The following is a 55,644-nucleotide window of genomic DNA, read 5'->3' on the forward strand; positions in this document are numbered from 1 at the left end:
TGCCGACGATGACGCGTGTCTTTTCGGGTTCGTAGAGTGCTGGACTGGTCATAGGTACCGGCTGTGTATCTGGAAAAAGACGTCGATTCTATCAGGCTGCGCCGCGCAAGGCGAAAGCCGCGGCTTCAATTGCGGATCAGGCTCAGGCTGTGCAGCGGGCCGGCCAGGTAGTCGTCGATGCATTGCGGCACCAGCTCGCTGCGCCAGCGCTCGGGGTCGGCCAGCAGTTCGTCGCGGGTGAGCCAGGTGGCGCGCACGATGTCGGTGTCCAGGGCGCGTTCGGGGTGGTGGCGAAGCGGGCGGGCAGCGAAGCAGATGCGCTGGTAGGTCACGCCGTTGCTGGGGGCGGTATAGAGGTAGATGCCGACGATGCCGGTAAGCTCGACGTCCCAGGCGGTTTCTTCGAGGGTCTCGCGCAGGGCGGCTTCGAGCAGGGTTTCGTTGGCTTCGAGGTGGCCGGCGGGCTGGTTGAAGACGTGCCGGCCGGCCTTGAATTCCTCGACCAGCAGGAAGCGGCCGTTGTCTTCGACGATGGTGGCGACGGTGATGTGGGGTTGCCAGGTCATGCGGGTGCCTTCGTAGTGGGGTGGCGTGCCTCTTCGCCGGCAAGGCCGGCTCCTACAAAGGGCTGTAGGAGCCGGCCTTGCCGGCGAAGAGGGCGCCGCCGATGTCCAGAAAGCACAAACCCCGGTGCGTGGCCGGGGTCTGTGTGTCAGCTCAAGCCAACCTTACAGCGCGGCAACCGCGTTGTTGAAGGTCTGGCTCGGGCGCATTGCCTTGGCGGTCAGCTCGGCATCGGGGTAGTAGTAACCACCGATTTCAACCGGCTTGCCCTGGACTGCGTTGAGCTCGGCGACGATGGTCGCTTCGTTCTCGGTCAGTGCCTTGGCCAGCGGTGCGAAGCGTGCTTGCAGCGCCGCGTCATCGGTCTGTGCAGCCAGTGCCTGGGCCCAGTACAGGGTCAGGTAGAAGTGGCTGCCACGGTTGTCGATGCTGCCAACCTTGCGCGCAGGGGACTTGTTGTTGTCCAGGAACTGGCCGGTGGCCTGGTCCAGGGTCGCAGCCAGTACCTTGGCCTTGGGGTTGGCGTAGGCGGTGCTCAGGTGCTCGAGCGAAGCTGCCAGGGCCAGGAACTCGCCCAGCGAATCCCAGCGCAGGAAGTTTTCTTCCACCAGCTGTTGCACGTGCTTGGGTGCCGAACCGCCGGCGCCGGTTTCGAACAGGCCGCCGTTGTTCATCAGCGGCACGATCGACAGCATCTTGGCGCTGGTGCCCAGTTCCATGATCGGGAACAGGTCGGTCAGGTAGTCACGCAGCACGTTGCCGGTGACCGAGATGGTGTCTTCGCCGGCACGGATGCGCTGCAGCGAAACCTTCATGGCCTCGACAGGCGACAGGACACGGATGTCCAGGCCGGTGGTGTCGTGGTCTTTCAGGTACTTCTGGACCTTCTCGATCAGCACGCCGTCGTGGGCGCGTTGCGGGTCGAGCCAGAAGATCGCCGGGGTGGCGCTGGCGCGGGCACGGTTGACGGCCAGCTTGACCCAGTCCTGGATCGGCGCGTCCTTGGTCTGGCACATGCGGAAGATGTCGCCGGCCTCGACGTCCTGGGACAGCAGCAGGTTGCCTTTGCCGTCGACGACGCGGATCACGCCATCAGCCTTGGCCTGGAAGGTCTTGTCGTGGGAGCCGTACTCTTCGGCCTTCTGTGCCATCAGGCCGACGTTCGGCACGCTGCCCATGGTGGTAGGGTCGAAGGCGCCGTGTTGCTTGCAGTCTTCGATCACCGCCTGGTAGATGGTGGCGTAGCAGCGATCCGGGATCACTGCCTTGGTGTCCTGCAGCTGGCCTTCGGTGTTCCACATCTTGCCCGAGTCGCGGATCATCGCCGGCATCGAGGCGTCGACGATGACGTCGCTCGGCACGTGCAGGTTGGTGATGCCCTTGTCGGAGTTGACCATGGCCAGCGCCGGGCGCACGGCATACACGGCCTGCACGTCGGCTTCGATCTGGGCCTGCTGCTCGGCTGGCAGGTCCTTGATGCGGGCGTACAGGTCGCCGATGCCGTTGTTCAGGTTGAAGCCGACCTGCTCCAGTACGGCGGCGTGCTTGGTCAGCGCGTCCTTGTAGTACTCGGCGACGATCTGGCCGAACATGATCGGGTCGGAGACCTTCATCATGGTGGCTTTCAGGTGAACCGACAGCAGTACGCCCTGGGCCTTGGCTTCTTCGATCTGGGCAGCGATGAAGCTGCGCAGGGCCTTGGTGCTGAGCACGGCGCAGTCGACGATTTCGCCGGCCTTGACCGCGGTTTTCTCTTTCAGGACGGTGGTCGAACCGTCCTTGGCCAGCAGTTCGATGCGCAGGCTGTCATCGGCTTCGATCAGCGCGGCTTTTTCGCTGCCGTAGAAGTCGCCGTTGTCCATGTGCGCGACGTGCGACTTGGAGTCGGCTGCCCAGGCGCCCATCTTGTGCGGGTGCTTGCGGGCGTAGTTCTTGACCGACAGCGGTGCGCGGCGGTCGGAGTTACCTTCGCGCAGTACCGGGTTCACGGCGCTGCCCTTGATGCGGTCGTAGCGGGCGCGGGCTTCTTTTTCCGCGTCGGTGCTGACGGTGTCCGGGTAGTCCGGGATGTTGAAGCCCTTGGCTTGCAGTTCCTTGATCGCGGCCTTCAGCTGCGGTACCGAGGCGCTGATGTTCGGCAGCTTGATGATGTTGGCTTCAGGCGTGGTTGCCAGTTGGCCCAGTTCTGCCAGGTGGTCGGCCACTTGCTTGTCGGCGCCGAGCTGTTCAGGGAAGGCAGAGAGGATACGGCCAGCGAGCGAGATGTCACGGGTTTCGACGGCGATGTCGGCAGTGGCGGTGAACGCTTCGACGATGGGCAGCAGTGAGTAGGTGGCGAGGGCGGGGGCTTCGTCGGTGAAGGTGTAGATGATCTTGGATCGGGTGGGCATATTCGGGTTAACTCTCTGTTTTGCTGAGCGTGCGCGGAATCTCGAGGGGTGCGCAGGATAGGCGCTTCGCTCAAGCGGATCCATGAGCAGAAAGTCGAGGATTCCGGGCTGTGATGGTGGGTTGCATCAGTCGAGTGTCAAACGGCTGAACTGCGGTAACAGCCCAGTCTTGTCGGGGCCGGACGTCTCTATTCGGACCGGTCGCCCCCAGTGACCCTTTGGTCACCGGCGGAGTATATCAAACCCTTGGTCGTAATCATCAAGGTCAACATGTCGGATGGCCACTTTTAGACCAAAGACGTAGAGCGTTTTACGCTGGTATGACGGTTTTTTCGGCGAGGTTTGCGTCTGCGTTCAACTGGGTTAGGCTCTGGGGATTGCATGAAGTCCTATCAACCAGAAAAAAGCGGAGTGCAGCATGGGATACCAGAAAATCAAGGTTCCGGCAGTCGGTGACAAAATCACCGTCAACGCAGACCATTCTCTCAATGTTCCCGACAATCCGATCATCCCCTTCATTGAAGGTGACGGTATTGGCGTCGATGTCAGCCCGGTGATGATCAAGGTGGTCGATGCTGCAGTCGAAAAGGCTTATGGCGGCAAGCGCAAGATCTCCTGGATGGAGGTGTACGCCGGCGAGAAGGCCACCCAGGTCTACGACCAGGACACCTGGCTGCCCCAGGAAACCCTGGATGCGGTGAAAGACTACGTGGTATCGATCAAGGGCCCGCTGACCACCCCGGTCGGCGGTGGCATCCGTTCGCTGAACGTCGCCCTGCGCCAGCAACTGGACCTGTACGTGTGCCTGCGTCCGGTGGTGTGGTTCGAGGGTGTGCCCAGCCCGGTGAAAAAACCTGGCGACGTCGACATGGTGATCTTTCGCGAGAACTCCGAGGACATCTATGCCGGCATCGAGTGGAAGGCCGGCTCGCCCGAGGCGAACAAGGTCATCAAGTTCCTCAAGGAGGAAATGGGTGTCACCAAGATCCGCTTCGACCAGGATTGCGGCATCGGCATCAAGCCGGTTTCCAAGGAAGGCACCCAGCGCCTGGTGCGCAAGGCCCTGCAGTATGTGGTGGATAACGACCGCGAGTCGCTGACCATCGTGCACAAGGGCAACATCATGAAGTTCACCGAGGGGGCCTTCAAGGACTGGGGCTACGAGGTGGCCAAGAACGAATTCGGCGCCGAGCTGCTCGATGGCGGCCCGTGGATGAAATTCAAGAACCCCAAGACCGGGCGTGAAGTGATCGTCAAGGACGCCATTGCCGACGCCATGCTCCAGCAGATCCTGCTGCGTCCGGCCGAGTACGACGTGATCGCCACCCTCAACCTGAACGGTGACTACCTGTCCGACGCCCTGGCGGCGGAGGTGGGCGGTATCGGTATCGCGCCGGGTGCCAACCTGTCGGACACCGTGGCCATGTTCGAGGCCACCCACGGCACGGCGCCCAAGTACGCCGGCAAGGATCAGGTCAACCCTGGTTCGGTGATCCTGTCGGCCGAGATGATGCTGCGTCACCTGGGCTGGACAGAGGCGGCGGACCTGATCATCAAGGGCACCAACGGGGCTATCAAGGCCAAGACCGTGACCTACGACTTCGAACGCCTGATGGAAGGCGCGACGCTGGTGTCGAGCTCGGGCTTCGGTGAGGCGCTGATCAAGCACATGTAAGCGGGCAGCAAAAGGCCGGCCTGTCCGAGAGGGCAGGCCGGCCCTGGTGTTCCTGGGGTGTTCAGGCGTCGATCGTGGTCGCGCTGCCGGCGGGCTCGCTCTGGGCGCTGGTGACGACGGGTCTTATGTTCTGCGCATGAAACCCCTTGGGTGCCTGAATGATATCGAATGTGACGACTTGTCCGGCCTTCAGGGTCTTGTAACCTTCCATGTTAATGGCAGAGAAGTGGGCAAACAGGTCCTCATCCTTGCCATCCTCGTTGATGAATCCGAATCCCTTGGCATTGTTGAACCACTTGACTTTGCCGGTTGCCATCCTCATATCCCTCTGCAAAGGACTCCATCACTGGAGTATCATCCACTCCATCCGCCTATGAACCTGCGAAAATTCTGGTTGACTGCGCGGATCTTTATCGACCACGGTGGGCTCTTATTGGTTGTAACACCGATTTGCCGATAGTCAAGGTCAGGCGACGGCCGTTCCGGCGTGTGGCCAGGCGGTCCACATTCAACCTTAACCTGTCGAAATGATGAATTTCTTTCCATGCATGCACATAGCCAGATTCGACTAACATTCAATCAGGATCGCCCGCAGCAGGATGAGGACGATGGCTCTGGTCTGGCGGTACAGGAAGCCAAGCCCGCGCTGCAGGCACCACCGATGTACAAGGTGGTTTTGTTCAACGATGACTACACACCGATGGATTTCGTCGTCGAAGTGCTCGAGGTGTTTTTTAACCTGAATCGCGAGCTGGCGACCAAGGTCATGCTGGCCGTCCATACAGAAGGGCGGGCAGTGTGCGGATTGTTTACCCGCGACATCGCCGAGACCAAGGCCATGCAGGTCAACCAATACGCCCGGGAAAGCCAGCATCCGCTACTCTGTGAAATCGAGAAGGACGGTTAATCGCCGACCACTTGGGTATGAGGTGAAGCTATGTTAAACCGCGAGCTCGAAGTCACCCTCAATCTGGCCTTCAAGGAGGCCCGTTCGAAGCGTCATGAGTTCATGACCGTCGAACACCTTCTGCTGGCGCTTTTGGATAATGAGGCCGCCGCAACCGTTTTGCGTGCCTGTGGAGCCAACCTCGACAAGCTCAAGCACGACCTGCAGGAGTTCATCGACTCCACCACGCCACTGATCCCCGTGCATGATGAAGACCGCGAGACCCAGCCAACCCTGGGCTTCCAGCGGGTGCTTCAGCGTGCCGTGTTCCATGTACAGAGCTCGGGTAAACGTGAAGTCACCGGCGCCAATGTGCTGGTGGCGATCTTCAGCGAGCAGGAAAGCCAGGCGGTGTTCCTGCTCAAACAGCAAAGTGTCGCGCGAATCGACGTGGTCAACTACATCGCCCACGGTATCTCCAAGGTGCCGGGCCATGGCGAACACCAGGACGGCGAGCAGGACATGCAGGACGAAGACGGCGGCGAAGCCTCGTCCTCGAGCAATCCGCTGGATGCCTATGCCAGCAACCTCAACGAACTGGCACGCCAGGGGCGTATCGACCCGCTGGTGGGGCGCGAGACCGAGGTCGAGCGCGTGGCGCAGATCCTTGCGCGTCGGCGCAAGAACAACCCGCTGCTGGTGGGCGAGGCCGGGGTGGGCAAGACCGCCATCGCCGAAGGCCTGGCCAAGCGTATCGTCGACGGTCAGGTGCCTGACCTGCTGGCCCAGAGCGTGGTCTATTCGCTGGACCTGGGCGCCTTGCTGGCCGGTACCAAGTACCGTGGCGACTTCGAGAAGCGCTTCAAGGCGCTGCTCGGCGAACTGCGCAAGCGTCCGCAGGCGATCCTGTTCATCGACGAAATCCACACCATCATCGGCGCCGGTGCGGCATCGGGCGGGGTGATGGATGCGTCCAACCTGCTCAAGCCGCTGCTGTCTTCGGGTGATATCCGTTGCATCGGCTCGACTACGTTCCAGGAGTTCCGCGGCATCTTCGAGAAGGACCGGGCCCTGGCGCGGCGCTTCCAGAAGGTGGATGTCAGCGAGCCGTCGGTGGAAGACACCATCGGCATCCTGCGCGGCCTCAAGGGGCGTTTCGAGTCCCATCACAGCATCGAGTACAGCGATGAGTCGCTGCGTGCCGCAGCGGAGCTTGCAGCGCGCTACATCAATGACCGGCATATGCCGGACAAGGCCATCGACGTGATCGACGAGGCGGGGGCGTACCAGCGCCTGCAGCCGGTCGAGAAGCGCGTCAAGCGCATCGATGTGCAGCAGGTGGAAGACATCGTCGCCAAGATTGCGCGCATTCCGCCAAAGCACGTCACCAGTTCCGACAAGGAGCTGCTGCGCAACCTGGAGCGCGACCTGAAGCTGACCGTGTTTGGCCAGGATGCCGCGATCGATTCGCTGGCCACCGCCATCAAGCTGTCGCGTGCCGGCCTGAAGGCGCCGGACAAGCCGGTGGGCTCGTTCCTGTTTGCAGGCCCTACCGGGGTGGGCAAGACTGAGGCGGCGCGTCAGCTGGCCAAGGCGCTGGGGGTCGAGCTGGTGCGTTTCGACATGTCCGAGTACATGGAGCGTCACACCGTGTCGCGCCTGATCGGTGCGCCTCCGGGCTATGTCGGTTTCGACCAGGGCGGCCTGTTGACCGAAGCCATCACCAAGCAGCCACATTGCGTGCTGCTGCTCGATGAAATCGAGAAGGCTCACCCGGAAGTCTTCAACCTGCTGCTGCAGGTGATGGACCACGGTACCCTGACCGACAACAACGGGCGCAAGGCGGACTTTCGCAACGTCATCGTGATCATGACCACCAACGCCGGCGCCGAGACTGCGGCACGGGCCTCGATCGGGTTTACCCATCAGGACCACTCGTCCGACGCGATGGAAGTGATCAAGAAGAGCTTCACGCCGGAGTTCCGCAACCGCCTGGACACCATCATCCAGTTTGGTCGCCTGAGCCACGAAGTGATCAAGAGCGTGGTCGACAAGTTCCTCACCGAACTGCAGGCCCAGCTGGAAGACAAGCGCGTACTGCTGGAGGTGTCGGATGCTGCTCGCAGCTACCTGGCAGCCGGTGGCTACGATGCGCAGATGGGTGCGCGGCCCATGGCGCGGCTTATCCAGGACAAGATCAAGCGGCCGCTGGCCGAAGAGATCCTGTTTGGCGAGCTGGCCGAGCATGGCGGCGTGGTGCACATCGACCTGCGCGATGGCGAGCTGGTGTTCGACTTCGAGACCACGGCCGAGATGGCCTGATCGCGTTCGCCGGCACGGCCGGCTCCTGCGGGGTGATGCAGCCCTGGTAGGGGTCGGCCTTGCCGGCGAGGCTTTTCAGGCAGGCACGCAAAAACGCCCGGCACTGGCCGGGCGTTCTTGTGTGTAGCGTTTAGCGGGCGCGGTAGGTGATGCGCCCTTTGCTCAGGTCATAAGGCGTCAGTTCGACGCGGACCTTGTCGCCGGTGAGAATACGGATGTAGTTCTTGCGCATCTTGCCGGAGATATGCGCGGTAACGACGTGCCCATTTTCCAACTCCACGCGGAACATGGTGTTGGGCAGGGTGTCGACGACAGTGCCTTCCATTTCGAAGCTGTCTTCTTTCGACATGCAGTAAAGCCCTCGGTGTCCAGTTGCCGGCCCGGTGCAACTGCGCCAGGCTAAAAAGTGGCGTGCATTGTGCCCGAAAAATGGGGTTCAAGCCAAGGGTTTCAGTTAAGCGTGACCCATCGTTGATTGATCAGCAGCTCGATGGGGCGGTACTGGGTCTTGTAATTCATCTTTTTGCAGTTCTTGATCCAGTACCCGAGATAGACCGCTTCAAGCCCCAGGCGCAGGGTTTCGCTGATCTGCCAGAGGATCGCGAAACGTCCCAGGCTGCGCCGTTCTTCCTGGGGTTCGTAGAAGGTGTACACCGCCGATACGCCGTTGGGCAGCAGGTCGGTGACCGCCACCGCCAGCAGCTTGCCGTCCAGGCGAAACTCGTAGAAGCGTGAAAACGGCAGGTCGCGGACCAGGAAGGTGGAGAACTGGTCGCGGCTGGGCGGGTACATGTCGCCGTCGGCATGGCGCTGCTCGATGTAGCGGCGGTACAGCTCGAAGTATTCTTCGTTGAACCGAGGGCGTGCGGGGGTCACCACCAGGTCGGCGTTGCGCTTGATGATGCGCTTCTGCTGGCGATTGGGCGTAAAGCGAGCCGCCGGAATGCGCGCAGGTACGCACGCGTTGCAGTTCTGGCAATGCGGGCGGTACAGGTGGTCGCCGCTGCGACGAAAGCCCATTTCCGACAGGTCTGCGTAGACGTTGGCGTCCATTGGCTGGCTCGGGTCGAGAAACAGCGTGGTGGCTTGCTCGTCTGGCAGGTAGCTGCAGGCATGGGGTTGAGTGGCATAAAACTTCAACCGCGCCAGCTCTGTCATGATCAACCCCTCGGGAGGTGCGTTTGGATTAAGTGTAAGCCAGCTGTGAAAACTCGCCTAGCAAACGCCAGGACGTCAGGCCCAGCTGACGTTGGCCGGCTGGTCGAGGTAGTTGCGCAGGTACTCGGCAAAGGCGCTGCGGGCGATGGCGCGGGCGCCGAGGCTGTGCAGGTGGTTGGTGGGCATCTGGCAGTCGATGAGCACGAAGCCGGCCGCCTTGAGGTGTTCGACCAGGTGCACGAAGCCCACCTTGGAGGCGTTGTCGGCGCGGCTGAACATCGATTCGCCAAAGAACAGGCGGCCCATGGCCAGGCCGTAGAGCCCGCCCACCAGCTCGCCGTTTTCGCGCACTTCCACCGAGTGGGCGAAGCCCTGCTGGTGCAGCGTGAGGTAGGCAGCCTGCATGGGGTCGGTGATCCAGGTGCCGTCGGCATAGTCGCGAGGCGCCGCACAGGCACTGATCACGCTGGCAAAGTCCTGGTCGAAGCTGACCTGATAGCGGCCCTGGCGAATGACCTTGCGCAGCGAGCGCGACACGTGCAGCTCGTCCGGGAACAATACGGTGCGCGGGTCGGGCGACCACCACAGGATCGGCTGGCCGTCCTGGTACCAGGGGAAGCAGCCATGGCGATAGGCCTGCACCAGGCGCTCGGCACTCAGGTCGCCGCCGGCGGCGAGCAGGCCGTTGGGTTCGTGCAGGGCCTTTTCCAGGGGCGGGAAGTCCAGGTTGTTGCGGCTCAGCCAGGTCAGCATGGAGGTGGGTCGCCGTGCGGTGGAGGAGGGGAGGGGAAGGATCGCCGCAAAAGGCTTCGTCGGCAAGGCCGGCGCCTGCCGTTGCGCCGCCGGCGTTGGCGGGCGGCGCAACTTAACCTGCACTATGCTGTCCCAACTACGCAAAAACCCCGCATAAGCCTTTGTCACAAAAGAGAATGCGTGCTCAAATTGCCGTATAGGAAATTGGCCCCCGTTTACGCCTCGTTCCGGCGTGCCGTCATGGCGGCAGGCGGGCAGTAATGTTAAAAGTAGTGGTTTGTTGACCCGGTCGCCCGGTCGACCCCTGTTGGACGCGCATTGAGCGCAGGAATAGACGCGTTTTGAAGAAATCCACCGCAACACCCAACCCCGAGCCGATCTGGCGCCAGCAGCTGCACTACCGGCTCAAGGAAGGTGCGCTGATCGCCATGGGCGCGCTGTGCCTGTACCTGTGGATGGCCCTGCTCACCTACGACCAGGCCGACCCGGGCTTCAGCCATACCAGCAATGTCGAGCAGGTGCAGAACGCCGCCGGTCGCGCCGGGGCGTTCTTTGCCGACGTGTTGTTCATGGTGCTGGGCTATTTCGCCTATATCTTCCCGTTGCTGCTGGCGATCAAGACCTGGCAGATCTTCCGCGAACGTCATCAGCCCTGGCAGTGGAGCGGCTGGCTGTTCTCCTGGCGTTTGATCGGCCTGGTGTTCCTGGTGCTGTCGGGCGCCGCGCTGGCGCATATCCATTTCCATTCGGCCCCGAGCCTGCCGGCCTCGGCGGGCGGCGCGCTGGGCGAAAGCCTGGGTGACCTGGCCAAGAATGCGCTGAACGTGCAGGGCAGCACCCTGATGTTCATCGCGCTGTTCCTGTTCGGCCTGACCGTGTTCACCGACCTGTCGTGGTTCAAGGTGATGGACATCACCGGCAAGATCACCCTCGACCTGTTCGAACTGTTCCAGGGTGCTGCCAACCGCTGGTGGGCCGGGCGCAACGAGCGCAAGCGCCTGGTTGCCCAACTGCGTGAAGTCGACGAGCAGGTGCACGACGTGGTGGCGCCTGTGGTGCCCGACCGCCGCGAGCAGCTCAAGGCCAAGGAACGCATCATCGAGCGCGATACCGCGCTGAGCAAGCATGTGGCCGAACGCGAGCAGCATGTGCCACCGGTGATCATGCCGGCGCCGGCCAAGGCGCCAGAGCCGAGCAAGCGCGTGCAGAAGGAAAAGCAGGCACCGTTGTTCGTGGACAGCGCCATCGAAGGCACGCTGCCGCCGATTTCGATTCTCGACCCGGCCGAGAAGAAGAAGGTCAACTATTCGCCAGAGTCCTTGGCGGGCGTGGGCCATCTGCTGGAAATCAAGCTCAAGGAGTTCGGGGTTGAAGTGTCGGTGGACTCGATCCACCCCGGCCCGGTGATCACCCGCTACGAAATCCAGCCGGCCGCCGGGGTCAAGGTCAGCCGCATCGCCAACCTGGCCAAGGACCTGGCGCGCTCGCTGGCGGTAACCAGCGTGCGCGTGGTCGAAGTGATCCCGGGCAAGACCACGGTGGGTATCGAGATCCCCAACGAAGACCGCCAGATCGTGCGCTTCTCCGAGGTGCTGTCGTCGCCGCAGTATGACGAGGCCAAGTCGCCTGTGACCATGGCCCTGGGGCACGATATCGGCGGCAAGCCGGTGATCACCGACCTGGCCAAGATGCCGCACCTGCTGGTGGCCGGTACCACAGGTTCCGGTAAATCGGTGGGCGTGAACGCGATGATCCTGTCGATCCTGTTCAAGTCCGGCCCCGAAGACGCCAAATTGATCATGATCGACCCGAAGATGCTCGAGCTGTCGATCTACGAAGGCATCCCGCACCTGCTGTGCCCGGTGGTCACCGACATGAAGGACGCCGCCAATGCCCTGCGCTGGAGCGTGGCCGAGATGGAGCGCCGCTACAAGCTGATGGCGGCCATGGGCGTGCGCAACCTGGCCGGCTTCAACCGCAAGATCAAGGACGCCGAAGAAGCGGGCGAGCCGATCTACGACCCGATGTTCAAGCGCGAAAGCATGGATGACGTGCCGCCGCTGCTCAAGACCCTGCCGACCATCGTGGTGGTGGTGGACGAATTCGCCGACATGATGATGATCGTCGGCAAGAAGGTCGAAGAACTGATCGCCCGTATCGCGCAGAAGGCGCGGGCTGCCGGTATCCACCTGATCCTGGCCACCCAGCGTCCGTCGGTGGACGTGATCACCGGCCTGATCAAGGCCAACATCCCGACCCGCATGGCGTTCCAGGTATCGAGCAAGATCGACTCGCGCACCATCATCGACCAGGGCGGCGCCGAACAACTGCTGGGCCATGGTGACATGCTGTACATGCCGCCGGGCACCAGCCTGCCGATTCGCGTGCACGGCGCCTTCGTGTCCGACGAAGAGGTTCACCGCGTGGTCGAGGCCTGGAAGCTGCGCGGCGCCCCGGACTACAACGACGACATCCTCAGCGGTGTCGAAGAGGCCGGCAGCGGCTTCGATGGGGGCGGTGGTGGTGGCGGTGACGATGACGCCGAAACCGACGCGCTGTACGACGAGGCCGTGCAGTTCGTGCTCGAAAGCCGTCGTGCCTCCATTTCCGCGGTACAGCGCAAGCTCAAGATTGGCTACAACCGCGCCGCCCGCATGATCGAGGCGATGGAAATGGCCGGTGTGGTCACTGCCATGAACACCAACGGTTCGCGTGAAGTGATTGCGCCCGGACCGATGCGCGACTGATGATTCCTTATCTGCCGGCGGCCATTGACGGCCGCCGGCCCACCCCTACTGCAACGAGGATTTCCATGCGCCTGATTCGCATGCTGTTGGTTTCCGCCATGGCCCTGTCCAGCGCTTCGGTTTTCGCCGCAGAGGCGGACGTCAAAAGCCTGACCCAATTGCTGGAGACGTCCAAGACCATTTCTGCCGGTTTCTCGCAACTGACCCTCGATGGCAGCGGCACCCAGTTGCAGGAAACCACCGGTCAGATGGCGGTACAGCGCCCTGGCCTGTTCTACTGGCACACCGATGCGCCTGCCGAGCAGGTGGTGGTGTCGGACGGCAAGAAGGTGACCCTGTGGGACCCGGACCTGGAGCAGGCGACCATCAAGAAGCTCGACGAGCGTCTGACCGAAACGCCGGCCTTGCTGTTGTCGGGTGATATCTCGAAAATCAGCCAGAGCTTCGATATCACCTCCAAGCAACAGGGTGACGTGATCGATTTCACGCTCAAGCCCAAAACCAAGGACACCCTGTTCGACTCGCTGCGCCTGTCGTTCCGCAAGGGGCTGGTGAACGATATGCAACTGATCGACAGCGTCGGCCAGCGCACCAATATCCTGTTCAGCGGGGTCAAGGCCAATGAGCCGATCCCGGCGAGCAAATTCAAGTTCGTCGTGCCTGAAGGCGCCGACGTGATTCAAGAGTAAAGAGGTCAAGCCCGCGTCCATGGACCTGTTTCGAAGTGACCCTGTTGCCCAGCCCTTGGCCGCGCGCCTGCGCCCGGCCAACCTGGACGAATACGTCGGCCAGCAGCACCTGCTGGCGCGCGGCAAGCCGCTGCGCGAGGCACTGGAGCAGGGCGCGCTGCACTCGATGATCTTCTGGGGCCCGCCCGGGGTGGGCAAGACCACCCTGGCGCGTTTGCTGGCACAGTTCTGCGAGGCGCACTTCGAGACTGTTTCAGCCGTACTGGCCGGGGTCAAGGAGATCCGCCAGGCGGTGGAGATCGCCAAGCAGCAGGCCGCCCAGTACGGGCGGCGCACCATCCTGTTCGTCGACGAAGTGCACCGCTTCAACAAGTCGCAGCAGGACGCCTTTCTGCCGTATGTGGAAGACGGCACGCTGATCTTCATCGGCGCCACCACCGAAAACCCCTCGTTCGAACTCAACAACGCCCTGCTGTCGCGGGCGCGTGTGTATGTGCTCAAGAGCCTGGACGAAGCCGCGTTGCACCGCCTGGTGGAGCGCGCACTGACCGAGGAGCGCGGCCTGGGCAAGCGCAACCTGAGCCTGGGCGACGAAGCCTTCAAGATGCTGCTGGCTGCCGCCGATGGCGATGGCCGGCGCCTGCTCAACCTGCTGGAGAATGCCTCGGACCTGGCCGAAGACGGCAGCGAGATCGGGGTGGAGCTGCTGCAAAGCCTGCTCGGTGATACCCGTCGACGTTTCGACAAGGGCGGCGAGGCCTTCTACGACCAGATTTCCGCATTGCACAAATCGGTGCGCGGCTCCAACCCCGATGGGGCGCTGTACTGGTTCGCACGCATGCTCGATGGCGGCTGCGACCCGTTGTACCTGGCGCGGCGCGTGGTGCGCATGGCCAGCGAAGACATCGGCAACGCCGACCCGCGTGCGCTGAGCCTGTGTCTGGCCGCGTGGGACGTGCAGGAGCGCCTGGGCAGCCCCGAGGGCGAGCTGGCCGTGGCCCAGGCCATTACGTACCTGGCCTGTGCGCCCAAGAGCAACGCGGTGTACATGGGCTTCAAGACCGCCCTGCGCGAAGCCGCCGAGCATGGTTCGCTGGAAGTGCCACTGCACCTGCGCAACGCACCCACCAAGCTGATGAAGCAGCTGGGCTACGGCGACGAGTACCGTTATGCCCACGACGAGCCCGATGCCTATGCGGCGGGCGAAGACTACTTTCCCGATGACCTCGCGCCGCGCCAGTACTACCAGCCGGTGCCTCGCGGCCTGGAACTGAAGATCGGCGAGAAGCTGCGCCACCTGGCCGAACTCGATCGCCTGAGCCCGCGCCAGCGGAGGAAGCCATGATTGCCCTGGTGGCCGCAGTCAGCGCCGGGGGCATTGCCGGCACGCTGCTGCGCTTTGCCGCGGGAAATTGGGTCAATGCCCACTGGCCACGCCACTTCTATCTCGGTACGCTGGCGGTCAACCTGATTGGCTGCCTGCTGATCGGCTTGCTCTACGGGCTGTTTCTGCATCGCCCGCTGGTGCCGGTCGAGCTGCGCGCAGGCCTGATCGTCGGCTTCCTTGGCGGCCTGACGACCTTTTCATCCTTTTCCATGGACACCGTACGCCTGCTCGAAAGCGGGCAAGCGCCCCTGGCGTTCGGCTATGCCAGCCTCAGTGTAGTGGGTGGCCTGCTCGCCACCTGGGCCGGTTTGTCCTTGACCAAATTCTGAACCAGCGAGAAAACGATATGCTCGATTCCCAACTGTTACGCGGCCAACTTCAGGAAGTGGCGGATCGCCTGGCTTCCCGTGGCTTCAGCCTGGATGTCGCGCGCATCGAAGCACTTGAAGAGCGCCGCAAGTCTGTGCAGACCCGCACCGAACAGCTGCAGGCCGAGCGTAACGCCCGTTCCAAATCCATCGGCCAGGCCAAGGCCAAGGGTGAGGACATTGCCCCGCTGATGGCCGACGTCGAGCGCATGGCCAACGAACTGGCTGCCGGCAAGGTGGAGCTGGAAGGTATCCGCGAAGAGCTGGACGCTATCCTGCTGACCATCCCCAACCTGCCGGACGCCAGCGTACCGGTGGGCGCCGATGAAGACGACAACGTCGAAGTGCGCCGCTGGGGCACCCCGCGCAGCTTCGATTTTGCGATCCAGGACCACGTCGCCCTGGGCGAGCGCAACGGCTACCTCGACTTCGAGACCGCAGCCAAGCTGTCGGGCGCGCGGTTTGCCCTGCTGCGCGGCCCGATCGCCCGTCTGCACCGTGCCCTGGCGCAGTTCATGATCAACCTGCACACCGCCGAGCATGGCTACGAGGAAGCCTACACCCCGTACCTGGTACAGGCCCCGGCGCTGCAAGGTACCGGCCAGCTGCCCAAGTTCGAGGAAGACCTGTTCAAGATCAGCCGCGAAGGCGAGGCTGACTTCTACCTGATCCCGACGGCCGAAGTGTCGCTGACCAACATCGTGGCCGGCGAAATCGTCGATGCCAAGCAACTGCCGATCAAGTTCGTCGCCCATACCCCGTGCTTTCGTAGCGAAGCCGGTGCGTCGGGTCGCGATACCCGCGGCATGATCCGCCAGCACCAGTTCGACAAGGTCGAGATGGTCCAGGTGGTCGAGCCGGGCAAGTCGATGGAAGCCCTCGAAGGCCTGACTGCCAACGCCGAGCGCGTGCTGCAACTGCTGGAGCTGCCTTACCGCGTACTGTCGCTGTGCACCGGCGACATGGGCTTCAGTGCCGTGAAGACCTACGACCTGGAAGTGTGGGTGCCGAGCCAGGACAAGTACCGCGAAATTTCCTCGTGCTCCAACTGCGGCGACTTCCAGGCGCGCCGCATGCAGGCCCGCTGGCGCAACCCGGAAACCGGCAAGCCGGAGCTGGTGCACACCCTCAACGGCTCGGGCCTGGCTGTAGGCCGTACCCTGGTGGCAGTGCTGGAGAACTACCAGCAGGCTGATGGCAGCATCCGTGTACCGGAAGTGCTCAAGCCTTACATGGGTGGCCTGGAGATCATCGGTTAAATGGAGTTCCTGCCGCTGTTCCACAACCTGCGGGGCAGCCAGGTGCTGGTCGTGGGTGGAGGCGAGATTGCCCTGCGCAAGTCTCGCCTGCTGGCCGATGCAGGTGCCGTGCTGCGGGTGGTTGCCCCTGAAATCGAGGGGCAACTGGCCGAACTGGCACGCTCCAGTGGCGGCCAGACCCTGGCCCGCGGCTATCACGAAAGCGACCTCGACGGTTGCCAGCTGATCATCGCCGCCACCGACGACCAGGCGCTCAACGCCCAGGTATCGGCCGATGCGCGCCAGCGCTGTGTGCCAGTCAACGTGGTGGATGCGCCAGCCTTGTGCACGGTGATCTTCCCGGCGATCGTCGACCGTTCGCCACTGGTGGTAGCGGTGTCCAGCGGCGGCGATGCGCCGGTGCTGGCACGCCTGATCCGCGCCAAGCTGGAAACCTGGATTCCTGCCGCCTATGGCGAACTGGCCGGCCTGGCCGCGCGCTTTCGCCATCGGGTCAAGGAGCTGTACCCCGACGTGAACCAGCGTCGTGGGTTCTGGGAAGACGTGTTCCAGGGCCCGATTGCCGAGCGCCAGCTGGCCGGGCAGGGCGCCGAAGCCGAACGCCTGCTGCAGGCCAAGGTGGACGGCGCGCTGCCGCAGACCTCGGGCGAGGTGTACCTGGTGGGGGCGGGGCCGGGTGATCCGGACTTGCTGACCTTCCGTGCGCTGCGCCTGATGCAGCAGGCCGATGTGGTGCTGTACGACCGCCTGGTGGCGCCCGCCATCATCGAGTTGTGCCGGCGCGACGCCGAGCGCATCTACGTGGGCAAGCGCCGTGCCGATCACAGTGTGCCGCAGGACCAGATCAACCAGCTGCTGGTGACCCTGGCCAAGCAAGGCAAGCGCGTGCTGCGCCTCAAGGGCGGCGATCCGTTCATCTTCGGCCGGGGTGGCGAGGAGATCGAAGAGCTGGCCGAGCATGGCATACCCTTCCAGGTGGTGCCGGGCATCACTGCGGCCAGCGGCTGCTCGGCGTATGCCGGCATCCCGCTGACCCATCGCGATTATGCCCAGTCGGTGCGCTTCGTGACCGGCCACCTCAAGGACGGTACCAGCAACCTGCCGTGGAATGACCTGGTGGCGCCTGCGCAGACCCTGGTGTTCTACATGGGGCTGGTGGGCTTGCCGACCATCTGTGCCGAGCTGATTCGTCACGGTCGTGCGGCTAGTACGCCGGCGGCGCTGGTGCAGCAGGGCACTACCACCAACCAGCGGGTGTTTACCGGCACCCTGGCCGACCTGCCGCAACTGGTGGCGGAGCATGAAGTGCATGCGCCGACGCTGGTGATCGTGGGCGAGGTGGTGCAGCTTCGCGAGAAGCTGGCGTGGTTCGAAGGGGCTCAGTAACAACAGCTTCGCCAGCAAGGCTGGCTCCTGCAGGTACACGCGACCCACTGCAGGGGCCAGCCTTGCTGGCGAAGGGCCCCTTCAACCCCTGATCAAAAACTGGTCTTGTCCCAAATCCCCCGGCCCACCAGCCGCTCCCGATCATGTCGCGCCGCAAAGTCCTGCAATGGCCCCTTGGGCACGATCCCGTTCGGGTTGATGGTTTTGTGGCTCATGTAATAGTGATGCTGGATATGCTCCATGTTCACCGTCTCGGCCACCCCCGGCCACTGGTACAGCTCCCTCAGCCAGTTCGACAGGTTCGGATAATCGGCGATGCGCCGCAGGTTGCACTTGAAGTGCCCGTGATACACCGCGTCGAACCGAACCAGCGTGGTGAACAGCCGCCAGTCAGCTTCGGTCAGGTATTCGCCTGTCAGGTAGCGCTGGTCGTTCAGTAGCTTTTCCAGTGCATCCAGCTCGGCAAACAGCTCGTCGAACGCCTGCTCGTAGGCTTTTTGCGTAGTCGCAAAGCCTGCGCGGTACACGCCGTTGTTCACGGCAGGGTAGATCCGCTCGTTCAGTGCATCGATGCTCGCGCGCAGCGGCTCGGGGTAAAGGTCAAGGCGATTGCTGGTCAGCCCGTCGAAGGCGGTGTTGAAGATACGGATGATCTCGGCCGACTCGTTGTTGACGATGCGTTGTTCCTGCTTGTCCCACAGCACCGGCACCGTGACCCGGCCGGTGTAATGCGGGTCGTCGCGGGTGTAGCGCTGATGCAGGAATTCAAGCTGATCGAGCTTGTCGCCCGTCGAACCCAGGGCTGTGTCGAAGGTCCAGCCGTTCTCGCCCATCAGCCAGCTGACCACCGACACGTCGATCAGCTTGTCCAGGCCCTTGAGCGTGCGAAAGATCAGCGTGCGGTGCGCCCAGGGGCAGGCCAGCGACACATACAGGTGATAGCGCCCGGCGTCGGCTGCGGGCAGCTGATTGCGCCGCTGCGCGTTCTCGCGCTGGAAGGTGCCGTCTTTGCTGCCTTCATACCACTGGTCATGCCAGCGGCCATCGATCAACAGGCCCATGGTGGTCTCCTTGGCGATTCGTTCAACTTGGAGACCAGTGTACGGGTTCAAGTTCGAACCAATGGCGCAAAGCATCGGCCTGTTTGATCGAAAACCCCGATCAGTCGCCTAGCTCAGGCGTTGATCCCACCAGTGCTGCGCCTGCGTGAAGGCGTCCTCTCGGGTTTGCCCCAAGCCGCGTAGCGCCAGCGCCATGCTCGATACAAGAGCCAGTTCACCGTAGCTGTTGCGGGCCTCGCCGCGCCATACTGCCAGCAGGTGCTGCAGGTCGAGGCTGGCCGGCTTCACATGGCGCTGGGCCGACAGCTGCGGCCATTCTTCATCCCAGTCTTGGCCATGGGCAGTGCCGTACAGGTGGCTGGTGGCATCCGGATTGATCTCGATCTCACCGCCGTCACCCTTGACCACAATCGCCGTATCGCCCAGCAGCCGACTGGCTTCGCGGTGTACGGCCTGGTAGCCGGGGTGGAAGATGCTCTGCAGGCCGCACCGCGCCCGCAGCGGGTTGAGCACCCGTGCCAGGGAGTGAATGGGCGAGCGCAGCCCCAGGGTGTTGCGCAGGTCGATCATGTGCTGCAGGCGCGGCGCCCAGTCCTGCAGGGGGATGAACGCGATGCAGTGCTCGTCCAGGGCACTGGCGACGCTGGCCCAGTCGCGGCACAGCGGGATCTGCACCTGTTCCAGCACCTGTTCGGTATACAGGCGCCCGGCGGTGTGAGCGCCGCCGCCGTGCAGCAGGATGCGCACGCCGTTTTTCGCAAGGCACTTGGCCGCCAGCAGAAACCACGGCAGGTGGCGCTTCTTGCCCGCATAGCTCGGCCAGTCCAGGTCGACCGCGATGGGCGGTGCCTGTACACGCTGGCGCACGGCTTCGGTGAAGCCGGCCAGCTCCTCGGGGCTCTCCTCCTTGTGACGCAGCAGCATCAGGAAGGCGCCCAGCTGCGTCTGCTCGACCTTGCCGTCCAGCAGCATGCCCATGGCCTCGCGGGCTTCTTCCCGGGTCAGGCCGCGGGCGCCGCGTTTGCCTTTGCCCAAAATGCGCACGAACTGGGCGAAGGGGTGTTCGGCGGGCGTTTCGAGGGTGAGCGGGGTAGGGGCAGTCATATGCAGTTGGTCGGCTTTGGCAGGCCCGCGAGCTTCGCGGCAAGTTTGGCGGGGGTGCCGTTGAACAGGCGGTTCAGGTGCAGGCTGTTGCCTTTGTCCGGGCCCAGCTTCAAGGCGGTGTACTTGATCAGCGGGCGCGTGGCCGGCGACAGCTCGAACTCCTGGTAGAACTGGCGCAGCAGCTCCAGTACCTCCCAGTGTTCGGGAGTCAGTTCCAGGCCTTCGCGCTCGGCCAGGGCTTGTGCCACGGGCTTTGACCAGTCCTTCAGGTCGACCAGGAAGCCGTCCTTGTCCAGGGCAATGTCGCGGTTGTCGAGGCTCAGGGTGCTCATAGCCAGCTGTTGACCTTGTCGTGGTCCAGCGACAGCTGCACGAACGCCGGGTAGTCGATGGCCCGGGCCGCGTCGCTGGAGATGCCGCGGGCTTGCAGGTCTTCTTCCAGCGCAAACAGCCTTGCGCCCAGGTTGGCTTGTTGCAGCGCCTTCAGCGGCTCGCTGCCGGGCTGCAGCGCGTACACCGCGTCGCCGCACAACAGCAGGCCGTCGTTGCTGCCCAGCAGACGCAGGCAGCTGCTCAGGCGGTTATCGCCGAACGGCGAGTGGGAAATGACGTGCAGGGTGCTCATCAGAGGGTTACCACCTGGTCAAAACGGTCGATCAGGGCTGCCAGTGCAGCGTCGTCGAGTACCTCGACGTCCAGTGTCAGGTGTTCAGCGTCCAGGCCGCGCTCGAGCAGGCTGCGGGCGTCGGCGAACAGGGCCTCCACGCCGAACATCGGCAGCGCCTGGAGGTTGGCCGCCAGGTTCTTCTGTTGCAGCTGTGCCGGTTGCTGCGCAGGTGCCAGCTGAAACACGCCATCATCCAGAAACAGCATGCCCAGCGGCAAGTCGAAGGCGCCGCCGGCCAGGGCGATATCCAGTGCCTCGCGGGCCGACGGGCCGGCCCAGGGGGCCTGGCGGCTGATGATCAGCAATGACTTGGCCATTCAATCGCCTCCAAAGCAGACCAGGCGGTCGGCGGTTTGTGCAGCTTCGTGCAACTGACCCAGGCCCGACAGCTCCCACGGCGCGGGTAGGTTCACCGCGGGGCGTTGATAACGCTGGGCTTCTTCGGCGTTCAACACGCCACGGCGCAGGGCGGCGGCAATGCACACCACTGCATCGAGCTGGTGCTCGGTGACGAAGGCACGCCATTGTGCCGGCACGTCCAGCTCATCCTGCGGCGCGACCACGTTGGCCGAGGCGCTGTGCACGCCATCCTGATAGAAAAACAGCCGCACGATCTCGTGCCTGCTGGCCAGGGCAGCCTGGGCGAACAGCAGTGCACGGCGCGAGGAGGGCGCATGGCCGGGGGAAAATACCGCGAGGGCGAACTTCATGGCAGGCTCTGTCAGCAAAACTGCGCCCATGATAAAGCAAAAAGCCCGCGCCTTGTGGGCGCGGGCCTGTTTGGGGCAGCTTGGCAAGCGGCCTCAGTTCTGAGCTTTGGACTCGGGCAGGAACCAGTTCAGCACCAGCGCACAGATGCCGCCGGTTGCCACGCCAGACTCCAGCACATTGCGCAGTGCCGATGGCATGTGCGCCAGGAATTCCGGCACCTGCGCCACGCCCAGGCCCAGCGCCAGGGACACCGCGATGATCAGCAGGGCGCGACGGTCCAGGCTGATGCTGGCCAGAATATTGATACCCGAGGCCGCTACGGCACCGAACATCACCATCGCAGCGCCACCCAGCACCGGCTCCGGCACCGCCTGAATCACCCCGGCCACGCTTGGGAACAGCCCCAGAATCACCAGCATTGCGGCAATCCAGATACCGATATGGCGGCTGGCGATACCGGTCAGCTGGATCACGCCGTTGTTCTGCGCGAACACCGAGCTGGGGAAGGTGTTGAACACACCGGCCAGCAGCGAGTTGGCGCCGTTGACCAGCACGCCGCCCTTGATGCGTTGCATCCACAGCGGGCCTTCGACCGGCTGGCGCGACACCTTGCTGGTGGCGGTAACGTCGCCGATGGCTTCCAGCGAAGTCACCAGGTAGATCACCAGCATCGGAATGAACAGCGCCCAGGAGAAACTCAGGCCGAAGTGCAATGGCACCGGCACCTGGAACACGGCGGCTTCGTGCATGCCGGTGAAGTCCAGGCGGCCCAGGTAGCCGGCCAGTGCGTAGCCGACGGCCAGCGCGATCACGATCGCGCAACTGCGCATCCACACCACCGGGATGCGGTTGAGTACCACGATGATGGCCAGCACCACGCCGGACAGCAGCAGGTTTTCGCCGTTGGCGAAGGTGCCGTTGGCCATGGCGCCGAAGCCGCCGCCCATGCTGATCAGGCCCACCTTGATCAGCGTGAGGCCGATCATCAGCACTACTATGCCGGTGACCAGGGGGGTGATCAGGCGTTTCACGAACGGCAGAATGCGCGAAATGCCCATCTCAACGAACGAGCCGGCAATCACCACACCAAAGATCGCCGCCATTACGCCTTCTACGGGCGTACCTTGCTTGACCATCAGCGCGCCGCCGGCGATCAGCGGGCCAACGAAGTTGAAGCTGGTGCCTTGCACGATCAACAGCCCGGCGCCGAAGGGCCCGAAGCGTCGGCATTGCACGAAGGTGGCGATCCCGGAGATCACCAGCGACATCGACACGATCAGGTTGGTATCGCGGGCCGATACGCCGAGTGCCTGGCAGATCAGCAGGCCGGGGGTAACGATAGGCACGATGATCGCCAGCAGGTGCTGCAGGGCAGCGAGCAGGGCGATCAGCGGCCGGGGCCGGTCTTCCAGGCCTAGAACCAGTTCATTGGCCTGTTCGGGCGCTTGTTCGAGTGAGCTCATGGGTGTTGCTGCCCCGGGCAGAAAAAAGGAGCGCATTCTACGGCGCGCGCGGGGATTGGGGTAGCCCAGTTTGCCAGCATTATCTGGCGCTACAGCCCGCGGGGCGTAGGGGTCGGCCTTGCCAGCGAACGAGCGCGAAGCCAGCGCCCCTCAAACGCCACCCACAAAAAAGCCCGCCGAAGCGGGCTTTTTCAACACTCAACCAACCAAGCTCGGATCAGTCGTCCCGACCCATCAGCCCGAACAGTTGCAGCAGACTGACGAACAGGTTGTAGATCGATACATACAGGCTGATGGTCGCCATGATGTAGTTACGCTCACCACCGTGGATGATCGCGCTGGTCTGGAACAGGATGCACACCGACGAGAACAGCACGAAACCTGCGCTGATCGCCAGTTGCAGGCCGCTGATCTGGAAGAAGAAGCTTGCCAGCACAGCGCCCAGCAGCACGAAGAAGCCTGCGGTGATGAAGCCGCCCAGGAAGCTCATGTCCTTGCGGGTGATCAGCACGTAGGCCGACAGACCACCGAACACCAGTGCGGTCATGGCGAATGCCGAGCTGACCACTTCAGCGCCGCCGGCCATGCCCAGGTAGCGGTTGAGGATAGGGCCGAGCAGGAAGCCCATGAAACCGGTCAGCGCGAAGGTGGACACCAGGCCCCATACCGAGTCACGCAGCTTGTTGGTGAGGAAGAACAGGCCGTAGAAGCCGATCAGCACCACAAAAATGTTCGGGTAGCCGACGCGCATCTGTTGGGCCACATAGGCCATGACACCACTGAAAGCGAGGGTGATGGCCAGCAGGCCATAGGTGTTGCGCAGGACGCGGCTGACCTCTTGCTGTTCGACCTGCAGGCCGTGGTTGACGGCGTAATCCTGTTCGCGCATGGCGACACTCCTGTGGGTTTGAAACGTTCAGATGCAAAGATCATAACAGAGGCGCGCAGACCAGCCACCTAGAGAGTTTGACAGCTTGTTTCATTTCGGTATTATGGCGCCCGCAATACGAGGAAGCGTGGCCGAGTGGTTTAAGGCAACGGTCTTGAAAACCGTCGATGGGCAACTATCCTAGAGTTCTTATCTAAGGCCCCTTCTAGTTGCATCTTATAGCGCTGTTGTCCAGTCGCGCTACGAACATCCCGGGAAATTGGCAGAGTGGTTGAATGCACCGGTCTTGAAAACCGGCGAACGTGAGAGCGTTCCCAGGGTTCGAATCCCTGGTTTCCCGCCAAACATCAATGAATTAAGGGCCTAGAGCAATCTAGGCCCTTTTTTTTCGTCTCGATTTTCTTAACCCCAACCTCACCAGGCCCACAAGAAAACTAAAATGTGCAACGTTTTGGTTGCGTGTTGTTGCGTCTTGTTGCAGTATCGCCACCCGTTGCAACTGGTAGTTGCACCTTAGGGGTTTGCCCATTCCAGCAAACCTACATCCGAGACGGGGGCTTAATGGCTGCAGTGGTAGATGTGTCGGTCAGCATCATGGAAACGTTTCGCGCCGGAAGGCCAACGTACCGCATGCTTTCTGCTGACGTGGTGACCAGCGAGTTCTTTGACACCTGGATCTTCGAGCTCTCGAAGCGTCAGGCCTGGAACACAGTGAAAGCCTATGGCCCAGCAGTGCTGCTGTTCATCCAATACATCCAGGTGGTTGCCGATCTGAATGGGGGCCTCACGCCTTTGCTTCTGACTGAAGCGATCGAGGGGTACGAGAATTTCCTGGCTTATGGCTCGGGCAGCAGTGTCGAGCTGAGCCGATCCGTCGCGAGGATTTTGGGTGACCGGAAAATGGGGGGTAGCTCGATCCGGAAGCACCTTACTGCCGTCAATAACTTCATCGATGCGAGTGAGACTTTCAGAAAGGCAATCCTTCAGCTCCAGGAGACCGGCTACGTAGGCAAAGATCTCGTTTCAGCGCTGCCGGCAATCACCTCTCAGTACGTAGCTGCACCTACGAAGATCAGCATTGCAATTGGCAACAGTAGCTGGTTGGCAGGATGCATAGCGGGTGGGGCAAAACGGATACGACAGGTGGGGCTGGTCGCCACCTCCAAGCCGTCAACCATGGCACATACTGATAGCTATGGTGGCGATGAAAAAGTCTTTCCGATTGACCTGTGTGTGAAGCTTATCGAGAGCGCGACGTGCCTCAGGGACAAGACGCTATGGTCACTGCTAGCGGCCTGCGGTTGCCGTATCTCAGAAGCGCTGACGATGTTTACGTCTGATGTATGTATCTATCCTGGGAAGCCATTTGACAACTACGTTCAGATCATCGATCCGAACACTCGAATCAAAGAGCTGTCCCGCTTCATGACAGATGTGGCTATCAGCAAGCTGAGCCACAAAGGGCGTTTGCACCCCGAAACCTTCTTGATAGAGCCGTTCGCTTCTCATTTTTGGGTGAATCTGGATCTTTACATCGCCGAGCAGCGTGCTCTGGAAATGAAGCGCCACAGGCCTGTGTCGCATCATTTTCTGTTTAGGAACCTCATCAACGGAGAGGGCATGCCATCCTCCTATCAAGCCGTATGGGAGCGCTTCAACGCAGCCGCTAAAGCGTTGACGGGCGAGAGCTATGGGTTTCATGCTCTTCGCCATATGTATGCGTACTACTTGCACAATCACTGCCCAAATCCTTTCAAACCTGGTGCCTTTGGCTTCGAGCTTGGCGTTGTCCAGAAATTACTTGGGCACTCCTCCGCTACTGCAGTCCAGCGATATGCGCGCAAAGATAGCCACATGCTTCGAGCGTCCATGGCTGCGATGAACCTTATGAGAATGCGAGATGGTACCTTCAATGTAGCTAAGGTACAGATTGAGCATTTGAGGCAGCAAATTGCTCATCTTGAAAAATTTGTAACCAGCGAAGCCTGATCTACCTTTTGGTGCTATTTGGCCCCTGTAAATAACGTCTAGTCAAAAAACGCGCGGAGTATCCGGGCGCACTTAATTAGAAAGTGCGTCCTGTGGGCTTCTCTTGTCCAAAATTCGCTATTTCGTTCTGCTTAAAGAGTAAAGATGGTATGAAGATTTTATACAAAAACTCCATGATGTGGTTGATTCCTGGTTCGGAGATCGCCTCTGCGATTCAAGGCGCTTGCAAAGAGGTCAGAGCTTTCTATCAGGAGCACTCTTCAGGGGTAACTCCCGATGCAACTTATCAGGTTGATAGTTATTTTCAGGGGGCGATGATTAACTTCTCGTTGTGGGAGAAAAGTCATTATCGTGCGCTGGTGAATTGCTGCACTGATGATCCTGATGCGAAATTCGCGGATGTTCATCCCCAGCTGACTTCGTGCACTCCACGGCAAGAACAGGCCCTCGCAAATTTCTTCAAGCTAGTCTTTATTCTCATGTGGTCGAGGAGGCAGGTCATCCTGCCTCTTTCGATGAGGGCCGTAAGCCATCTGGATAGCGTCCTTGAAAAAGTGATCGCATTGGGTGGAGCGCCTGCGCTCCAACAGATACGAAAGAATATGAATCATGACAAGTTATACGCCAGCAAGCACGATCGTCATTTTGACAAGAGCGCTTATACACGTTGGACTAAGCTGTTGCTAAGTGGTCAGGTTTACTGTTCGGATGATTTGACTCGGGAGTACTGTGTTGCGGTTTATAAAGATAGTATTGGGCGAAAAAAGTCTCTTGGACAATACCGTGTGTTGCAGTTCCTGTATTTTTTGGCCGGGGATAACGTTGCAGCTCGGGGAATGGTAGAAGAGGTAGTCGCGGAAGTCAGGAGGGAAATCGACGACATCAATAGAATTGCTCGGGAAAATAGAAAGAAACCTGCAAAAAAGACGGCTGCAGACATCGCGTTTGACGAGGGCGTCGAGTATGGGAATGGCGTTAAGCCCGTAGATCTTGATGCTCTTTTCACTCGTTGCGTCAAGTCGTACATGCTTAAACCTGTATTTGATATGCAAGAGGGTGGTGCGAAGTTTTATGCTAGGTTGCCTGAGAAGGTCAGGGTCTTCTGTGCTGGAGTGGATGCCACCTTCCGATCATTTGTAAAATCGAAGCGGTTGCAAAGCGAAAAAACTCAGATTTTTCTGCTGAATTTGCAGTTGGCATACTTGTCGACTTATCTGCCTAATTTCTTCCTGGCTCGCGATGGAGATCTGCGAGATTACCCGGCTACTTTCAATGATTACGATTGCGTGTTGTATTTTACTCGTGAGGCTAACTTTGTAGATGGGGTTCTTGTGTATGAGAAAGAACCTCCCATGACATTTCTGAAATTTCTTGAGTGCTACGCTAGGTTTAACGATTGGGGGAATGAGTCGTGGTATTCGCGCGTCCTTTGTGCAGACGAGTTTTGTGATTGGGTGCAAGAGCACCGGTTCACCATCCCAAATGCTGATCGTTTTACGAACAATTTTTCGTCAGCCTGCTATCCACCGGTGAGGCGGCGGAGCGGTACAGTCAAACGGCCAATTCCCCGAGCGTACTTTGGTGCCTTTGTGAGTATGCTTTATTCCATGGAATACTTGGTTATGCATCTGAATATGATGGCTGACGGTCAAATGCCAGGGGTCATTCAGGGGGCGCTGTATCAACCTAGTCTAGCCGAACTGCAAGAATCTTCTGAATGGGAGTCGATGTGGGGTAGGGGGGAGGCTCGGGTCACGGTTATTGATCAGAGCAAATTGAACTATTGTCCTATTTTCTACTGCGATGGAAAAATCCATAAGTTTGAATTTCTTCCCCGTTTCTATCGTACGATCGATTATGAGATTGGGGGCGAAGTTGTGCCGAGGATCGTGCCTAATCACGTTCGCCTGACGCAGCTTATGTGTGAGACTGGCCTTCGTCAGAAGCATCTCATCTGGCTTGATAAAGATCGATACGATTGCATGCTGGATCGCAGTAGTGGTAGCCAGCTGTCGCCGCTGTTTGTTAGTAGTGATAAGTCGCATGGCGAATGGACTGCGATTGTTGCTCGTCCGGTGATGGCCATCCTTGATAGGCAAAGGAAATGGTACGGACAGTGCAGTGCGCAAAACTACAGCGAGCCTTTATGGTACGGAAATAAGGAGAGCTCTAAATTTGGCAAATTCAAGCCATTGTTCAGAATGCCACTGGAAGGGCAAAATAGTTGGGCGAGCTATAGATATTATCCTGTGATGCTGTCGATTTTGCAGTGCTTTATCCATAATCAACTCAAAGATCTGAAAGTCCCTGACCTGGTCTTCGTAAGAAGGAGAAATGGTGGGGCTGAGATCCCTATTGTTTACACCGACGAGTTCTTTGCGGGGATCACTGTTGATTCTATGGTCAGTGATTATACGCCTCACGGGCTGCGCGCTGGCTTCGTCTCGGAAGCAGTCAGGTTCCTCCCTGCATGGGTTGTCGGTCAATATATGACAGGTCAGTCCGAGCCGCATGTGTGGTATTACTCTGTATTTGAAGAGGATGACCTTCCGAATCATCAGAAACTACTAGCGAATTATTTGCTGAAAAACACAGAGAAACTCAACGATGCAGAGGCTCCGGAGCTGGCTGCTGCGGTCATCAAGCTCAATGCACGATTAGCTGCTGACATCAAAACTGATCCCGCTCAAGCTATTAAAACGCATGGGCTGATCAGCTTGATTGGAGTGAAGGAAGATCAAAGCGGAATTGAGATTCTAAGGGCTCGTAAGGATACGGTATTTGCCTACAACCCAACTCACATCTGTCCATTCAACAATCGGTGCCCCAAAGAGATTTTGGAGCTGCTGGGGGCTGGCAGGCCCTGTGATATGTGTCATTACGCCATTCGCGGAGTTTGTCACCTACCGGCAATCAGTGCCGAAAAGGACAAATGCAAAGAGTTAATGGCAGAGGTGCTCCGCAAGCTGAAACATTATCGGAGTCTCAAACGCACCGCAGCTGATCGGCAGGTGATCGAGACGCTGAGTGAGGATCACGATAGGTATGCTCGTGAAGCCTTTGCGTACGAGGCTGTCGAGCAGCAGCTGTACCAAATGGCACTCAATGGGCAGGCGAATAAGCTGTTCGTTCCCAGGAAGGATGATCTGTTGACCCACTTCAAGCGGGTGGAGCTCACCGGGGGGGAGCATTTGGTCAAACGGCTCATCGACGTCCAGAATTTTCCGGACGCATCTAGCGCCGATCTGGATACTAAATTCGCCTATCTTCGAGCAATGTTGCTAATGAAGCAGGGGGATCTAGATAGCGTCCTCAATATCAGCGAGCATCCACCAGGCGTGGCGTTAGCTTCGCAAATTGGCAGTATGGTAAATTCACAGGCACTAGACGTTATGGACGTCTTCAAGATCAGTCAGGCGGCAGCCAAACCGCCAGTGCCCGTGAAACCCGATTTGCTAATAACCAATAGGATCGGGCACAGCCAAGTGGAGAAACACGATGCTGAACCCGAAAAAGGACACGTTCGATGAGTATAGGGAAAATCATAGACAACAGCGTATAGAGTTTATTAGAAAGGCACTGATTGTTCTTTCTAATGCTAAGTATAATAATGTTACCAGGTTAGCCAAGGATGTGGCTAAGCTGGTAACGGAGTTTGAGTTAAAAGCGTTCTTCGCTCAGACGGGTTCAGAGCGTGAGGAGCTTTGTAAGCCTGTGAGCCACGTTACGCTGCTCAGGAATACAAGTTACCGTAAGCTACTTGAAGACTTCCTGGGGGCGGAGGCTTCCGTGGAGGCAGTTTCAGGTAGTGTCATAACCGATATAGAAGCTTTGAGGATACGCAATGCGAGCCTTGAGTCGCAGAATTTATTGCTTAAAGAAAAGATTAGAAGCATTGATTTAGTGGCTTTGCCAACGCAGGGAAAGATAGATCAAGCTGTGGTGGATGAGTCTGAGACTTTAAGGCATGCGTTGGTTACATTCTTAAAGATGATTGATGGCATGGTAGAGCAAGCGGCAGATATATATAAAACAGTTCTAGAAGGGGAGGAGTCCGAAAACTTCCCAGAGCCAGGATTTTATGGGCCTTGGGCTAAAATATCGACATTGGATGAGCTTAGAGAGCTAGATAGAATTAGGAAGCGATTGAGTTAAAGAGCATCCAAATTTTTCCCTTTTTTGATTTTGTTCGGAATTTTCCGGGTTTTAGTGTGTCCGCAATAAATCAATGGAGTCAAAGTCAGTTTCCGTTGCTTTATATTTTGTGCTATTAGATATCAAGTGGTTTTCAGAAGATTTAGATGGCGTGGGTGACGGGGCTGCGTAGGTGGAGTGTTTGACTTAATAACATCGCTCCGCTGGATGGTCGCCTTGCCGGTGGTTCTACTGAGTTACATAGTCATTCATAAATAGCGCATTGTTAGAGCGAATTAGGCGTTCGAGGTTAGTCCTTGGTTAAAGCATGATCACTTCACTCACTATCTAATTCTTCATGCTATCCGTCGATTTTCCCAAGCCTTGGCTCGCTTGCTAGATGTCATTGGTGTCAATGATATTTATTAATAATTTCTCTAACTAATTTCTGTTGAGATGCAACATTCTCTAATAGCTCACTCGTTCATCCATTCCGGATCATGTGAATTAGCAGAGTTTCGTCCATTGAGAAACCCAACGCAGAAACTTGTAGCGTTTTGGTACAAATGTACTCTTTATGGAGGAGCCAGGCGGTTGTGAGGATTTCTGGCAGCAAAAGCTGATCGGCTTGGCGACTGTGGGATGGCCTTACGCTGCTTAAGTTGGCTAATGCACCCACAGCGCTGTTGTACTGGCTGCTGGCCATTCTTTCCGGATATGCTCCGGCCACAGCATTACATCCTAGCCCTCCGCGAAAGTGGCCATCGGCCCTGCAGGCTGCAATTGATGCTTAATTGTCGCCTGGGCGCATGCCGAGGCGGGTGGTTCCTCTTCCTGCTCAGGAGGGGGGCAGATTCCATGGAGATGGCATGAGCTTTTTTTCGGACGAAGAGATTGATTCACTCAAGATCACACGGATGATCTTGCATGTCGTGGGTACCAAGGACTTCGCGGCCATGCCAGAGCGGGCTCTGGAGGAGGAAGCGTTCTTCATCGGCAAGATCGTGGACATGGCCACCGCGCCGGTCTTCATGTTCAAAGCGGTATCGGTGACCCGTAACGAGGTCGAGGCGATCGCAAGTGCGGACACGTCCTTCGTGGCCGGCGCTCAGGCCCTAGCCGCCAGTTTCAACCGTGCGCACGTGGGCGGCAGTGCTGATGGCGTTCTGTTGATGTTCGAGCTGTCTGTCGCAGACCCGGATGTGAAGATCTACAGCCTGATCAAGTACGACTACAAGCTTGCGTTGGAGCAGAATGACGGTGCTCCAGGAAAGAAGCTGCGGCGTATCGTGAATGCTTTGGTAGACGAGAAGAAGGCCATTCAGAAAACGGCACTGATTCGGGTGATCAGCGGGGTTGCCGACCAGAACATTTCGGCTACCGATCGCACCAAGCAAGGGGTGGATCTTGCCGACTACTTCGCCGATTTCTTGGCTGTGAGTAGAGCAGTCTCGGACACTGAGCTGAGCGAGATAACCCGCAAAGTCCTAAAGGCTGCGCTGCAGACCTGCATTGAGCACCTGCCCGGTCAGGATATAGCCAAGGCGCTGCAGCGGGCCCAAGCCAACCTGGGCACTCGTCGACGCATTGATGAAGAGGCGATCGTTGAGGCAGTGATGATGGCAGCGGGACATCCTGAGGATGAGAAAATAGCCAACCGCCTGGAGCGTGAGACTCGGAGTCGTGTCAGGAAGAGCAAGCTGCACGAGCTGAGCTTCAAGCCCGATCGCCGGATCCTCCGTCAGCCCTACATGCGCAAGATCGTCACGGCTGAGGGCGTCACCATTCTCTTCCCCGATCGGAAGGAAAACCCCAACGTCCAGGTGATACAGCTCGACGGAGATAAGAAACAAATCATCGTCGATACAGATCGAGTCAAGGAGGACAGCGTTGTCACACCAAAGCCTGGCCAGCCTGCTTAACGAGCTATCGCGCAAGCGTCAGGCGCTAATCACAGAGGGCAACCTTACCCTCATCGTTTCCGACCTATCAGCGGAAACTGCTCGGTCGATCAAGAAAGCCGCTGTCGCTGCTGCCTGGTCATTCACGATCTACGACTGCGCGAGCAGCGAAACTGACGTCGATGACGAGGATGAAGATTTCGGGCCGTTCCGCGTTGAGCTGGAGAAGCCACTTCCGGAAGATCATGTCCAGGAACAGGCCCTCTATGTGGCGACGGAAGTAGGCTTCAAGGCGTTCCTGGTCAATGGACACGCTGCTGCACGTTGGCACCTGCTTGGCCTCACTCAGCCTTTCAATACCAGAGCGAGGGCATATTGTGGTTGGGGTGAAGGGGGCGACTACACCGAATCACAGGCGACCAAGTCACCTCGACTCCTGGTGAAAGAATCAGCGACCCTCCGCAAAGTACCGGAGGATGTGCGCCATTGGTTGCTCGCAGAAGGACACCATCTCGATGAGGCTGATCCTTTACACATGCTCTGGGCAGCGCAGGCGTTCGGTGCCCTCAGCTGTTGCTTTGCGAATGAAATCGACACCAGTGGTAGCAAGCTCACCTTCAAAGGGCCGCCCAAGCTCAACCTGACAATCCCAGCGGCGGTCGAGGGGACTCCATCCATCTCGCTTAAAGACTTCGAGGTTGTCCAGGAAGCAGCGGCATGGGTGTTCGATAACGCGCGGGAAGCAGAGGTGAAGCACATCCTGTTGTCCGCCGAAATCGCGCGCTCCGGTCGGGCGGACGGGGAGGTACAGGAGTACTTCAGGGAGAACCTGGCCGCTGCCTTGGATTGCGCGAGAATCGCTTATCAGATGGCGGTCTCGGAAATCACCAAAGACACACTGAAATCCCTTACAGATCTTCGTAAGGCCGTGACGGAGGAAACGTCGAAGGCCACAGACGCGACTCGCCAATCAATTGCCGCGATCTCCACGGCGCTGACTGTTGCCCTGGGCTTGATTGCCGCGAGGCTCACGTTGCAGATCAACCCGTACCTGATCTCGATCGTAATGGCGGTCGCATTTGGCTACACGGTACTGAACGTGATGTCGGGCCGAAAGTTCATCAGCATCCAGCGAAAGCTGCGTAAGGACTGGCAGCCAAAGCTGTATCGCTTTCTGTCTGAAGCTGAATTCAAGAAAATGGTTGGGGAGCCCATTGAGCAAGCTGAGGGGCTCTTCTACAGGGTCAGTTGCCGAGGTACTGCGATGCTTGGGCTCGCGGCGCTGGGTATTTCTATTTACGCCTTTACCTATAGCGCCCCTGCACCCTCAGCGGCTACGCTCGCCGTTCCATCGCCTCAAGCTCCAGCAACCCCGCATCCGTCTGTCGACGACCCAGCTACGACTCGGCCTGAGATAAAGCCACAACCGAACCCGGAGCAGAAAGAACACGTCCCGTCGAAACCGTTGGAAAAGAGGGAGACCCCCGCAAGGTTTGATCAGGGGATTTTCGCTGCGCGGTCGATTATGCAGAGCTCAGAGAGGGTTACGTGAAAGCCGAACAGTTCTGGGCAGCCGACCGGGCACAAAAACGAAAAAAGCCCCGCTAGGAGCTATCTCAATACGTCACAAACATCCTGTTTGTAGCGCAACTCTACCCAGGCACATTGCAAAGCTGTGTTGCTCGCTAGTTGAAGAGGGAACCGTGGGTTGACGAGCTAGCTGTATGTGCATACAGTGTTAGTGTCAACCACTTTTTCAGTAAGCTCTTCATGGAATGTTCTCCACCCTGCTAGTGGAAAGCGCAGCATTTGCTTGGAAACTTTCCCGAACAAAGCAAATCAGGGCAAGAGTGCAATCAAAACTCTGAAGGCCTCACCAAAACCAGCGACCCCTCATCCTGCTCATACACCTCAGGTATGGCTTCTTCGCCTGGAAACTCCATCGCGACCAAGGCTTTGGCTTGGTGAAAGGCTCTCTGGACGGAATGGCCGAAACCGATCGCTGAGTAGAACTGTGCGGCAAAGAATCGAGCGGGGAGATCTCCCACGTCGCGGTTCATGCCAATCGCTGCCGGTATGTGGCGTATGCATGCTTCGGCCTGGTTGAACGAGTGGCACGTATTGAAGAAGACCAGCTTCAGGTTTTCAGAGCCAATAGCCATAGCGCTTACGATGCCTTCCAAAGGAACATGTTTCGGGTTTCCCTGATCGTCCTGAAGCACCAGCGTGTCGGCACTCGTGCCATGACCACTGAAGTGGACGATGGTTGGCTTGAGCTCGTTCATTGCCTGGAAAACGTCCATGGGCCGCACTGCCCATCGGGTGTGGAACTCAAGCACATCCCTGTGCTCGGATGCCCTGATCTTCTCGCCAATCAAACGAGCTTCCTCATCCAGCAGAAGCCTGTTGCTCTTATCGCTACCGGGGTCTGCGGCAAAGAACACGACCGTGATTTTCTCGGGCAAGGCCTTCAGCTTTTCGATCTCCTTGGCGGTTTGATCGTGGAGTTCTTCATGGCGGGATAGCCCGTCATTGATCTGCCGCATGCGTTGCTCATGTGCTGCGTCAGAGCGTCGCTGTTCACGCTTGAGCACCTCGGTAAGCCGCTGCTCGCTCTGGGTGAGCCGTTTCTGGGCTTCGAAGATTTTTTTCTCCAGTTGGCTGACTTCCGATAGCGCTTTGGTCTGTTCGCTGTCGTAGCGCATTGCATCACGCAGCTTCGATTTCATCGTTGAGACCGATGAGGTTTTGGCCGCAGCTGCGCTGGCGTCGGCGCTTTTCTTGCCCGCGTTTGCTGCTGCCTTGACCTTCTTTACTTTTTCGCCTTGAAGTCTGGCGATGGTGCGCTGATGCTGCGCTATCTGGGTGCGATAGAGGCTGGTACTCATCGGTCAGATCCCTTCTGTTGGCCTTTGGTGCCCGCTGGGGCATTAAAACGCTATCATAGCGGCCTCCCATACGTGCAGATGTCACAGCCTAATGTCACATCCAGTACGCAAGCATGCCAGCAACTTCTGGATGGTCTAATGGACGAAACCATTTCCTACCTGAAAGACAGGTTCAAGGATGAGCAGGAACGCTTCAATCACGTAGAGAACAAGAGCGCTCGTTTTTTCACTGCGGTCTCGATTCTCATCGCAGGCCTCAGCGCAATAGCAGGCCTAAAGAACGGAGTCATCTTTCAGCTCGGGTCTCCCCTGGCCATACTGATTTTCATTGCTTTCGCCGTGGCAGCGTTCGCAATCGCCTGTGCATGGGGGCACGCGCTGAGCGCACTGCGAATCAAGGACTATCCAAACCTGCCGTCCTCCCGACCGACTGGCGAGTACCTGATTGCCGTAGATGAAGAGGCGCAGAAGAAGCACATCTACAACTGCTACATCGATACCTTGGAGTCGCTGAAGGTCACGGTAGCTGAGAAGACCAAACCACTCGATCTGGCATACCAGGAAATCATAATCGGAGCAGGGGCTCTTGCGGCACTTGCTGTTCTAGTCACCTTAAGGGAGCTAATTGCGTGACCGACAACCAGAAACCAAGCAATAACGAACAAACGCGCGTTCCGCCACCTCCGCCCACCACTGAGTATCAACGACGCTCGGAGGAGCCTCCGGTCAATCGCCAAGGCCCTGCAGATCGACGCCGCTGAGGAAGCTCTGCAGCCAAGCAAGCACTGTATGTCGATGCATTGATTGCTCTCCGAGTAGAAGGGAGCGATCTTTTATCTATGAACCAAGGTTTGTCAGACTGCGGCTGTGATTCACCAAAGCAGCGCAGCGGACGGTGCTGACGGTACGAAGCCTAGCTCTAGGGAAACTCCGATCAAGTCAGCACAGGCAGCCTGACCAGTGCTGAAATAGTGCTCCGTTCATCCACGCCAACAAGCCTTGCCCATGAGACAGATGAGCTTCTCCGATTTCGAATACGCCGGTAAGCGCAAGTAAACCCCTCGTGAGCGTTTCCTGGCGGAGATGGAACAGGTCGTGCCGTGGAGCAGGCTGGTCGCGTTGATCGAGCCGCATTACCCGAAGGCAGGTGGCGGTCGCAAACCCTACGCATTACCTCGGTGAAAGGGTAATTCTTGAAAGCAGAGGTTTTGGGGGCGCGTGACGGGCTGTAGAACAATCAGCTGCACCTCCCATGATGAGGGTTTGCCATCGCTCAGGATGTTGGATAGCGGTTACCGTCCGAGCGCTTAGTTGGAGTGATCTCCGAACAGAGGCCTTGCTGAAACGGAATCAGGCTGCAAACCCATGCTCGATCCTGTCCAGTGTTTCCTTTACGCGAAGATACGTAGGCTCGTCTCGGGCATACTCCAGCGCGCTTAGCCCATCGAACGCAGCACGTGGCTGACTGAGCCACACCGCTGATTTGACTTTGTCCCCAAAGACTCGCTCAGTTTGGTCGCGCAGGAGCTCTGAATACGCCATCGTGATTTCCTCCGGGCCTAAATGGTGTGTGCCAAGCGTAGCTGCTGTTCAGTGCGAATACAGCTACGGTCAAGGCATCACAACGGTTAGGCTTTGCCGATCGCGGCGCGACCGTAGCACCACGTACGTTCAAGTTCACTGTCGTCCTCTGCACAAAGGTTCTAGAATGCCCCGAACCCCGTCAAACCTGATTGCGTTACGTGAGCGTCTAGGCGAGATCCTGGGCGAGCAGAAGAATCACTACACCGGTACTCAAATTCCAGGCGTCCTCGCGTCGATAGGGCTGAACGACTACTTGGGCGCACCTTCGAAGCGCGATCACTTTCGTGGCGCTGTGTACGAAGCTTCAGACGAGCAGTTGGTCTTCGCTGCCGGCGCGGCCTTGGCACAACTTGATTTACCGGTCGTGCATCGCGATGAGCTTCAAGAGCTCTACTGGGACGAGGGCTCTCGCCCGGCCATCCCCGCACGGTACCGGCGGGATTTATCCCGGCGACTTGATCAAGAAGCACTGTTTCTCCATGGGGAAGGGTTTCTCACGACCCTTGCGAACTTCTGGCGTATCGATGAGCGAAGCTTGCTGGCAGATTTTTCGCTGGCCCCCAGCCTGCGTGACCATATTGAGCGTCACTGCATCGCCAACGATGATTGGAGCGCCACGACACTCTTTGAAAAGGTGGGCGCCTTCAAATCCACCGATGCCCGTTTCGTGCGATTCATCGAAGCACTGGCTTCTTCCTCGGTGCGCCCCGACGAGGCCGCTCAGCGGGCGTTCATGGATGCAGTGGATGAAGTGTTGAAGCCCTACGGCGTCCATTTCATCGTCACGATTGGGGCTGACGCCTACCTGGAGGGTCAGCTCACGTATCTTGGCGGCAATGCTAAGGCTTCGCCTAAGAACCTTATCTTTGCATCCAAAGCCAAGCCCGACCTGCGCTTCAGTAATGCACTGGACAACGACATTGAAGTGGTCAGCAATGCTGACAAGGTCTTGATGTACGACCGAGCGATAGGGCCGGCGGGGCTGCTTTGGCGTGACCTGCAATCCTGGTTCGAGCACACCCGGGGATTGGCAGCGGGGGAGGGCAAGAAGGCGTTGTATCAACGATTGGGTAACTGTTTACCCAAGTCATCGCCTCCGCAGATTTTGGCCTTTACAAGCTTCTACAAGGCCTTTGATAAAGCTCGAATTCCTGAGCTCCCAGTCCTCTTGCCGGAGGTCTGGTTTTTCTGGGATCCGCAGACGGTCTCTCAACGAGGCAAGGACGCGCTGCTCCGTTCTCGAATGGATTTTCTGCTGTTGCTACCTGGAGGAGTCCGGGTAGTCATTGAGGTCGATGGTGATCATCACTACGCGACTGATGATGGACGAGCCAGCCCCCGCCGCTACTCAGCGATGATGTCGGCAGACAGGGCTCTGAGGCTCGCAGGGTATGAGGTGTATCGATTTGGTGGTTACGAACTCTCCCTGCCGGATGCAGAGGAGCAGATGATCTCCTTCTATCGATCGCTATTCAGGCGGTACGATCTTCTGCCTGTTTCGCAATAGTAAAAGCGTGCTCAACCGATACGGATCATCGTATTGAATGTCGGTGACTCTGGGCGCGCAGGAACTGCTCGACTCAGCAGCGGCCACATAGCGCATAGGCATAGGCTTGAAGGTTGAGCGAGGGTTAGGCAGGGCCGGTTTTAAAACTTTAGAGATCGCCTATCCGGTGCCCTCGCGCAGCCAATACATCTTCGTCTGGTGCATCTCGGGATCGCGCTTGCCGTCCTTGTTTTTTGTCGAACTGGGGGCGTGAATCAAAGTGGCATCGACGATAGTGCCCTGATGCAGCGACAGGCCGTGATCGCCCAGATAGCTATTGATCACACCGAGAATTCCAGTTGCCAGGTCGTGCTTTTCCGGCAGGCGCCGGAGATTGAGAGTGGTGGTTTCGTACGAGATTCGCACAAGGCTCAGGCCAGAAAACTGGCGCAGAATGGTCGTCTCATACAACGCCTCTTCCATCGCCGGGCCGCTGTAGCCGAACCAGCTCTGCATCAGATGTATCCGCAGCATCGCCATCAATGGGTAGGCCGGACGACCACCTTCACCCTTTGGATAATGCGGCTCGATCAGAGTAATCAAACCCTTGCAGGGCACCACCTGATCCCTCTCGATCAGGAATAATTTTTGCGGGTCTACTTGCGCTTGCTGGCGTACTCGGTGTCGGCGAAGGACATCTGTTTCATGATCGAAAGGCTCAGAAACTGGTATTCGGAAATTTTGCCAAATCAGGAGGTCTTTTTCAGAGTTTACCTAGTCGTTTTTCCTGTTGGTCTGAGCTAAAAATGCTGGGTTTTCATAAAAACAATCCAGAAGGTAGTCGTTCAGGTTATTGTGATAATCGACGTGATCGATAGCTAGGTTAGGATAGGGGGTGTACGATACCGACCTGATGGATGAGAGGTTAATCGTTCGGGCTATCGAAATTCAGATCGCTTGGCGCGACTTTATAGGCGAGCACAGTAGGTACTGTTAATGAATTATCTAGCGCATTTGCACTTAGGCGGCCAGGATCCTGACCAACTGCTTGGCAGCTTGTATGGTGACTTTGTAAAAGGGCCGCTGACAGGGCAATTTTCTTTCCAGACAGAGGAAGCTATAAAGTTACATCGAAAAATCGATGTTTTTACTGATGCCCATTCCGTGGTGAGGCGCGCACTTGGACGTTTCCCTAGCCAAAGGCGTCGTTATGCGGGGATCGTGATCGATATGTTTTTTGATCACTGTCTGGCGCGAGACTGGGATCAATATTCAGATGTTGCGCTCGATACCTTTTCACATAAAGTTTACAAAATTTTGGAGGATGAGCCGGTTTTACCTGAGCGTTTGAAGCCTATAGCCCCTCTAATCATTTCCGAGGATTGGCTTGGCGCTTACAGAAATATTTCCAAGATTGGTGAGGGATTACATGTCATTTCCCAGCGATTGTCTCAACCCACGCACTTAATTGGTGCTTACGAAGAAATGATGGATAATTATGACTCCCTGAGCGTGGACTTTAAGGAATTTTATCCCTTGCTCTGGCACTACGCTCGATCCGCCTTATCCAAAAAAGCAGTGTGAGAATTCCCGATGTTTTGGTCTGGACTAAATAGCCTCAAGGTGCTGTTGCATTTTAGCGTACTAATTAATTAATTTTTTGATTGGATCTGTACATGCCGGGCGAGCAGCCAAACCATCTAGTGCAAGCTTTGTGGAAGCTACTAGTTCCGCGAAAGTTCAATCTATCTGCGATTGAAGTAAGCGTAGCATCAGAGGTGCGTAAAAGTTCACACGCTATTTCACGCCGGCACTCATCAAGTAAGTCTTTGAAGCATGTCCGTTCCTCATTGAGTCGAGCTTGAAGGGTGCGAGAGCTAAAATTTAGCTCACGTGCCGCTTTATTCAAAGACATCAATCGGCTTGAATTTAGGTCTGTGAAAATCAGATTTTTGACGATAGAAGTGATCTTGCTTTGTCGCTTAGAGAGTAATTCGTTGATCTGGCTCAAATGATATATTTTGAGCTGTGGGTTAGCAGTATCTAGGGGTTTCATTAAGTCACGAGCGGAGTAGGAAATAGTATTCAACTCGCTGGAGAATGTTAAATTATTTCCGAAGATGCGTTTCAGCTTGCTTTGGTCGGCTGGGGCCTGGTAGCTAAATGTCGCGGACAGCGGAATAGGTGGCTCCCAAGGAAGCAGCCAGTGGGTTAGCCCCACCATCGTGGATAGGCAGCAATCAATGTACTGTCGAGTGACATTCATCGATTCAACTCTTAGGAATTTTAGCGTCAACCCATCTTCATTCTGAGTGTATGAAATCGGCGTGCCATCGGCTAGTAATATTGAATACTTAACTGCGACTCTAAGTGCTTCGCCCAGGTTGTCACTCGACATGATTGCGTAGAGTTGGGCATTGAGCTGCCCAGGCCTGAATAGGTCATATGCCATTAGTCCAATATCAATATCTCCTGAGACGAGTGCAATCGCTTGTACCAGGCTTGCCGCCTCAATGATATCTACCCTAGCGTCTGCTCTGACTTTTGAGTCCACACTTGAGTATAGGTGTTGAAGCGGTACCGGAGGCTCAGGCACGTATTCGGCCAAGCGTAAAATCACTTGGGCGCAAGAGGGCGCTAGTGTGGGCATGATAGAACTCAATGGGTTAGGTAGCCAATGAGCATGCCAAATATGAGAAAGCATGCCAAGTCTCTAGCGTTCAAAAAGCGGCTATGGCGCCAATACTTTTTAGTGCAGAAAGGCCTTCAAGATGGCTACAGTTTTCTTTCTTCGATTTGCGCCTGTGGACGTGAAAATTTGCGTCTCAGGAAGCAACATAAAACAAAAAAGTATGTTGAAATATCGGCAAAATTTTTAGTGGTATTTAAGCCTTCTCCTTGGTAGTCTTTTTAGGTTATCGTGTTCTTCTAGATATAAGTATCAATCATGGAGGTCTAGGCGATTTTTTAATTGGGTTCTGTTGACCTGGGAAAGGCTGGCGTCGCCTAATGAGCTGTACCATTCCTCTGCTCATCCGTACGACTTAACCGCGTTCCCCGATGAGGTTGAGAGGAGGCGTACGCTTGATGTGGTGATTTCTATCATACCGAGACGGTCAGCCTGAGAATTATGAGTTACGAGAAATCTTTAGCACACTTCCGATATGACGAGTTGGACGAGCTTGTATCCTTATCTATCCGCGATCTAATTGCTGCAGCCATTGCGGGTGACTGTGCAGCCGAGCCCGTCGCGGCATTTCTCATGGCGTGGCATGACCCAGAAAGCTATGGCGGCTTCAATTTGTCGGATCTCTGGGTGATGAATGAAAAGTCGCGGCAAGCAGCAGTGGTTTTATTTGTGTGGCTTAGCAAAAATCACGTAACGCCTCGTGAACTAGGTCTCCAAATTGTATTTAATGCTATAGCTGCTCGTTGGGCTTACTAAAGAAATTTAGGCTGTGGGGTCGAAGCTGTCAACGAATTTATTATTAATTTCGAGGGTGCCAAAATTTAACTAAAGTGCACGGTTTAAGCTAGATCTACTTCTCGCCTTAGGTCATCGTTTTTTTTTTGCGAGTTCTATAGCTATGGCCGTTATTTAAAACCTGGAGGGCGTTCCATGATGTTGAGGCGACTTAATATAGCGCCCCGGGCGTTCTCGGGATTTTCGTTTATTGCTGGGCTAGTTATTTTACTTGAATTATTTGCTCAGGGGCGCATGTCTGTGATCCGTGACGCAACGGTAAATATGGAAACTAACCTTCTGCCTAGTGTAGGTTTTCTTGGGGGATGACTGAAAATACATTGCGGTTACGTATTACCATTTTTCGCATCTTGGTCAATCGTGAGCCTGCTGCGCTCCAGGAAACTGAACGTCGCGTAAAAGAGTTAATTGAGCTCCTCCAAAAGTCAAAAGACAGCTATGCAATCCTGCCGTCGGGTGCCAATGAGCGAGCGCTCTACACTCAATTCGACATTACCTTAAAGACATATTTGTCAGAGCAAGCTCGGGCGCTAGAGTTGTCACAGCAAGGACAGACTGAAGCTGTCCGCCAACTTGTAAATGGTCAGATGAAGGATTTGGCCGACTTGATGGGTGTTCAGCTCAGTAAGTTAATAGCTATAAATAAAGTCAACGCGAGTGATGCCTCGGATTTGGCAGGTGAACAATACAGCAACGCAAAATTGGCTATTATCATCGTTTCGGTGGCTGCCACTCTGCTGACAGTGCTACTCGCTTGGTTGCTAACGCGAAGCATAGTAACCCCATTAAGCGAAGCTGTGAGTGCCGCGCAGGACATTGCCGAAGGTAAGTTGACTGGACATATCGAGGTTGGAGGTAGTGATGAGCCTGCGCGGTTGCTAGGAGCATTGTCCATCATGCAGCAGAATCTGCGTACAACGATCGCGATGATTTCTGGATCGGCCACGCAACTTGCCTCTTCAGCGGAGGAGTTAAGCGCCGTTACCGAGGAGTCTTCGCGGGGGCTGATGCAACAAAATAATGAACTTGAGCAGGCTGCAACAGCGGTCAACCAAATGACGGCTGCGGTCGAAGAAGTAGCCCGCAATGCGGTGTCTACCTCTCAAGCATCCCAGGCGTCTAACGACACTGCGCGCCAGGGGCGCGATAAGGTGGTAGAAACGGTGAAGGCCATTCAGGCTATGACTCAAGATGTACAAACTACCTCTTCTCAGGTCGAAGGTCTTGCTGAGCAAGGACGCGAGATTGGTAAAGTCCTGGATGTTATTCGTACTATTGCCGAGCAGACCAATTTGCTGGCATTGAATGCAGCCATTGAGGCCGCGCGTGCAGGAGAGGCGGGCCGAGGGTTTGCAGTCGTGGCTGATGAGGTTCGCGCCTTGGCCCACAGGACGGCTCAATCTACCCAAGAAATAGAGCAGATGGTAGCGGGCATCCAAACTGGTACTGGCGATGCTGTTCAGTCGATGTCTCTTAATACCAATCGCACGCAAAGCACGCTGGAACTCGCACGCTCAGCAGGCGATGCATTGGAACAAATCGCTGCCTCCATTTCTCAGATCAATGAACGCAACTTGGTAATCGCTAGTGCATCCGAAGAACAGGCGCAGGTTTCTCGCGAGGTAGACCGGAACCTTGTGAATATTCGCGACCTGGCGACTCAATCCGCCGCTGGAGCTAATCAGACCAGTGCCGCTAGCCATGAGTTGTCTAGGCTAGCCGTGGAACTCAATGGCATGGTCGCCCGTTTCGTTATCTAAATGACTCAGGGCACTCTTCGTGCTCGTAACGGTGACGATAGTGCTTTTGACTAACCTGTTCGAATCTTTGGAAATCAAGGCTTGCAGCGACGTCGGGGTCTTGAAGTGGCTTGAGTGGCGTTTGCCCTTCCTTCCGTAAATTCTTCTGCGCGACCGAACCGCTGTTCTCATGACCGTTTGTCTCAACGTAGGGGCGCGAGGGGTGCAAGCGTCCTGTCAATTTGCCCTCCGAACTCTAGCGTTAACGGCAATGGTGTCTGCATATTTTCATGCGGACGCTGTCACCGTTATCGCTATAATTGCCGATACCCGCAGTCACTAACTGAACTGCATGTCTGAGAGGAGCCGTTTCCTATCTCAGTTGATTTGTGCTTTCAGGTCTTCAGTGTCGCCTCAGCGGTTAATGAGTGAAGTCAACGTTTGGGTGCCACTCCTCCTAGTGGCAACAGGCATCCGATCCTTGATCACCTCCGCTCGCAAATAGGCCAAACAATCAGTGTAGAGAGGAGCGCACTGTGCGAACCTTAGAAGGCATGGCCAAGGCTGGCGAGCCGCTGCTGCGCGAAGCCCTTGAAGCGATGCGGGCGCATCAAAAAGCTCAGGATCAAGAGGCATCTCTGGAAGAGGTAGAGCGCCGTCGATTGCGAGCGGAGTCCCTTTATCACGAGGTAGTGGATTTCCAGTTGCTGGCAACCTGTAGTCTGCCTGACCTGATTCACTAATCGGAGCATTTATGCCAAAACTGTCCGATCTCCTGCCGCCCGACCATCCAGCCTACTCTGAGGCAGTTGAGGCGATGCGCCGTTACCATCAAGCTCAGGGCACTGGCGCGCCCGCAATCGAAGTGGAAAGGCTACGCTTGATTGCCGAGGCTCTGTTCCAGTCTGTAACAGACTATCAAATGAGGGCATTCGGCAGTGGCGGCGGGACTACTCACTGATGGGCGTCTGGATAGTCGGCTCCATGCTTTGCAGAGACCGATAGAAGAATGCAAAAAACGGCCACTCAGCTTCTCTGAAGAGCAAGAAATAGAGTACGTAAAATTATAAGTAGGTAGCCTGCAAGTAATTTACAAAAGTAACGATAACTCAACCGTCCGGCTGCTCGTCGGTCTCTTGCAGGCTTTAATGACAAAAGCTACCGTTACAGTAGCTCTGTCTGTAACAAGCTATTTCTTTGAAGATTTGCTCGGCTTCAAGTCAGGGTTGTTACCTTGCGTGTCTTTATTGTCACGGCGACGTTTATCTACTTCGCCGGTTGACTTGGCAATCGGCTTTGGGCCTGGTTTAAGCGCCATAAAATCTTCCTTGTGTTGATGTGGATGTTGGTGGTGCATGAAGATCTTATTGCTGTTGATGGGCGCTTTCAAGAGGGATGCGAAACTTTATTCGCGGTATGTGGAAAGGTAACTAGCTTTGTTACTAGCTGTCGGTGGCTTTCCGGCAGGCAAGTTGTTGATATGCCTCAAATAGTGTGTCCCTACGGCTCCCATCTAACTTTCGTTCAGCATCGTTTGATCACGATGCACACAACCCTCCAGCTCCCATGTTCGCTAGTGGCTTAAAACAGCTTGGTCAAGAAATCTGGTTCTGGCGGTCTCAACTGTCCTCCGTTATATATGGCAGCATCGGCAGAAGGTGGTCAGCTCTAGGCGGTTTGCTGTTGAGCTAAGAAGTCTGCGTTCTCCAGCTTGGAGGTGGCGATCGCCGATCAGCCTAGCCGCTTGCTTGGCCATCACAAGCAACCGTAGCAAAATTGGAAGCTTTCGCTGCGCGCTGTTCCGGTGCTCCGACCAGCAGCCTCTCCGAAACACGCTTGGCAAGGCGAAGCGAGCCTATGGCAGCGGCGCACTCCAGCGCTGCGTCGTCGAAGTCCTCGCCCCTGCGTGCGAACACCTTCACCAGTCGTCGAGGATGAATTTCAGCTAGCTTTTACAGGTGCGGGGAGGCTCAGTGACTTGGCTTTGAAGACCCGGATTAACAAACTTAGTGCCAATGCCGTTGGACTGTCGTCCTAGGTAGCTCCAGTTCTTTGGCCACCTCGACCTGCTTTAGCCCCTGCCTCTTGAGCTCCTGGACTTTGGCGCGAACAGCGGCTGCTCGAAGACTAGTCGGATGGGTTCCATCCAGGGCATCCGCTGAAGCAGGAGGCACCTGGTCAATCAATCCGAGCGATTCCAGATCTTTGATGGCCTGCAGAAGCACGGCCCTTGGAGTGGCCCCCGAATCACAAGCCATGGCAACAGCGAGTAATGCTGAGGGTGAGAGATCCAGAGCCTGGGCCAGGTCACCAGCCACCTTGACCGTTGGATAGGTTTTGCCGCTTTCGAGCTGGCTGACGTGCGATCCTGTAACTGTGCCGCTTAAATCCTTCTGATTCAGCCCTTTGGTCATTCGAATCAGCCGCAGCGCTGCGGCGAAACCTTCCTGAATCGACATGGCGGCACCCCAAAAACAGACGGTATGCCGCGTTTGCCTGAATCCATACAAATCTATATATTGAAACGTATGGGCTTTTCGCCATCATTATCCGAGGTGAGTTGCGCACAGGCCAGTTGAAGCCTTACCCACCGGTGGCGCATGAGCCTGGTGGTGGCTTTCATACAGTCGCCTTCAGGCACCAAGGCTGATCGAAAAATTGTCGACGGAACAGGCATTAAGGAACGCTAGGATGTCGGAGCTGAAGAAAGTAACAGCTACTGTAAAAAATTATGAATTTCATTCGTCTCAAGACTGTGCGCGCCTCTACAAAAAGGTTCGCTTGTTGGATGAGTCAGGCAAAATTTTCTACTATAAAAACCTAATTATTCCTAAATACCTTGAGAGCAGAGGTGCGCTTGCATCTGATGTGCCAAGGACGTGGTATGTTAAAAATATTCATAAGTCCGCCGTTGTGCTGGTCGCGTTTGAAACCAAAAACGGCACGGTCGAATATGACTTGGACGAAGTTCGTCAGTTGTCACGATCCGGTTTTTGGGCTGGCGTTCTGATTGGCGTTGCTTCGATCCCTGCGGGTATAGTCATTGCTACTGCAACCTTCGGGGCGGGACTTTTGCTGATCCCCTTTGGCCTCTATCAGGCTTACAAGCAGATTTTCAAGATCCCTGCAATTTTGAGTCGCAAGCGTCTTCTGCAAGATTTTTCGCAGCTTGGTATTAATGTGGGGGAGGGTTGGTCGAGATAAATGTCTTTGGGGCGGTGGGTGTTTACATGCAGCCAGGGCTACGAAACACGCGCTCGCTATCCTCTGACTTTATTTCCTCAGGTCTTTCTGATCGCCGGGAATTCTCAGATCTGCTTAGTGCCTGGCCTACAGGCCGACCTCTCGCTTCCATAATTCATGCACGGTCTGCTTGGAGATACCCAATTTCTGAGCAGTTGCTGACTGAGTAAGCCCCTCAGCCTTGCAACGCAAAACGCTGTTCAAGCGATCCTGATCCACGGGCCGACCTGGGCGTCGAGAAGCTACCGCCCCTTGGCTGAACTGGTGCTGCAGCGCTTGTACTCCACCAGCTTTTTCGAATTCGTCCAGTTCACCTTGGGCGGTTTTCAGAAGTGTTTGCGCCGACTCCTCGCCGGTGACGGAGAGCGTGAGGGCGATGAAGGTGAGCGGGCTCATGCCCAAGGCAGTGCTGATCGCCTGAAGTTTTTCAAGTGAGATACTGGACTTGGCTTGCTCAAGCTGGGTCAAGTACTGGCGGCTGGTGGCATCGTTGACGCTTTCAATCGTCAGGCGCTGCCCGCTTCGCAGCGTTCGAAGCACTGCAGCAACGCCGAGCTTAAGCGTCATGGGGCATCCTCAAAAATCGAGGATAAGGCCATGTTGCTCAGTCTGGTTCCACCATATATAGTTGTCATTATCGGACTTTGTTTTCGCGTGATCGTCTCCTTGAAGGGAGGTTCGCCCTGTATCAGTTGCTCCCTCCAGGCCTGTGAATACCGGGGAGAGTAGGGCTCCTAGTCAGGCTTCACGGAACTTCAATATAGCGATAAACCGTCAAATGGAAGGCCATGCAGAACCGCCCTCAGCAGGCTCTGCGGTCGGCCAGGCATGCCACCCCGGCTCAGGCAAGGGTTCCTGAATGAAGATTTTGATTTACTCGGATTTGCACAACGAATTCGACTGCTTCAGCCCTCCGAGCGTCGATGCAGATCTTGTCATTTTGGCAGGGGATATTGATCTCTTGAACCGAGGTGTGAAGTGGGCCAATGAGTCGTTCAGCAGTGATGTGATTTATTGCAGCGGCAACCACGAATTTTACAAAGGCCATCTCACCCGTACTCGCGAAAAAATGGAAGCCGTAGCCGCCTCGCATGTCCACGTCCTGGATAACCAGGTCTGGACGTCGAACAACGTTCGATTTCTAGTCGCGACGTGTTGGACAGATTTCAGTGGCACCGGGGATGTGATGGCAGCCTCCAGTGCGTGTTTGGGGGGAATGAACGATTTTCGGATGATCCGTACGGGCAGTGAGTACCGACGTATCCGGCCTGCAGATCTCATCGAATTAAATCGCGCGTCGTACGAGTTTCTCCGCGAAAAGCTCGCGACTCCCTACGCCGGCCAGACCGTCGTCGTAACCCATCACTGTCCTATCCCAGAGGCCTCTGGGTCAGAGCATTCTGGGCATTTGAGCGCTGCCTATTTCAATCGATGGCACCAGCTAGTTGACCAGGCAGACGTCTGGATTTTTGGGCATACCCACCATTCGATCGATCGACCATTCGGGCGGTGCCGGCTGATCTCGAATCCACGTGGATACCCCCAAGAAGAAACCGGTTTTAACCCGTTTAAAATTTTGGAGATTTGAAGTGTCGACAGTAGCAAGGTGCTCGGTGAGCGACGAGCACCCCATTCCTCTGAAAGTCTTAGCAGCGAAGCGTATCAAGTGGGGCGTGATCATCGATGCCTACCTTACTAATGTCGCCAAGGTAGGTGCGCGTTACTCGGCTATTGCTTTCGCGGATCGCTCGGGCCTCATCGGTGATGGCGAGACCGTCGCCACTCCCCCGGCTATGGCTGTCGCTGAGCAGCAGGGCTTCGTGTTGCTCCAGAGCCTTTGTGGGCGTGATCATTACGTCGTCGTGAGTTGGCTCGAAGCCGATGAGGCTAGCACTCATCCCTGCCCCTGAAATGATCCGGATCATCGACCAGAGGAGGGGGTGCCCGGGGCCAGTGTGCTCTTGGATGAGGCAATCGCTTTCGCGCGGAGTCGGGCTCGTATGACAGCCAGTGGACTGTCGATTCCTAGTTCTGGATTGTGTAAACCGGTTTTTTGATGTGTAAACCTACTTAGTTTACAGGTCAAAAAAATGGTTTACAGTCCAATTCTGGCGGGCTAAGTCCTGAGGAAAACGGGTGGCGGAACAGGCTCGGGCTCAGTTTCGTCTTACTACTACTTGATCTGAACAATGGCTTTTGAATAAGGCTGGACAGGAAGAAGGGCACATGATTTCAGCAGTCGTTTTCGATGCATACGGTACCGTTGTTCGCATCGGTCAACGCACCAACCCTTACGGCGCTTTGCTTAAAGAAGGCCGCCGACAGGGTTTGGCGCTAACATCCGACAGCACCCATTTCGTGATGACAGCGAACCTCAGTTTTGACCAGGTAGCTGATCATCTGGGGATCGAGCTTTCTTCTTCGGAGCGAGCGGAGATGAACGATGCGTTGGGCGAGGAACTGGCATCAATCGAGCCATACCCTGATGCCCTTGAGGTGATTGACCGACTGCAGGAAGCGGGGCTGCTCATTGGCATCTGTTCGAACCTAGCCCAGCCCTACGGCCCTGTTATCAGGAAAGCCTTCCCGCACGTGCAATGTCACGCTTTCAGTTACGAGCTTGGGGTCATGAAGCCTGACCCCAGAATCTACCTGCACATTTGCCGAGAGATGGGGGTGGACGCCCGCCATGCGGAGATTCAAAGAGCCCGAGAGAAAGCCCGAGTGGTGATGATTGGCGATTCCAGAAAATGCGACAGGGATGGCCCTAGAGCTGTGGGAATCGTGGGGCATCACTTGGATCGGTCAGGCCAGGGGCATATCAGCGACCTTGTGCAATTCGCCAACCTGGTCACCGACCACAATCGCGCCGGTTGAGCAGTAACCACTGAATGATCAGAGCCAACCAGAGGTCAGCCCAGAACGCTCTCTGATCATCACCCACGCAGCCGGCCCAGCTCTCTAGCTGAGCCACCCTGATCAGCCCTGTGAATGGACGCTGAGCCAGATCGGCACGAGCCTGCTGCCCCTGACACTTCCCCGATTCACACTAGCGACACGAATAGTTGTTTTCTAGCGCGTGCTGGCCCTATGAAATCGCACGGTTTCTGCCTATCTTTGAGCTGGATCTGCCTCTGCCAGGGACTGTGCCATGCTCGAAAAAATCCTTCTCCGCAATGTTTCCAGCTACTCGCCTGACGCTGCCGTGTCCATTGCTCCACTCAAGCGCGTGAGCCTGTTCTATGGCCAGAACGGTACAGGCAAAACCACCATTGGCAACTATCTCCAAGCCCCAGGCGAGGCCTGTTATAGCGTCTGCGGGGTGGAGCCGATCAAGGTCGGTCGCGAGGTGCTGGTCTACAACCATCATTTCATGGAGAAGAACTTCCAGGAAGCGACTTCTCAGCCAGGGGTATTCACGCTCAATGAGGGAAACATTGAGGCCAAAGAGGCACTGGCGACGGCAGAGGCATCCATTGCTGAGCTTACGATCGCCCATGACGCTGAAATGGAGAAGGGAGTTAACAGCAAGAAGGTTAATGACGCCGCGTACGAGGTACTGTTGGAGAATGTGTGGAAGCCCAAGCGCGAGTTTGATGGTACTGCACTGGCCTATTGCTTCAAGTTGCTCAACACAAAGGAGCGATTGCTAGAGCACGTACGCAGTGTACCGCTGGAGGCCTCCTCCGAAACTGCCCAAGTGCTGTTGGCTGAGGCCGCTGCGCTAAAGGAGTTCAGCGATCAGGAACTGCCAGGTATCCCGCAGCTCGCGTTTCAAGCGCAAAGCCTTGAGGGGGATCCGATTCTGCAAGAGGTCATCACCGGGTCAGGTAACTCCTACCTTTCTGCGTTTATTCAGCAGCTGGGAAACTCGGACTGGGTCAAGCATGCCCTGCGTTACGAGACAGAAGCACACGACAAATGCCCGCTTTGCCAGCAAAACCTGCCACCGGATTTTTACGCTGAGGTTCGTAAAGTCTTCGACAAGACCTACGAGGAACGCCTGGATGTGCTGCGACAACTCGAAGGCCGGTACCGGAGCGGAGTCGAGCAGTTTCTACGTCGGTGCGAGGCTCCGGAGTATCAGCATCAAGCAATCAAGCTGCATGTCTCCAAGCTGCAAGCTGTGCTCCAAAATAACCTCCAAGCCTTGGCCGGGAAAATCGCCAGTCCTTCGCTAGCGAGGTCAACGGGAAGATAAAAAACCGTAAGCAGCATGAAGAGAGCATTAAGCAACGCTTCTGGAAATGGTACAGAGGTGCGTGCAACGCCTTTTTCGTGACATTCGACAAAGTTGAAAAGGCCCAAGGCCGCGTACGCCAAGCGGCCAAGGATGAAGTGCAGGCCCTCAGAAATCGTATTCAAGAGCAGCAGGGCATCGTCAGCACGTCCAGAGCGTCCATCACAAACATCGACCAAGCGGTCGAGAACATCAAATACTGGTTGCGGATGCTCGGACTGAAGGGTTTTACGCTGATCAGGGAGGAGGGGGCAGTACCCCAATACCGGCTAGAGCGTCCAGGTCAGACTGAGGGGGTGTTCAAGACCCTGAGTGAGGGCGAGAAAACACTGATCTCATTCCTCTACTTCCTTGAAGTCTGCAATGGCGAAATGGGTGCTGGAGGTGGGAGGCTCAAGAGTGACCGGATCATCGTCATCGACGATCCGATTTCGAGCCTTTCCCATAACTACGTGTACGACATAGCTTCCTTGATCAGGCGCCAGGTGTTGATGCCGAAGGAGCGCTTCAAGCAGGTGATTATACTCACGCACAACCTCTTCTTCTTCCATGAAATGGTGAAGCTGTTGAAAGAGGATGGGGAGAAGGCGTTTGCGCTGTTCCGTATTACCAAGTCTGAATACAGCTCGGTAGTGGCGATGGAGGAGAGGGAAATTCAGAATGACTACCAGGCGTGCTGGCAGACGATCAAGGACGCCTTGCAAGGCAGGACGTCCCCCAACGTGATGCCGAACATGATGCGTAACATTTTGGAGTACTACTTCAGCTTCGTGCACCAGGCACCCACGCTGCGCCAGGCGCTAATGAAGCTCAGCGAGGACAAGCCGGAATTCACGGCCTTTTTTCGTTACATCAACCGCGAGTCCCATACTGATGCGGTCAACATCACAGACTTTGGAGAGATCGATCCTGCCACCTTCATCGATCGTTTCAAGGACGTGTTCGTCGAAACGAATTTCGAAGCTCATTTCGACAAGATGATGGCATGAGGTTGCCTGGAGGCGATGGTTTTTCGAAGCCGGTATGGGGAAAGGTGGGAAGGCCACCAAAGTAAATGCGAGTCTTCTCAGGCTGGCCCTCCACTGATAGCATTACGCCTGCAGCTACCACCAAAGGACTCTCCTTCCTGCCTGGCACTCATCTGCTCGCTTTGCACGTGGCGTGTAAAGGCTATCAGCGGCCCGCTGAGATCAGATGGAGAATACGCCATGACCGATCATGGAAAAGTTGTCTTGGTTCGCCAGTACAACCGTTTCCGGCTGGGGCAATGGGAGATCGTGTGCACGCACATGCGCTCCCTTCCGCGCCGTTAATTGAACGTACCGAGGTGGTAGCTGCACCCCCTCCCTCAGGCCCTTCCTTATTGCCAGACCTGGCCGCCGATCGCGTAACCAGATGACGTACCAGCCTCCTAACTTGGCGCCCGTCAGGCCTTTGATGCGTTGCTGATGAACCCCAAATTGGGGAAAGCTACTACCATCGTAACAATCGTCAAAATGTCACATTCCAAGGACAGCGTTGGACAACCTTGTTCAATTGCGACATCTCTTATCAATTTGCGACGTTTTCGCCACCCCCCCCCTCTTGAAATTTTTAAAGCGAGACGGAGTTCTATATTTGAGAGCAAAAAGATTTTCTACCGTGTCGGCGCCACCGATGATGCTTGGATAAGACACGGTGTGATGGCCGATCTTTTCGCTTTTGATCTGAGCGCTTTTCAGGCCTCAATTGCCTTGCCGATAGGCGAGGCGAGGGCCGGTAGGGGAGATCGTCTTTTTGGCCGTAAGGCCGCTGCTTTTGCTTTTGACTTCAAATAACAAGCTGAACCCAATTTTTTGAGTGGAGTAGCTCCGTCTCAAAATGCACCCATGTCAGACAACCTACGGCGACGCTGGAGTTGCGCCGCCTTATTTTCCCTAGTGCATACGGGTGTCCTTGCCTCTGGTTATCAGCATATTGATCTGCATAATGATGTCCTCGGATTACCGAGTAGCATTTGCCTCCACCAAGGCCTGCTCCAACGCCTCCAGCGCATCCTGCAGGCGTTGATTCTCACGAGGATCACTGCTTGTTGGTCTGTAGGCCTGGCAGTGGCGCAAGAGGGCTTCCAGGTCGTTCTGATTCAGGTCAAATTCGATGTGCATGCTCAGGCTCAATTCCAGGGCTGTTAAATGTCGTGCCGTGTTCTAGTGGGCACGGTGTAGTTGTGCTGTAGCAGCGAGGTTTGTGCTTGGACAGTGATGTGGAAAAGCTGGTGTGGGAAAGGGCGTGGCAGGTCTACGCGGATTCGCTTAGCTTGATTCTGAGTGAGGCACTGGTCGGCTACAAGCGCACCGCTGGCTTCGACGATTTGACCCGGCTCTACGAGGACACACTCGGCGGCGAGACACTGATGAGTTTGAGACACGCCTTGAAGCTTCGCTGGCCTGATAGCGATGTGGGGCATGCAGAACCTTATGTTCAGCTCCGATCCCGTCTTCGGTCATACCTCGCGCAGTATTTACTGCGTAAGCTCGTCTTTGAGCATGAGGGCACGCCTGCTCTGAGAGATGCCTTTTTTGCGGGAGATCTTGGTGTATGAATAACGGCGTCGATCAGAATCAATCTGATGCTGACCGGGCCCCGTTTTGAATGAACTACGTCCAGCCACTGTTGGACGAGGTCAGCATTCCATCGAGCCAACCTAGCCGCCCGCGTAAGCGCCGTAAATGGTTGCTTACCTACAAGGGCTACAACGTCGAAGCGCTACGCCGCTAATGCGACCAATAGCGAATGCAGCCCGCCATCTCCCTGCGCTCGAAGAAATGCAAGCCCAAGCCTAGATTACCCAGAGTGTTCGATCAGCCCAAGTATCGACAGCGCAACATCACCAAGCGCATGTTTGGCTGGCTGAAGAGAACCTCCGGGCTTCGATAAGCTTGCCAGAGGCTATGCCGCCATAGTCTCACTGGCTTGTTCCATGCGGTACAGAGCCTATTGCCGGCGCACCCTCGCAGGGCTCAGCCCAGAGCCTATTCAGTGCCTTCAACCCTGATAAGGCCAGGCTTGACTCTGACCGAGCCTCAACCACATTTCGCGAATATGGATCGCTCCACTTGAGCCTTTGCACTGCCTACGCTCATTCGAATCTTCTTTTTGAAGATGGCTACCTATAGGTAGGTGCGCAGTCATGGCCAGGCGCCTTCGACCAAAATATCATTGGCCACGTATCGATACTGTCACCTCGATCCTGCGTAATGACGTGAATTTAGCATGAGGCGTTGCAAGCCTACCAACTAGATGGTAGCGTATGCTCATAGTCGAAACCAACCCGTGAACCTGCCGGGCGTTAACGCCCACGTGAGAGCCTCATGCAAGATTGGAAGCAAACCCGCAAAGACATCAACACTCGCCTCGTTGAGCTCAATGGCCTGTCCCCTGAAACCATGAAAGGCATGGCTGCGCTAGGCGCCGCTGGCGGCAAGACGAACCATCTGGACGCCAAAACCCGCGAGCTGATTTCTTTGGCTGTAGCTGTGACCACTCGCTGCGACGGATGCATCGCTTTCCACGCAGCTGAGGCCAAGAAGCTCGGCGTTACCAGTGAAGAAGTAGCTGAAGCCCTGGGTGTAGCCATCAACATGAACGCCGGTGCTGCGCTGGTCTACAGCACCCACGTGCTCGACGCGTTTGATAAGTCCTGAATCAGACGCTGACTTTCAACCTTCCAACGACGTCGAGATTAATCATGAATAAGCTGTTCACTCCGTACGACCTGTCCGGTATTGCGCTCAAAAACCGCGTCGTCATGGCCCCCATGACTCGCACCCGAACCTTGAACAACATTCCAAATGAATCCAACGCGCTGTACTACGCGCAACGTGCTTCTGCCGGCTTGCTGATCACCGAAGGCCTGCCTATCTCCGACGAGGCTCGGGGGTATCTGTACACCCCCGGCATTTACGAAGATGAGCACCTGCCAGGCTGGCGCAATGTCACTGACGCTGTGCATGCCAAAGGCGGGAAGATTTTTGCGCAGCTCTGGCACGTAGGGCGTATGTCCCATGTCTCGGTGCATGGTTTGGTACCGGTCTCCTCGGGCAAAGTGCCTGCCGTAGACACCACGGTGTATGCCTGGATCGAACCGGGCAAATCTGGGCCTGTTCAACCAAGCGAACCTCGCGCCCTGGAAACTGAAGAAGTGAAACGGGTCATTGCGGATTTCGTTAAATCCGCGCGGATGGCGATGGACGCAGGTTTTGACGGTATCGAAATCATGGCAGCCAACGGCTTCCTGTTCGATCAATTCCTGAGCAGCGCCCTGAACACTCGCACTGATCAGTACGGTGGCTCTATTGCCAACCGTCAGCGCTTCCTGCTGGAAACAATTGACGCGATTGCTGCTGAAATTGGTGGTTCGAAGATTGGCGTTCGCTTCTCGCCGTTTGGTCGCCTGTACGACTTCGGGGTGTACGAAGGCGAAGAAGAAACCTGGATGAGCATGGCGGCTGCCCTCAACGAACGAGAGCTGGCATTTGTTCACCTGAACTACCAACCGACCATCTTGGCCGCGCAAACGCCCCCAGGCTTCGGTGCTGCGTTCCGCGACGCTTACAAAGGCACCTTGATGGCTGCTGGCGGCTTCACCAAAGAGATCGCAGAGTCTGAGCTGGCCAAAGGCGAACTCGATCTGATCGCTTTCGGCACCGCCTACATCGCCAACCCGGATCTGGTCGAGCGCATGCAGAACGATTGGCCGCTGGCCGAGGGTGATCGCGCTACCTACTACGGCGTAAGCGATTCGATTGATAAGGGTTACACGGACTACCCTGAATACACAGCAGCAAAAGCCTGAAATTCCATCCCAAACATTTAGGAGAACACCATGCCACTCGTAACTATTAAAGGTATTGAAGGGGTTTTTTCTGACGAGCAAAAAGCCGAGGTCATTCGCAAAGTGACTGACGCCATGGTGTCGGTGGAAGGCGAAAACATGCGTGCCTTGACCTGGGTCATTTTCGAAGAGGTTAAGAGCGGTGACTGGGGCATCGCTGGCAATCCAGTCACTGCACAGGACGTGCTGAAGCTGCAAGCAGGCCAATAAGGCTTCATCGCCAAACCATTAGCTCCCTGATCGCTGAGTGTATTTACGCTCAACGATCAGGGGGCTTTTTCCGTTCTTGAAGAACGCCAGGTTTGTGGGGAATCACGTCATGATTCTGATCATTTACGCCCATCCTTACCCTGAGAAATCCAACGTAAACACGTTGATGCTCAGGTTCGCAGCTAACAAATCCGATGTTGTAGTCCGTTCCCTGTACGACCTATACCCCGATTTCAACATCAACGTTGAAGCTGAACAGAAGGCCGTGGAGCAAGCAGACCTGCTGGTTCTGCAGCATCCTTTGTATTGGTATAGCTACCCCCCACTTTTGAAGCTGTGGATCGATAAGGTCTTCACGCAGGGCTGGGCCTACGGGGCGGGTGCTACTGCTTTG

Annotated in this window: 55 protein-coding genes, 2 tRNA genes and 3 pseudogenes (2 of these 60 only partly in view); 37 read left to right on the forward strand and 23 right to left on the reverse strand. The window is 56.9% G+C overall.

Going from position 1 to position 55,644, the window contains the following annotated elements; all coding sequences use genetic code 11:
• The 3 genes from mnmA to ACPRTJ_RS20320 form a co-directional block, all read right to left on the reverse strand.
• Nucleotides 1-52: the start of a tRNA 2-thiouridine(34) synthase MnmA gene (gene mnmA, locus ACPRTJ_RS20310; protein ID WP_058541215.1), read on the reverse strand. The gene continues 1,070 nt to the left of window position 1, outside the view; 52 of the gene's 1,122 nt are visible here — the first part of the coding sequence; the start codon lies at nt 50-52; its stop codon lies off the left edge, out of view.
• Between the two features lie 73 nt (nt 53-125).
• Nucleotides 126-566 carry an NUDIX hydrolase gene (locus tag ACPRTJ_RS20315; RefSeq protein ID WP_054915102.1) on the reverse strand — a complete coding sequence of 147 codons (441 nt, stop codon included), beginning with the start codon at nt 564-566 and terminating at the stop codon, nt 126-128.
• A 162-nt stretch (nt 567-728) separates the two neighbouring features.
• Nucleotides 729-2,954, reverse strand: coding sequence for an NADP-dependent isocitrate dehydrogenase (locus ACPRTJ_RS20320; RefSeq protein ID WP_054915101.1), 2,226 nt, complete (start codon nt 2,952-2,954; stop codon nt 729-731).
• Between the two features lie 418 nt (nt 2,955-3,372).
• Here ACPRTJ_RS20320 and icd point away from each other — a divergent pair, with 418 nt between their 5' ends.
• Nucleotides 3,373-4,629, forward strand: a complete 1,257-nt coding sequence (gene icd, locus ACPRTJ_RS20325; RefSeq protein WP_043860855.1) for an NADP-dependent isocitrate dehydrogenase — start codon at nt 3,373-3,375, stop codon at nt 4,627-4,629.
• Nucleotides 4,630-4,690: 61 nt separating this feature from the next.
• Here the strand turns inward: icd and cspD are convergent, their stop codons facing one another.
• The gene (gene cspD, locus ACPRTJ_RS20330; RefSeq protein WP_058541364.1) at nt 4,691-4,945 is read right to left on the reverse strand and encodes a cold shock domain-containing protein CspD; all 255 of its coding nucleotides are present in this window, start codon (nt 4,943-4,945) and stop codon (nt 4,691-4,693) included.
• A gap of 228 nt (nt 4,946-5,173) precedes the next feature.
• Here cspD and clpS point away from each other — a divergent pair, with 228 nt between their 5' ends.
• On the forward strand, nt 5,174-5,536 hold the full coding sequence (gene clpS / locus ACPRTJ_RS20335; protein ID WP_043860853.1) for an ATP-dependent Clp protease adapter ClpS: 363 nt from the start codon (nt 5,174-5,176) through the stop codon (nt 5,534-5,536).
• A gap of 30 nt (nt 5,537-5,566) precedes the next feature.
• On the forward strand, nt 5,567-7,837 hold the full coding sequence (gene clpA / locus ACPRTJ_RS20340) for an ATP-dependent Clp protease ATP-binding subunit ClpA (protein WP_043860852.1): 2,271 nt from the start codon (nt 5,567-5,569) through the stop codon (nt 7,835-7,837).
• Between the two features lie 130 nt (nt 7,838-7,967).
• Here the strand turns inward: clpA and infA are convergent, their stop codons facing one another.
• The 3 genes from infA to aat form a co-directional block, all read right to left on the reverse strand.
• On the reverse strand, nt 7,968-8,186 hold the full coding sequence (gene infA / locus ACPRTJ_RS20345) for a translation initiation factor IF-1 (protein ID WP_002553999.1): 219 nt from the start codon (nt 8,184-8,186) through the stop codon (nt 7,968-7,970).
• A gap of 101 nt (nt 8,187-8,287) precedes the next feature.
• Entirely contained in the window at nt 8,288-8,995 is a 708-nt protein-coding gene (locus ACPRTJ_RS20350) for an arginyltransferase (RefSeq protein WP_043860851.1), read from the reverse strand.
• Nucleotides 8,996-9,070: 75 nt separating this feature from the next.
• Complete coding sequence (aat, locus tag ACPRTJ_RS20355) at nt 9,071-9,748, reverse strand: leucyl/phenylalanyl-tRNA--protein transferase (RefSeq protein WP_302100401.1); 678 nt, start codon at nt 9,746-9,748, stop codon at nt 9,071-9,073.
• A 341-nt stretch (nt 9,749-10,089) separates the two neighbouring features.
• Between aat and ftsK the strand changes: the two genes are divergently transcribed.
• From ftsK to cysG, 6 genes are all read left to right on the forward strand, one after another.
• Nucleotides 10,090-12,495, forward strand: coding sequence for a DNA translocase FtsK (gene ftsK, locus ACPRTJ_RS20360; RefSeq protein WP_043860849.1), 2,406 nt, complete (start codon nt 10,090-10,092; stop codon nt 12,493-12,495).
• A 65-nt stretch (nt 12,496-12,560) separates the two neighbouring features.
• Nucleotides 12,561-13,184 (forward strand): outer membrane lipoprotein chaperone LolA, encoded by a 624-nt coding sequence (gene lolA / locus ACPRTJ_RS20365; RefSeq protein WP_043860848.1) that lies wholly within the window; start codon nt 12,561-12,563, stop codon nt 13,182-13,184.
• Nucleotides 13,185-13,203: 19 nt separating this feature from the next.
• A complete protein-coding gene (locus ACPRTJ_RS20370; protein WP_043860847.1) occupies nt 13,204-14,529 on the forward strand; it encodes a replication-associated recombination protein A in 1,326 nt (441 codons plus the stop codon).
• Nucleotides 14,526-14,900, forward strand: a complete 375-nt coding sequence (gene crcB / locus ACPRTJ_RS20375; RefSeq protein ID WP_043860846.1) for a fluoride efflux transporter CrcB — start codon at nt 14,526-14,528, stop codon at nt 14,898-14,900. Before ACPRTJ_RS20370 ends, crcB begins: the two co-directional genes overlap by 4 nt.
• 17 nt (nt 14,901-14,917) lie before the next feature.
• Nucleotides 14,918-16,198, forward strand: coding sequence for a serine--tRNA ligase (gene serS / locus ACPRTJ_RS20380; protein WP_054915099.1), 1,281 nt, complete (start codon nt 14,918-14,920; stop codon nt 16,196-16,198).
• Nucleotides 16,199-17,584 carry a siroheme synthase CysG gene (gene cysG / locus ACPRTJ_RS20385; RefSeq protein WP_043860844.1) on the forward strand — a complete coding sequence of 462 codons (1,386 nt, stop codon included), beginning with the start codon at nt 16,199-16,201 and terminating at the stop codon, nt 17,582-17,584.
• A 92-nt stretch (nt 17,585-17,676) separates the two neighbouring features.
• Here the strand turns inward: cysG and ACPRTJ_RS20390 are convergent, their stop codons facing one another.
• The 8 genes from ACPRTJ_RS20390 to ACPRTJ_RS20425 all read right to left on the reverse strand — a co-directional run bounded on the left by ACPRTJ_RS20390 (nt 17,677) and on the right by ACPRTJ_RS20425 (nt 23,479).
• The gene (locus ACPRTJ_RS20390; RefSeq protein ID WP_426427239.1) at nt 17,677-18,645 is read right to left on the reverse strand and encodes a glutathione S-transferase family protein; all 969 of its coding nucleotides are present in this window, start codon (nt 18,643-18,645) and stop codon (nt 17,677-17,679) included.
• 108 nt (nt 18,646-18,753) lie between these two features.
• Entirely contained in the window at nt 18,754-19,749 is a 996-nt protein-coding gene (locus ACPRTJ_RS20395) for a glycosyl transferase family protein (RefSeq protein WP_426427240.1), read from the reverse strand.
• Nucleotides 19,746-20,081, reverse strand: a complete 336-nt coding sequence (locus ACPRTJ_RS20400; protein ID WP_043860841.1) for a TusE/DsrC/DsvC family sulfur relay protein — start codon at nt 20,079-20,081, stop codon at nt 19,746-19,748. The genes ACPRTJ_RS20395 and ACPRTJ_RS20400 overlap by 4 nt, the downstream gene beginning before the upstream one ends.
• Nucleotides 20,078-20,374, reverse strand: coding sequence for a sulfurtransferase complex subunit TusB (tusB, locus tag ACPRTJ_RS20405; protein ID WP_043860840.1), 297 nt, complete (start codon nt 20,372-20,374; stop codon nt 20,078-20,080). The genes ACPRTJ_RS20400 and tusB overlap by 4 nt, the downstream gene beginning before the upstream one ends.
• Entirely contained in the window at nt 20,374-20,733 is a 360-nt protein-coding gene (gene tusC, locus ACPRTJ_RS20410) for a sulfurtransferase complex subunit TusC (protein ID WP_043860839.1), read from the reverse strand. Before tusC ends, tusB begins: the two co-directional genes overlap by 1 nt.
• A complete protein-coding gene (gene tusD / locus ACPRTJ_RS20415; RefSeq protein ID WP_426427241.1) occupies nt 20,734-21,126 on the reverse strand; it encodes a sulfurtransferase complex subunit TusD in 393 nt (130 codons plus the stop codon).
• Between the two features lie 93 nt (nt 21,127-21,219).
• Nucleotides 21,220-22,590, reverse strand: coding sequence for a nucleobase:cation symporter-2 family protein (locus tag ACPRTJ_RS20420; RefSeq protein ID WP_043860837.1), 1,371 nt, complete (start codon nt 22,588-22,590; stop codon nt 21,220-21,222).
• Nucleotides 22,591-22,807: 217 nt separating this feature from the next.
• A complete protein-coding gene (locus ACPRTJ_RS20425) occupies nt 22,808-23,479 on the reverse strand; it encodes a Bax inhibitor-1/YccA family protein (RefSeq protein ID WP_043860836.1) in 672 nt (223 codons plus the stop codon).
• A 121-nt stretch (nt 23,480-23,600) separates the two neighbouring features.
• On the opposite strand from ACPRTJ_RS20425, the gene ACPRTJ_RS20430 reads away from it, so the two are divergent.
• The 7 genes from ACPRTJ_RS20430 to ACPRTJ_RS20460 all read left to right on the forward strand — a co-directional run bounded on the left by ACPRTJ_RS20430 (nt 23,601) and on the right by ACPRTJ_RS20460 (nt 33,055).
• Nucleotides 23,601-23,709 (forward strand) — tRNA-Ser (locus ACPRTJ_RS20430).
• 23 nt (nt 23,710-23,732) lie between these two features.
• A tRNA-Ser gene (locus ACPRTJ_RS20435) sits at nt 23,733-23,822 on the forward strand.
• Between the two features lie 218 nt (nt 23,823-24,040).
• Nucleotides 24,041-25,468, forward strand: a complete 1,428-nt coding sequence (locus ACPRTJ_RS20440; RefSeq protein WP_100633650.1) for a tyrosine-type recombinase/integrase — start codon at nt 24,041-24,043, stop codon at nt 25,466-25,468.
• 149 nt (nt 25,469-25,617) lie between these two features.
• The gene (locus ACPRTJ_RS20445; RefSeq protein WP_100633652.1) at nt 25,618-28,998 is read left to right on the forward strand and encodes a hypothetical protein; all 3,381 of its coding nucleotides are present in this window, start codon (nt 25,618-25,620) and stop codon (nt 28,996-28,998) included.
• Nucleotides 28,967-29,623 carry a hypothetical protein gene (locus ACPRTJ_RS20450; protein ID WP_100633654.1) on the forward strand — a complete coding sequence of 219 codons (657 nt, stop codon included), beginning with the start codon at nt 28,967-28,969 and terminating at the stop codon, nt 29,621-29,623. Before ACPRTJ_RS20445 ends, ACPRTJ_RS20450 begins: the two co-directional genes overlap by 32 nt.
• A gap of 848 nt (nt 29,624-30,471) precedes the next feature.
• Nucleotides 30,472-31,524, forward strand: a complete 1,053-nt coding sequence (locus ACPRTJ_RS20455) for a nucleoid-associated protein (protein ID WP_100633656.1) — start codon at nt 30,472-30,474, stop codon at nt 31,522-31,524.
• Complete coding sequence (locus ACPRTJ_RS20460) at nt 31,493-33,055, forward strand: hypothetical protein (protein ID WP_426427242.1); 1,563 nt, start codon at nt 31,493-31,495, stop codon at nt 33,053-33,055. The genes ACPRTJ_RS20455 and ACPRTJ_RS20460 overlap by 32 nt, the downstream gene beginning before the upstream one ends.
• Before the next feature lie 304 nt (nt 33,056-33,359).
• Here the strand turns inward: ACPRTJ_RS20460 and ACPRTJ_RS20465 are convergent, their stop codons facing one another.
• Nucleotides 33,360-34,391 carry a hypothetical protein gene (locus ACPRTJ_RS20465; protein ID WP_100633660.1) on the reverse strand — a complete coding sequence of 344 codons (1,032 nt, stop codon included), beginning with the start codon at nt 34,389-34,391 and terminating at the stop codon, nt 33,360-33,362.
• Between the two features lie 138 nt (nt 34,392-34,529).
• Here ACPRTJ_RS20465 and ACPRTJ_RS20470 point away from each other — a divergent pair, with 138 nt between their 5' ends.
• Nucleotides 34,530-35,024, forward strand: a complete 495-nt coding sequence (locus tag ACPRTJ_RS20470; RefSeq protein WP_100633662.1) for a hypothetical protein — start codon at nt 34,530-34,532, stop codon at nt 35,022-35,024.
• 372 nt (nt 35,025-35,396) lie between these two features.
• Nucleotides 35,397-35,564: pseudogene (locus ACPRTJ_RS20475) on the forward strand (IS5/IS1182 family transposase); the annotation flags it as partial.
• 177 nt (nt 35,565-35,741) lie between these two features.
• Here ACPRTJ_RS20475 and ACPRTJ_RS20480 read toward each other — a convergent pair.
• Entirely contained in the window at nt 35,742-35,933 is a 192-nt protein-coding gene (locus ACPRTJ_RS20480) for an MbcA/ParS/Xre antitoxin family protein (protein WP_100633664.1), read from the reverse strand.
• 166 nt (nt 35,934-36,099) lie between these two features.
• On the opposite strand from ACPRTJ_RS20480, the gene ACPRTJ_RS20485 reads away from it, so the two are divergent.
• Nucleotides 36,100-37,482 carry a hypothetical protein gene (locus ACPRTJ_RS20485; protein ID WP_100633666.1) on the forward strand — a complete coding sequence of 461 codons (1,383 nt, stop codon included), beginning with the start codon at nt 36,100-36,102 and terminating at the stop codon, nt 37,480-37,482.
• A gap of 189 nt (nt 37,483-37,671) precedes the next feature.
• Here ACPRTJ_RS20485 and ACPRTJ_RS20490 read toward each other — a convergent pair.
• A pseudogene (locus ACPRTJ_RS20490) lies at nt 37,672-38,168 on the reverse strand (IS5 family transposase); the annotation flags it as partial.
• 289 nt (nt 38,169-38,457) lie between these two features.
• On the opposite strand from ACPRTJ_RS20490, the gene ACPRTJ_RS20495 reads away from it, so the two are divergent.
• The gene (locus ACPRTJ_RS20495; RefSeq protein WP_100633668.1) at nt 38,458-39,045 is read left to right on the forward strand and encodes an ACP phosphodiesterase; all 588 of its coding nucleotides are present in this window, start codon (nt 38,458-38,460) and stop codon (nt 39,043-39,045) included.
• 64 nt (nt 39,046-39,109) lie between these two features.
• Here the strand turns inward: ACPRTJ_RS20495 and ACPRTJ_RS20500 are convergent, their stop codons facing one another.
• Entirely contained in the window at nt 39,110-40,111 is a 1,002-nt protein-coding gene (locus ACPRTJ_RS20500; RefSeq protein WP_205885381.1) for an AraC family transcriptional regulator, read from the reverse strand.
• Nucleotides 40,112-40,591: 480 nt separating this feature from the next.
• On the opposite strand from ACPRTJ_RS20500, the gene ACPRTJ_RS20505 reads away from it, so the two are divergent.
• The 4 genes from ACPRTJ_RS20505 to ACPRTJ_RS20520 all read left to right on the forward strand — a co-directional run bounded on the left by ACPRTJ_RS20505 (nt 40,592) and on the right by ACPRTJ_RS20520 (nt 43,645).
• Nucleotides 40,592-40,906, forward strand: a complete 315-nt coding sequence (locus ACPRTJ_RS20505; RefSeq protein ID WP_146095020.1) for a DUF7673 family protein — start codon at nt 40,592-40,594, stop codon at nt 40,904-40,906.
• Nucleotides 40,907-41,250: 344 nt separating this feature from the next.
• The gene (locus ACPRTJ_RS20510) at nt 41,251-42,705 is read left to right on the forward strand and encodes a methyl-accepting chemotaxis protein (protein WP_371920439.1); all 1,455 of its coding nucleotides are present in this window, start codon (nt 41,251-41,253) and stop codon (nt 42,703-42,705) included.
• Nucleotides 42,706-43,220: 515 nt separating this feature from the next.
• Entirely contained in the window at nt 43,221-43,427 is a 207-nt protein-coding gene (locus ACPRTJ_RS20515; protein WP_371920438.1) for a hypothetical protein, read from the forward strand.
• Nucleotides 43,428-43,438: 11 nt separating this feature from the next.
• On the forward strand, nt 43,439-43,645 hold the full coding sequence (locus ACPRTJ_RS20520; protein ID WP_100633674.1) for a hypothetical protein: 207 nt from the start codon (nt 43,439-43,441) through the stop codon (nt 43,643-43,645).
• 228 nt (nt 43,646-43,873) lie between these two features.
• Here ACPRTJ_RS20520 and ACPRTJ_RS20525 read toward each other — a convergent pair whose 3' ends face one another.
• Nucleotides 43,874-44,041 carry a hypothetical protein gene (locus tag ACPRTJ_RS20525; RefSeq protein WP_158255591.1) on the reverse strand — a complete coding sequence of 56 codons (168 nt, stop codon included), beginning with the start codon at nt 44,039-44,041 and terminating at the stop codon, nt 43,874-43,876.
• A gap of 649 nt (nt 44,042-44,690) precedes the next feature.
• On the reverse strand, nt 44,691-45,143 hold the full coding sequence (locus ACPRTJ_RS20530) for a helix-turn-helix domain-containing protein (RefSeq protein WP_100633676.1): 453 nt from the start codon (nt 45,141-45,143) through the stop codon (nt 44,691-44,693).
• Nucleotides 45,144-45,375: 232 nt separating this feature from the next.
• Between ACPRTJ_RS20530 and ACPRTJ_RS20535 the strand changes: the two genes are divergently transcribed.
• Nucleotides 45,376-45,888: a hypothetical protein gene (locus ACPRTJ_RS20535; RefSeq protein ID WP_100633678.1), complete on the forward strand. Its 513-nt coding sequence runs from the start codon at nt 45,376-45,378 to the stop codon at nt 45,886-45,888.
• Nucleotides 45,889-46,014: 126 nt separating this feature from the next.
• Here the strand turns inward: ACPRTJ_RS20535 and ACPRTJ_RS20540 are convergent, their stop codons facing one another.
• The gene (locus ACPRTJ_RS20540; RefSeq protein ID WP_100633680.1) at nt 46,015-46,494 is read right to left on the reverse strand and encodes a helix-turn-helix domain-containing protein; all 480 of its coding nucleotides are present in this window, start codon (nt 46,492-46,494) and stop codon (nt 46,015-46,017) included.
• Nucleotides 46,495-46,786: 292 nt separating this feature from the next.
• Here ACPRTJ_RS20540 and ACPRTJ_RS20545 point away from each other — a divergent pair, with 292 nt between their 5' ends.
• From ACPRTJ_RS20545 to ACPRTJ_RS20570, 6 genes are all read left to right on the forward strand, one after another.
• Nucleotides 46,787-47,515: a metallophosphoesterase gene (locus ACPRTJ_RS20545; RefSeq protein ID WP_100633682.1), complete on the forward strand. Its 729-nt coding sequence runs from the start codon at nt 46,787-46,789 to the stop codon at nt 47,513-47,515.
• A gap of 25 nt (nt 47,516-47,540) precedes the next feature.
• Complete coding sequence (locus tag ACPRTJ_RS20550) at nt 47,541-47,837, forward strand: hypothetical protein (protein WP_100634006.1); 297 nt, start codon at nt 47,541-47,543, stop codon at nt 47,835-47,837.
• A gap of 316 nt (nt 47,838-48,153) precedes the next feature.
• A complete protein-coding gene (locus tag ACPRTJ_RS20555) occupies nt 48,154-48,804 on the forward strand; it encodes an HAD family hydrolase (RefSeq protein WP_100633684.1) in 651 nt (216 codons plus the stop codon).
• Between the two features lie 274 nt (nt 48,805-49,078).
• The gene (locus ACPRTJ_RS20560) at nt 49,079-50,128 is read left to right on the forward strand and encodes an AAA family ATPase (RefSeq protein WP_426427243.1); all 1,050 of its coding nucleotides are present in this window, start codon (nt 49,079-49,081) and stop codon (nt 50,126-50,128) included.
• A gap of 26 nt (nt 50,129-50,154) precedes the next feature.
• The gene (locus ACPRTJ_RS20565) at nt 50,155-51,156 is read left to right on the forward strand and encodes an AAA family ATPase (RefSeq protein ID WP_426429143.1); all 1,002 of its coding nucleotides are present in this window, start codon (nt 50,155-50,157) and stop codon (nt 51,154-51,156) included.
• 459 nt (nt 51,157-51,615) lie between these two features.
• Complete coding sequence (locus ACPRTJ_RS20570; RefSeq protein WP_146095019.1) at nt 51,616-51,984, forward strand: hypothetical protein; 369 nt, start codon at nt 51,616-51,618, stop codon at nt 51,982-51,984.
• A 165-nt stretch (nt 51,985-52,149) separates the two neighbouring features.
• On the opposite strand, the gene ACPRTJ_RS20575 is transcribed toward ACPRTJ_RS20570, so the two are convergent.
• Nucleotides 52,150-52,311 (reverse strand): hypothetical protein, encoded by a 162-nt coding sequence (locus ACPRTJ_RS20575; protein WP_167400214.1) that lies wholly within the window; start codon nt 52,309-52,311, stop codon nt 52,150-52,152.
• 86 nt (nt 52,312-52,397) lie between these two features.
• On the opposite strand from ACPRTJ_RS20575, the gene ACPRTJ_RS20580 reads away from it, so the two are divergent.
• From ACPRTJ_RS20580 to kefF, 6 genes and pseudogenes are all read left to right on the forward strand, one after another.
• The gene (locus ACPRTJ_RS20580; protein ID WP_146095018.1) at nt 52,398-52,748 is read left to right on the forward strand and encodes a hypothetical protein; all 351 of its coding nucleotides are present in this window, start codon (nt 52,398-52,400) and stop codon (nt 52,746-52,748) included.
• 62 nt (nt 52,749-52,810) lie between these two features.
• Nucleotides 52,811-53,201, forward strand: a pseudogene (locus ACPRTJ_RS20585) (hypothetical protein); the annotation flags it as partial.
• A 316-nt stretch (nt 53,202-53,517) separates the two neighbouring features.
• Nucleotides 53,518-53,850, forward strand: coding sequence for a carboxymuconolactone decarboxylase family protein (locus tag ACPRTJ_RS20590; RefSeq protein ID WP_014860758.1), 333 nt, complete (start codon nt 53,518-53,520; stop codon nt 53,848-53,850).
• Between the two features lie 44 nt (nt 53,851-53,894).
• Nucleotides 53,895-55,001: an alkene reductase gene (locus ACPRTJ_RS20595; protein ID WP_100633691.1), complete on the forward strand. Its 1,107-nt coding sequence runs from the start codon at nt 53,895-53,897 to the stop codon at nt 54,999-55,001.
• A gap of 30 nt (nt 55,002-55,031) precedes the next feature.
• A complete protein-coding gene (locus tag ACPRTJ_RS20600; protein WP_014860756.1) occupies nt 55,032-55,250 on the forward strand; it encodes a tautomerase family protein in 219 nt (72 codons plus the stop codon).
• 109 nt (nt 55,251-55,359) lie between these two features.
• Nucleotides 55,360-55,644 carry the 5' portion of a glutathione-regulated potassium-efflux system oxidoreductase KefF gene (gene kefF, locus ACPRTJ_RS20605; protein WP_100633693.1) on the forward strand. 237 nt of this gene lie beyond the right edge of the window, so the window shows 285 of its 522 coding nt (coding positions 1-285); the start codon lies at nt 55,360-55,362; its stop codon lies beyond the right edge, outside the window.

Origin of the sequence: Pseudomonas palmensis, assembly GCF_049942755.1 — a bacterium.
Classification (GTDB): Bacteria; Pseudomonadota; Gammaproteobacteria; order Pseudomonadales; family Pseudomonadaceae; genus Aquipseudomonas; species Aquipseudomonas palmensis.

Bases quoted from the DNA above. Each gene is read 5' to 3' on its own strand.
- ACPRTJ_RS20465 (WP_100633660.1), bottom strand. From the start codon at position 34,391: ATGAGTACCAGCCTCTATCGCACCCAGATAGCGCAGCATCAGCGCACC.
- ACPRTJ_RS20535 (WP_100633678.1), top strand. From the start codon at position 45,376: ATGTCGGAGCTGAAGAAAGTAACAGCTACTGTAAAAAATTATGAATTT.
- ACPRTJ_RS20505 (WP_146095020.1), top strand. From the start codon at position 40,592: ATGAGTTACGAGAAATCTTTAGCACACTTCCGATATGACGAGTTGGAC.
- icd (WP_043860855.1), top strand. From the start codon at position 3,373: ATGGGATACCAGAAAATCAAGGTTCCGGCAGTCGGTGACAAAATCACC.
- crcB (WP_043860846.1), top strand. From the start codon at position 14,526: ATGATTGCCCTGGTGGCCGCAGTCAGCGCCGGGGGCATTGCCGGCACG.
- ACPRTJ_RS20570 (WP_146095019.1), top strand. From the start codon at position 51,616: ATGAACCCCAAATTGGGGAAAGCTACTACCATCGTAACAATCGTCAAA.
- ACPRTJ_RS20450 (WP_100633654.1), top strand. From the start codon at position 28,967: ATGCTGAACCCGAAAAAGGACACGTTCGATGAGTATAGGGAAAATCAT.
- ACPRTJ_RS20425 (WP_043860836.1), bottom strand. From the start codon at position 23,479: ATGCGCGAACAGGATTACGCCGTCAACCACGGCCTGCAGGTCGAACAG.
- ACPRTJ_RS20395 (WP_426427240.1), bottom strand. From the start codon at position 19,749: ATGACTGCCCCTACCCCGCTCACCCTCGAAACGCCCGCCGAACACCCC.
- tusC (WP_043860839.1), bottom strand. From the start codon at position 20,733: ATGGCCAAGTCATTGCTGATCATCAGCCGCCAGGCCCCCTGGGCCGGC.
- ACPRTJ_RS20390 (WP_426427239.1), bottom strand. From the start codon at position 18,645: ATGGGCCTGTTGATCGATGGCCGCTGGCATGACCAGTGGTATGAAGGC.
- lolA (WP_043860848.1), top strand. From the start codon at position 12,561: ATGCGCCTGATTCGCATGCTGTTGGTTTCCGCCATGGCCCTGTCCAGC.
- ACPRTJ_RS20370 (WP_043860847.1), top strand. From the start codon at position 13,204: ATGGACCTGTTTCGAAGTGACCCTGTTGCCCAGCCCTTGGCCGCGCGC.
- ACPRTJ_RS20495 (WP_100633668.1), top strand. From the start codon at position 38,458: ATGAATTATCTAGCGCATTTGCACTTAGGCGGCCAGGATCCTGACCAA.
- ACPRTJ_RS20420 (WP_043860837.1), bottom strand. From the start codon at position 22,590: ATGAGCTCACTCGAACAAGCGCCCGAACAGGCCAATGAACTGGTTCTA.
- ACPRTJ_RS20510 (WP_371920439.1), top strand. From the start codon at position 41,251: ATGACTGAAAATACATTGCGGTTACGTATTACCATTTTTCGCATCTTG.
- ACPRTJ_RS20560 (WP_426427243.1), top strand. From the start codon at position 49,079: ATGCTCGAAAAAATCCTTCTCCGCAATGTTTCCAGCTACTCGCCTGAC.
- clpS (WP_043860853.1), top strand. From the start codon at position 5,174: ATGCATGCACATAGCCAGATTCGACTAACATTCAATCAGGATCGCCCG.
- ACPRTJ_RS20555 (WP_100633684.1), top strand. From the start codon at position 48,154: ATGATTTCAGCAGTCGTTTTCGATGCATACGGTACCGTTGTTCGCATC.
- ACPRTJ_RS20485 (WP_100633666.1), top strand. From the start codon at position 36,100: ATGCCCCGAACCCCGTCAAACCTGATTGCGTTACGTGAGCGTCTAGGC.
- serS (WP_054915099.1), top strand. From the start codon at position 14,918: ATGCTCGATTCCCAACTGTTACGCGGCCAACTTCAGGAAGTGGCGGAT.
- ACPRTJ_RS20530 (WP_100633676.1), bottom strand. From the start codon at position 45,143: ATGTCGATTCAGGAAGGTTTCGCCGCAGCGCTGCGGCTGATTCGAATG.
- infA (WP_002553999.1), bottom strand. From the start codon at position 8,186: ATGTCGAAAGAAGACAGCTTCGAAATGGAAGGCACTGTCGTCGACACC.
- ACPRTJ_RS20595 (WP_100633691.1), top strand. From the start codon at position 53,895: ATGAATAAGCTGTTCACTCCGTACGACCTGTCCGGTATTGCGCTCAAA.
- cysG (WP_043860844.1), top strand. From the start codon at position 16,199: ATGGAGTTCCTGCCGCTGTTCCACAACCTGCGGGGCAGCCAGGTGCTG.
- ACPRTJ_RS20575 (WP_167400214.1), bottom strand. From the start codon at position 52,311: ATGCACATCGAATTTGACCTGAATCAGAACGACCTGGAAGCCCTCTTG.
- ACPRTJ_RS20500 (WP_205885381.1), bottom strand. From the start codon at position 40,111: ATGCCCACACTAGCGCCCTCTTGCGCCCAAGTGATTTTACGCTTGGCC.
- tusB (WP_043860840.1), bottom strand. From the start codon at position 20,374: ATGAGCACCCTGCACGTCATTTCCCACTCGCCGTTCGGCGATAACCGC.
- ACPRTJ_RS20440 (WP_100633650.1), top strand. From the start codon at position 24,041: ATGGCTGCAGTGGTAGATGTGTCGGTCAGCATCATGGAAACGTTTCGC.
- ACPRTJ_RS20400 (WP_043860841.1), bottom strand. From the start codon at position 20,081: ATGAGCACCCTGAGCCTCGACAACCGCGACATTGCCCTGGACAAGGAC.
- ACPRTJ_RS20445 (WP_100633652.1), top strand. From the start codon at position 25,618: ATGAAGATTTTATACAAAAACTCCATGATGTGGTTGATTCCTGGTTCG.
- ACPRTJ_RS20600 (WP_014860756.1), top strand. From the start codon at position 55,032: ATGCCACTCGTAACTATTAAAGGTATTGAAGGGGTTTTTTCTGACGAG.
- ACPRTJ_RS20545 (WP_100633682.1), top strand. From the start codon at position 46,787: ATGAAGATTTTGATTTACTCGGATTTGCACAACGAATTCGACTGCTTC.
- aat (WP_302100401.1), bottom strand. From the start codon at position 9,748: ATGCTGACCTGGCTGAGCCGCAACAACCTGGACTTCCCGCCCCTGGAA.
- ACPRTJ_RS20520 (WP_100633674.1), top strand. From the start codon at position 43,439: ATGCCAAAACTGTCCGATCTCCTGCCGCCCGACCATCCAGCCTACTCT.
- ACPRTJ_RS20480 (WP_100633664.1), bottom strand. From the start codon at position 35,933: ATGGCGTATTCAGAGCTCCTGCGCGACCAAACTGAGCGAGTCTTTGGG.
- ACPRTJ_RS20320 (WP_054915101.1), bottom strand. From the start codon at position 2,954: ATGCCCACCCGATCCAAGATCATCTACACCTTCACCGACGAAGCCCCC.
- ACPRTJ_RS20470 (WP_100633662.1), top strand. From the start codon at position 34,530: ATGGACGAAACCATTTCCTACCTGAAAGACAGGTTCAAGGATGAGCAG.
- ACPRTJ_RS20455 (WP_100633656.1), top strand. From the start codon at position 30,472: ATGAGCTTTTTTTCGGACGAAGAGATTGATTCACTCAAGATCACACGG.
- ACPRTJ_RS20350 (WP_043860851.1), bottom strand. From the start codon at position 8,995: ATGACAGAGCTGGCGCGGTTGAAGTTTTATGCCACTCAACCCCATGCC.
- clpA (WP_043860852.1), top strand. From the start codon at position 5,567: ATGTTAAACCGCGAGCTCGAAGTCACCCTCAATCTGGCCTTCAAGGAG.
- ACPRTJ_RS20315 (WP_054915102.1), bottom strand. From the start codon at position 566: ATGACCTGGCAACCCCACATCACCGTCGCCACCATCGTCGAAGACAAC.
- ACPRTJ_RS20590 (WP_014860758.1), top strand. From the start codon at position 53,518: ATGCAAGATTGGAAGCAAACCCGCAAAGACATCAACACTCGCCTCGTT.
- ACPRTJ_RS20525 (WP_158255591.1), bottom strand. From the start codon at position 44,041: ATGCACCACCAACATCCACATCAACACAAGGAAGATTTTATGGCGCTT.
- ACPRTJ_RS20540 (WP_100633680.1), bottom strand. From the start codon at position 46,494: ATGACGCTTAAGCTCGGCGTTGCTGCAGTGCTTCGAACGCTGCGAAGC.
- cspD (WP_058541364.1), bottom strand. From the start codon at position 4,945: ATGGCAACCGGCAAAGTCAAGTGGTTCAACAATGCCAAGGGATTCGGA.
- tusD (WP_426427241.1), bottom strand. From the start codon at position 21,126: ATGAAGTTCGCCCTCGCGGTATTTTCCCCCGGCCATGCGCCCTCCTCG.